Here is a 54,314-nt window from a genome sequence, read left to right as displayed (position 1 = left end):
CGTCATTCGCCGCCAGCAGCTTCTCCTGCACCAGAATACGGCCGATCGGCACATAGGGGCGGCCGTTCTTGCCGGCATAGGTCACGCGCATGATGCTGCCGTCCGGCAGATCGATGCGGCCCGAGCCCTCGATTTGCAGAAAAAACGCATCGACCGGGTCAGCGACCCAAGCGACCGCGAGATCATTGGGGTTCAGCGCGCCGTTTTCGATCTGGAAACGATCGTAATAAGGCACGACCTGACTGCCGCTGAGACGACCGATGGCGATATGGCCAGCCTTGGCCGGATCGAAGGCGCCGAGATCGATGGTCACCAGGTCGGACGGCAGGCCCAGCAAAGGCGTCTGGTTTGTCGCGTCCTGCGTCGCCGAGCCCTTCACTTCCGGCTCGTAATAGCCGGTGATCTTGGCGGCGGAACTGCCGCCCTGCGTCACCAGATAGGGCTGGAAATAGGTCTGGAAGAAGGTCCGGGCGCCGGAATTATCCGCCGGCGGCACGCTTTTGGCGGCCGAGCAGACGCCACCCCAAAGGGCGGCCTTGCCGCCGAGCTGGGCCGCAATCCCCGATCCGCCCAAAGCCTGATCGGGCGGGAAATACTGAATGCGCTGGCAGCTGGAGACAAAGGCGGCCAAGGCCTCGGCCGGCTTGGCGGCGGGCCATCCGGGCAATTGCCCCATGGCGACGGGTTGCAGGGTGGCTGGCCCCTCGGTCGCGCCGGTCGGAACCGCGCAGCCTGCGAGGGCCGCCAGCGAAACACCGGCCAGACAGACACTGGCCAGCGCCGCCCGCATTCGTCTCATCCGCCGCACCGGAACCCTCAAGTTCTAAAACCTCAAGCGCTACGGGCGGCGGCCAGGCGCCAGGTCTGGTCGCGCATCGAAAGATCGCGCTCGAAGGTCCAAAGATCGGTGATCTCGGTCAGCGCGTCGGCACCGGCAATGGGCTGGCCTTCCTTGTTCGTCGTCAGATTCACCTGATCTGAGACGAAGCGCAGTGTGATATCGGCGACCGTCCCCGTCAGCTCCACCGCGACGATGGCAGCAGTGGTGATGTCCTTGATCTCGGTGCGCTGGGTGTCCCCTGCTGTCTCCCGCGCGGCGATGGCCGTCTCGAAGGCACGATAGGTCTCATCCGTCAGCAGGGAGCGCAGCGTCACGCGGTCACCGGCCGCGAAAGCCGCGACGATGGTGCGGAAGGTATTCTCGGCCGCTTCCAGAAAGCGGGCGGCATCGAAACCGGTATCGACGCCACGCAGGCGGCGTAACTGCTCGCCCAGGGGCGAATTGAGGTCCGGCAAGGGGCGCACCGGGCGCGGCGGCGCGGGCTCGGCCCGTCCGTCGATCACCGGGCCGCGCGCGTCACGCGGGGCCGCATTGGGACGCGGTCCCGCTGGTGCCGCCGGGCGGGCACGTCCCTCGAAGCCGGTGCGGCGGCCAAGAATGCTCCTCAGCCGCAGGACCAAAAAGGCCGCGATCAAGCCGAACAAAATCAGATCGACCGGAAACCCACCGGAAAAATTCATGAAACCCCAACCTTGGAGTGTGGCCCAACGACCGCACCCATGCCAATGGAGGAAGACATAGGCCGCTGCCCGTTGCACCGCAACCAAGCGCATATGAACAGAAGTCCAGCCTTCCCGGCTGCCCGGATGGTCCGGGTCGCTACAGCGCAATGATGTGAGATTCGCTCAGCTTAAATCTAAACCTCGTTCTCGCTTCATCAGATAAAGACCGGTTCAAGCGACGGCACGACAGCGCCTCGCGTCTCCAGGCTTCAAGACGTCTATAAGGTTAACATGATTCTGATCCGCCATGGCCAAAGTGAATTCAACATCCGGTTTGCGGCCACCGGTATCGACCCTGGTATCGTGGATGCGCCGCTGACGCCGCTGGGCGTGGAGCAGGCGGAAAGCGCCGCCAAAGACCTAGGCGGGCTGCGCATTACCCGCATCATCGCCTCTCCCTATACCCGCACCATGCAGACGGCCGCACCCTTCGCGCGCCACTTCGGCCTGCCGGTCGAAATCTCCCCCTTGGTGCGGGAACGCTATGCCTATTCCTGCGATATCGGCCGGCCGGTCTCTCACCTCACCACAGCCTGGCCCGAGCATGATTTCGGCCAGGTTCCGGATGTCTGGTGGCCGGCGGAAACCGAGAGCGAGCGCGCGACGCTGGGGCGCGCGGAGCAGTTTCACGTCGAAATGGCCGCGCGCGCGGATCACGCGGAGACCCTGGTGGTCAGCCATTGGGGGTTCATTCTCGCCATGACCGGGCGCAGCGTGACCAATTGCGAGTGGGTTGTCATCGAACCCGATGCCGGGGCCGGCACCGCCAGATGATGTGAAGTCGCACCGATCGTTTCACATGCCGTTTGAGCGCGCCCACCCTGGCGCGTGACGCAGCCCGATGCTAGGGCAGCACAGACCTGACCAAGAGAGAAAACCATGTCTCAGCAAGCTCCCGAAGCAGCCGCCAACCAGCCCGTTGCCGCCCCCTTGGTGGTCAATGCCCAATATGTGAAGGATCTCTCCTTCGAAGTGCCCGGCGCGCCCGCGATCTACTCGGTCCTGCGCTCCGCCCCGCAGGTCGCCGTCAATCTGGACGTGCAGGTGAAGCGTCTGGCCGAAGACCAGCTGGTCTTTGAAGTGACCCTGGTCGCCCGCGTGGAAGCCACCAAGCCCGCCGATATGCCGGCCGTGCCGGGTGTCGCCGACGGCGGCCCGATCGTCTTCCTGGCCGAACTTTCCTATGCCGGCATCTTCACGCTGAATGGCATTCCGGACAATCAGGTCGAGCCGGTGCTGATGGTGGAAGGCCCGCGCCTGCTGTTCCCCTTCGCCCGCAATATCCTGGCCGATGTGACGCGCGACGGCGGCTTCCCGCCCGTTCTGCTGGGGCCGATCGACTTCCTGGCGCTGTGGCAGCATCGCCGTGCCCAGGCCACCGCCGCCGCGACCCCGGCCGGCAACGCCTGATCACGCTGACTGACCGGGAGCGCTGCATCCGCTCATGGCGATCCTCTCAGGACAAGCGCGGCTGGCCGGCGTCATCGGCTGGCCGGTCGCGCATTCCCGCTCACCCCGTCTGCACGGCTTCTGGCTGAACCGGCACAGTATCGACGGCGCCTATCTGCCGCTGCCGGTACGGCCGGAGGATTTCCAGACCGCCGTGCGCGGCCTGGTGGCGGCCGGTTTCGCCGGCGCCAATGTCACGATTCCCCATAAGGAAGCGGCCTTCGCGGTCTGCGATACGGTCGACCCCTTCGCCCATGCCGCAGGCGCGGTGAATACGCTGGTCTTCCAAGACGGGCGCATCACCGGACGCAATACGGACGGAATCGGCTTTCTGGAAAATCTGCGGCAGCACGGTATCGATCCGGCGGCGGGGCCTGCCTTGCTGCTGGGTGCGGGTGGGGCCGCACGGGCCATCGCGGCAGCACTTCGCGCCCTCGGCGTGGCCGTAACCCTGACCAACCGCACGGCCGAACGGGCGGAAGCCCTGGCGGTGGCCCTGCCGGGCTGCCGCACCATCGCCTGGGACGCCCGCGACGCGGCTCTCGGCGATCATGCGCTGATCGTCAATACGACCTCGCTCGGCATGACCGGCCACGGCGACCTGATGCTCGACCTGACCCGCGCCGCGCCAACCACCGCCATTTCCGACATCGTCTATGTGCCGCTGGAAACACCGCTGATCACGGACGCGAAAACACGCGGCTTGAAGACGGCCCCCGGCCTCGGCATGCTGCTGCATCAGGCCGTTCCCGGCTTCACGGCCTGGTTCGGCGTGACGCCGGTCGTCGATGACGCGCTGTATGACTTCGTCGCTGGCGACCTGCTGCCCCGCCGCCCATAAGAACAGCCGCCGACGCTAGCTCAAGGACGGCCGCAGCTTGAAGGTTATCGGCCTCACCGGCGGCATCGGCATGGGCAAATCGACCGCCGCCCGACAGTTCCAGCGCGCCCATATTCCGATGTTCGATGCCGATGTCGAAGTGCATCGCCTGCAGGCGCGCGGGGGCGCTGCCGTGCCGGCCATCGCAGCCGCTTTCCCCGGCACCATCCGTGACGGCGCTGTCGACCGCCGTCTGCTGCGGGCCCGGCTGATGGCGGACCCGGCCGGCTGGCGCGTCCTGGAACGGATCATCCATCCGCTGGTGCGCGACGCCCGCCGCGCCTTCCTCGCGCGCTGGCGACGTCAGGGCGCGCGGATCGTGGTGCTGGATATTCCGCTTCTGTTAGAAACCGGCGGCAATGCGGATATCGACCTGATCCTGGTCGTCTCGACCTCCACCGCAAACCAGAAATCCCGCCTGCGCCGTCGAGGACGGATGACGGAGGCCGAGATCGCGGCCATCATCGCGCGGCAGATGCCCGATTCGGAAAAAAGGCGGCGGGCCGATGTGCTGGTCCGCACCGGTCTGTCCCGCCGCCACGCCCAAGCCCGGATCGCCCGGCTTATTCAGGAGCTTCGGAGATGATCCGCTCAGTCCTTTTCGATACCGAGACCACGGGCCTGGACCCGCGCGACGGCCATCGCGTCATTGAAGTGGCGGCGCTGGAACTTATCAACGATCTGCCGACGGGCGTGACCTTCCACCGGCTCATCCACCCCGAACGCGACATCCCGGAGGACGCGAGCCGCATTCACGGCATGACGCTGGAGCATCTGAAGGACGCCAAGGTTTTCAAGCTGATCGCGGAAGAGATGCTGGCCTTCATGGGCGCGGACGAAATGCTTGTCGCCCATAACGCGCCCTTCGACTTCCGCTTTCTCAATGCCGAACTGACGCTGTGCGGTCTGCCGGCGCTGGGCGCGCATCGGATGGTCGATACCCTGGCCATGGCCAAGCTGCGCTTTCCGGGCATGCCGAACAGCCTGGACGCGCTGTGCCGGCGCTTCGCCATCGACCTGTCCGAGCGCACGTCCCATAACGCGCTGCTCGACTGCAAGCTGCTGGCCGAGGTCTATGTCGAACTGACCGGCGGACGCCAGCGCGGCCTGTCCCTCGCGGTCGATGAGAGCGGCGGCCAGATCGCTCAATATGAGGCAAAGGACGGGCGCGTGTCGCGGCCCATTCTGGTCGGCGCGGAGGAAGCGGAGCGTCACGCCGCCTTCATCCAGCGGCTGAAGAACCCGATCTGGCTGAAGGACGCGGAAGCCGAGACCGCCGCGGTCGCCTGACGGCCCTCAGAAATCGCTACAACGGCCGTTCTTTTCCCAGTCGCCGAAGCGCGTCGGCTCGGGCCCGGCCGGTCCGCCGAACTCTTTCGGCATGGCGGCCTTGGGGTCCACCGGCGGCGTATCCTGCGGCGGCGGAGGGTTATCCTGCGGAACGGGTTTGGGGTCTGACTGGGTCATGAGACAGGACATAGACCGACCGAAGCCGCTGGCAAGGTCTGGCTGTTTTGTGAGCAGCGCAATGATTTGGATATTTCGCCGCAGCGGCGGGGATCATCCGGCGCGCTGAGCAGCGATACCGAATGATTTGCCAGCGGTGAGGCAAGGATTCCAACCCCCCCCTGAACGCGCATCCCCAACCGTCATGCCCGCGAAAGCGGGCATCTTCTAAGCCTTGTCGCAGTGCCAAAGAACGAAGATTCCCGCCTTCGCGGGAATGACGCCGTTTCAGTGACAACTAGAAACGCTCTAAGGGTTGGATGCCGATGCCGCCTGGGCAGATTTCTGCACGACCGCCTTGGCCATGGCTTCCATCTTCGCGAGTTTGGGATCGTAACGGATAGCCAGGGCGCGGCCCCAGGCATCGGCGGCGGCCATCGCATCGCCCAGATTGGCCTCCAGATTGCCGAGCAGGATATAGCCCTGCCGCGCCTGATCGCTTTTCGGATCCAGCGTCGCGATTTTGGTCTGCAACATCGCCAGCATGGCGCGATCCTGCATCATCTGCGCCTGCGCCGCCTGGATGCGCGGCGCCAGCGGCGCCGCCGGCAGCAAAGGTGCGCCCTGCGGCAGATACAGCGCCAGCGCCAGAACCGGAATCACCAAAACCAGCAGTGCCAGACGGCAGCTAAAGCCGGTGCGGCCGGTGACGGTCTCCTCCGCCAGACTGCCGGCGGCCAGCAGGCGGCGCTCGATCTCAAGCTTCGCCTCGGCCTCCTCGCGCGGCTGGAAACGGCCTCGCGCGGCGTCCTCGGCGACATCGCGCAGCTGCGCGCGATACAGCGCCAGCGCGCTTTCCCGCCGCCCGCGCATGATACCGCCGCGCTGCGCCCAGATGACCGGCGACAGGATGACCAGGGAGAGAATTGCGAAGCTGAGCCAGATCATGAGCGGAGCAATGCCTCAAGCTTCGCCTGTTCGTCGGGCGACAAGGGTATCGGGGCCGATGCGGCCGCTTCGCGCCGCTGACGGCGGAAGGCAAAAAAGGCGATGGCCGCCCCCAGCAGCAGGGCGATGACCGGGCTGCCCCAGAGCAGCACCGTCAGCGGCTCGAACGGCGGCCGCAGCAGAATGAAGGTGCCGTAGCGCTGCACCATATAGGCTGTGATCTGCTTGTCGCTGCGCCCTGCCACCACCTGCTGGCGGATGATGGCGCGGATATCCTTTGCCAGACCGGCGTCACTCGCCTCGATGCTTTCGTTCTGGCAGACAAGGCAGCGCAGATGACTGCCAATGGCTTCCGCCCGTGCTTCCAGCGCCGGATTGGCCAGCAGTTCGCTCGGGTCGCTGACCGCGAAAGCGGGCGCCACCTGAAGGAGAAGGATGGCCAGCCCAGCGGCGAAGCAGAGCCGCCTCATGCGCCCAACCGATGCAGCAGCGGGGTCAGATCCTCGTCGATGACGCGCTGCGTCAGCGCGCCGGCATAGCGCCAATGAACAATGCCGGATGCGTCGATCAGATAGGTTTCCGGCACGCCATAGAGGCCCCAATTGATGGCGACTCGGCCGGGCAGGTCGACCGCGATGCGGCCGAAGGGGTTGCCGTGCTGGCTGAGGAATTGCTCCGTATCGGCCGGCTTGTCCTTGTAGGTGATGCCCCAGATCGGCAGGCCGGTTTTTGCGAGCTGGTTCAGCATGGGCGCATCTTCCAGGCAGGGAATGCACCAGGAGGCGAAGAAGTTTACCAGCATCGTCCGGCCGGGCTTCTGCAACTCGGCGCCCGTGATGCCGGCGCCGCCGTTCAGGCCGGGCAGATCGAAATCCGGCACCTTCTTGCCGATCAGCTGGCTCGGCAGGCTATGCGGGTCGAAATTGCCGCCCGCCATCCGCCGCAGCATCAGCGCCCAGCCGCCACCGGCGGCCGCGAGCACAACCAAGGGCGCACCAAGCATAACGCGCCGGCCGAGCATGGATTTCTGGGACATCTGCGCGCTCATTCCGCTGCCACCTTCACGGCGGTCGTGCGCTGGCGCCGGACGAACCGCACCGGCGCGCCGATGCGCAACCGCCGGTCAGAGAGAGAAAGGCCGCCACCGAAGGCCATGATCAACGCGCCGAGCCAGATCCACGGCGCCAGAGGGTTCACGTTAATCCGCAGCACGATACCGCCGTCCCGCTCATCGCCCAGCGCCACATAGAGATCGCGGAACCCGTTCGTCTTAATGGACACGTCGGTCGTCGTCTGCTGTTGCAGGGGAAAGGTGCGGCGTGCGGGACGCAGCGTCGCCACCGGCGCGCCGCTCCGCGCGTTTGTGACGGCGACCGTGGCAATGCGGGAGGTGAAGTCGCTGCCGCGGCCATCGGTCAATGAGACAAGATGCCAGTCGTAGCGACCGACCTTCGTGGTGTCGCCCGGATGCATGAGGATGATGCTGTGGCTGGCGAGCGTCATGCCGACCATGCCCGCCACGGCCACGCCCAGGCCGGCATGGGCGACGGCCGCGCCGTAGCTGGCGCGCGGCAGGCCGCGCAACCGCGCCCAGGCGGTGCCGATCGGCAGGCGGAACAGCTGCGAGCGCTCGGCGATTTCGGCCAGGGCCGAGAGCACCATCCAAAGCGCCGCGCCGAAGCCCACCGCCGCCCAGCCGAGCCGGCCGTAAAACCCGACCAGCACGACGATCAGAGACGCCAGCGCCGCCCACCACAGCCGCAGCAGGGCGGGCGCCACGGCGGCGCGTTTCCAGGACAGAACGGGGCCGAGACCCATCGCCGCCATCAAGGGTGCCGCCAGCGGCACCACGGTCGAGATGAAGAAGGGCGGCCCGACGCTGATCTGCTGATCGAAGATCAGCTGCACGAAGGGCGGATACATGGTCCCGGCCAGAACCACCGCCATGATGGAGCAGAGCAGGATATTGTTCAGCACCAGCGCGCCTTCGCGCGACAGCGGCGCGAAAAGCCCGGCCGGCTGCAAGACCGGCGCGCGCCAGGCGAACAGCAGCAGCGACCCGCCGATGACGAGGCCGAGCAAGACCAGGATGAAGATGCCGCGCGTCGGGTCATTGGCGAAGGCATGGACGGAATTGAGCAGGCCCGACCGCACCATGAAGGTGCCGGCGAGACTGAGCGAGAACGTGGTGATGGCCAGCAGCACCGACCAGATCTTCAGCGCCTCGCGCTTTTCCACGACAATGGCGGAATGCAGCAGCGCCGTGCCGGTCAGCCAGGGCAGAAGGGAAGCGTTCTCGACCGGATCCCAGAACCAATAGCCACCCCAGCCCAGCTCGTAATAGCTCCACCAGGAGCCGAGCGCGATGCCGCCTGTGAGCAGGCACCAGGCACCGAGCGTCCAGGGGCGCACCCAGCGGCCCCAGGCAGCGTCGACCCGGCCTTCCAGCAGGGAAGCGACGGCGAAGGCGAAGGCGACCGCGAAACCGACATAGCCGCAGTAGAGAATGGGTGGATGGAAGGCGAGGCCGGGATCCTGCAACAGCGGATTGACGCCCTGGCCCTCGGACGGCGGCGGCCAGATGCGGCCGAGCGGATCGGAAGCCGTCAAGGTGAACAGCAGGAACCCGCAGGCGACCAGGCCCAGTACGCCGATAACCCGCGCCCGCAAGGCAGAGGGCAGATTTCGCCCGAAACCGGCCACCGCCGCGCCGCACACGGACAAAATCAAACACCAGAGAAGGATTGAGCCCTCATGATTGCCCCAGGTGCCGGTGATTTTGTACAAAAGCGGCGTCCGCGCGCTGGAATATTCCGCGACATTGATGACGGAGAAATCCGAGACGATGCCCGACCAGACCAGCGCCAGAAAGGCGAAGAGCACGGCCAGGGCCTGGGACAATGCCAGCGCTGGCGCGGCGGCGATGAAACGGGCATCGCCGCGATGCGCACCCCAGATCGAGACGATACCCTGCGCAAGCGCGATGACGGTAGCCAGCGCAATGGCAAAATGGCCGAGTTCAGGAATCATCTTGCATAAGCCTTAGTCACTGGTCGCCTTGGCAGCTAAAATCTGGCCCAGGCCGTTGAAGGCCGCTGCCGGCGGCGGCTTGCCGGTGGCCGGATTCCATAACCCATCCTTCTTCAGCGCGGCCTCGACGTCAGGCGGCATATAGCTCGCGCTATGCTTCGCCAGAACCTCGGTCGCGTGGAAGATGCCGCCTGCGGTCATCGAGCCCACGGCGACGATGCCCTGGCCCTCCCGGAACAGATCGGGCAAGGGCCCCGCGAATTCGGCGGAGACAACATGGCCCGCGCCGTCCGTGACGCCGAAGACGACACCGGGCTGACCGTCGATCGTCCGGTCATGCAGCGTGTTCTGTGCGACGAGGCCGCCGAGACGGAAAACCCGGCCCGGCGCGGGATGCTTCGCCAGCACCGTGCCCGGCAGCATGAAATAGACGATATCGCCGGAAAACGCAGACAGGGTCAGCGCGGTTGCGCTACCAAAAGCAATCAGACAGATGCCGACAAGCCAAAGCCGGCGGCGCTTCCGCGTCATCATCGGGCGCGACGCCGGGCGCGGGGCGATGCCGCCTCAACCGCCGCCAGACGGCGCCGGGCGCTGGCATGGCGCATCCAGGCGGCCAGGCCCATGGCCAAGGTCGCGACCAGAACGATGGCGTAGGAGGCGATGATATAGGGCGCGTCGGTCATGCCGTGGCTTTTTCCTCGGCCGATCGCGCACGGGCGGAGAGCAGGCTGCGAATGCGGCGTTCCATGACGGCTGAGCGCAACCGGGCGATGACGATGGCCGCGAACAGCAGCGTGAAGCCGAGTGCGGAGACAAGCAGCGGGTCCAGCATCGCGGCCGGCATCGTCGTCTGGCTGAAAATATGAATGCTGTCCGGCTGGTGCAGGGTGTTCCACCAGTCGACGCTGAATTTGATGATGGGCAGATTGACCAGCCCGACCAGCGCCAGAATAGCCGCCGCGCGAAAGCCGCGCTGCTCGTTATCGAAGGCGCGGATCAGCGCGATATGGCCGAGATAAAGAAAAAACAGCACCAAAACAGAGGTCAGCCGCGCGTCCCAGACCCACCAGGCGCCCCAGGTCGGCTTGCCCCAAAGGCTGCCGGTGATCAGGCAAACGGCGGTGAAGACCGCGCCGACCGGGCCGATCTCCATGGCCGCCAGGTCGGCCAGCGGATGGCGCCAGACGATGGACAGAAGACCGCAAAGGCCCAGAGAGGCATAGCCCATAGAGGCGAGCCAGGCCGAGGGCACATGCACATACATGATGCGGACGGTGTCGCCCTGCTGCCAGTCCGGCGGGGAGAAGAAAAAACCCCAGACCAGGCCGATGGCGGTGACGATGATGGCGATCGGCACAAGCCAAGGCAAAATGCGGCCCGAAAGCCGCAGGAATTGGCCAGGATTGGCGAAGCGGTGCAGGCTGCCGCCCCCTGGCGCCGTCGGCGTCCGGGGCAGCGATGTGCTGAATGCGTCCACGGGCTCGCTATAGCGAAGCGTGGCGCGGGTTTGAAGCCGTAATCAGCTCGTCTACACTGGCATGCGCCAGACAGGAGACAGATCAGGCCATGCTTTTCGCCATCAATAATCTCGACAAGCCCGACAGCTTTGCTTTGCGCGCCGCGACGCGGGACACGCATCTCGCCTATCTGGACGGGTTCGTGTCGCAACTCGTCATCGCCGGACCGCTTCTGAACGCCGAAGGCAAGTCGATCGGCAGCCTGATCGTCATCGAAGCCGAAAGCCAGGCGGCGGCTGAGGCAATCGCGGCGCAAGACCCCTATGCCGCCGCCGGTCTGTTCCAGATCGTGACCGTGACGCCCTATCGGGCCGTCTATAAAGATCGCCAGCGGGTCGGCTAGGATCAGGGGCCATGACCGCCTATTGGCTGATCAAAAGCGAGCCCGATGCCTTCAGCTGGGACCAGCAGGTCGAGAATCGGGTCGAACCCTGGTCCGGCGTGCGGAGCCATCAGGCAAAAAACAATCTCAAGGCAATGAAGACCGGCGATTTCGCGTTCTTCTATCACTCCAATATTGGACGCGAGATCGTTGGAATCGTGCGAATTGCGCGCGAATACTATCCGGACAAGACGGCAGAATCCGGCGACTGGGTGGCGGTCGATATGGAAGCGGTCGGGCCGATGCCGCGTCCTGTCTCGCTGGCGACGATCAAGGCCGATCCGGCTTTGGCCGATCTCGCGCTCGTCCGTCTGTCACGCCTGTCAGTCGCCCCGGTCAGCGCGGAACATTGGGCCTATATCTGCAAACTCGGCGGTTGGAAGGGGTGACAATTGCGCGTCACCCTATGGTCAGCTTGACGCCACCGGCTCACGAAGATTGACTCGGCGTTACACACCGGGCTAACCCCCCGCCGCATTACAGCGCCGTCGTCGGCCGATCATCCTGGCGTAAGCTGATCTCCGTCGGCCCCCCTCTGGGGCCCACACCTCAAGGACAGTCCATGGCCGTTCGCGCATTCATCTTCCCCGGACAGGGAAGCCAGTTCGTTGGCATGGCTCAGGATCTGACGGCCGCCTTCACCACAGCCCGTGACGTGCTCGCCGAGGTCGATGAGACCCTGAAGCAGCGCCTCTCCAAGCTGATGTTCGAAGGGCCGGCCGATGAGCTGACCATGACCGAGAACACCCAGCCGGCGCTGATGGCGATGTCGCTCGCGGTGCTGCGGGTTATCGAACAGGACGGTGGCGTGCAGCTGACCCAGGCAGCCGCGATGGTGGCTGGCCACTCGCTTGGCGAATACAGCGCGCTGGCGGCGGCCGGCAGCCTGTCGGTGGCCGAGACGGCGCAACTGCTGCGTCTGCGCGGCAGCGCCATGCAGCGCGCCGTGCCGCCCGGCGAGGGCGCCATGGCCGCCCTGCTCGGCACCGATCTGGAACAGGCCAACAGCATCTGCGCCGAAGCGGCGCTGGACCCCGAGACCGGCAAGACGCAGGTCGTGCAGCCGGCCAATGACAATGGCGGCGGTCAGGTCGTGATTTCCGGCCACAAGGCGGCCGTCGAACGCGCGGTCGAAATCTCCAAGGCGCGGGGCATCAAGCGCGCCATGCTGCTGCCCGTCTCCGCCCCCTTTCATTGTGCGCTGATGGCACCCGCCGCCGACGCGATGGCCGAGGCTCTGGCCGCCGCGACCCTGAAAGCGCCGGTCGTGCCGGTCATTTCCAATATTTCCGCCGGCAAGGCGACCGATCCGGCCGAAATCCGCAAGCTTCTGGTGGAGCAGGTGACGGGCATGGTGCGCTGGCGCGAAAGCGTGCTGGCCATGGCCGAGATGGGCGTCACGCATTTCGTCGAGCTTGGCGCCGGCAAAGTGCTGACTGGCCTCGTCCGCCGCATTCTGCCGGACGCGACCACGACCTCGATCGGCTCCCCCGCCGATATCGAAGCCTTCCTGAAGTCGCTTTGATCCAGCGATCACGAACCTAAAGGGATAGAACCCGTGTTTGATCTGAGCGGAAAGACGGCGCTGGTCACCGGCGCCTCGGGCGGTATCGGTGGTGCCATCGCCCGCGCCCTGCATGCGCAGGGTGCCGCCGTGGCCTTGTCGGGAACGCGCCGCGAGGCGCTCGAGTCCCTCGCAGCCGAGCTCGGCGACCGTGTCGCCGTCTGCCCCGCCGACCTGCGGCAGCCGGAAGCGGCGGACGCGCTGGTGACCGCCGCCGAGGCCGCGCTGGGTCCGCTGTCCATCCTCGTCAATAACGCCGGCTTCACCCGCGACGGGCTGGCGATGCGCATGCAGGATGCCGATTGGCAGGGCGTGCTGGACGTCGATCTCTCCGCCCCCTTCCGGCTGATCCGCGCCAATCTGCGCGGCATGCTGAAGCGCCGCGCCGGGCGCATCATCAATATCGCCAGCATCGTCGGCGTCACTGGCAATGCCGGTCAGGTCAATTATTCGGCCGCCAAGGCGGGCATGATCGGCATGTCGAAGTCGCTGGCCCAGGAAGTCGGCAGCCGTGGCGTGACGGTCAACGTCATCGCGCCCGGCTTCGTGCAGACGGCGATGACCGACGTGCTGGGCGATGACCAGAAGTCCCGGCTGCTGGGGTCGATTCCCCTCGGCCGCATGGGCAAGCCCGAGGATATCGCCGCCGCCGCCGTCTATCTGTCATCCGAGGAGGCAGCCTGGGTCACCGGCGCCACTCTGCATATCAACGGCGGAATGGCCATGATCTAGGGCGTTTCGCCCCTTGAATTGCAGGGCAAGTTTCCCGTAACGCGTTGCCAATCGCGCCAGTACTGCGGATACTTGTCGCAGTGCAGTTGGCGGGTCCGACAAAACCATGCTAAGCGCGCCGCAATCCGGGCCACAAACCCCGGGCCGGCGCGAATTACACGCCAGGCGCCCGGACGGGTCCGGGCGGTATCGAAAACCACTAGCCGTCACGCAGGAGTACCGAGGTCCATGAGCGAAGTCGCCGACAAGGTGAAGAAGATCGTTGTGGAGCATTTGGGCGTCGAGGAGTCGAAGGTGACTCCCGAAGCCTCCTTCATCGACGATCTTGGCGCCGACAGCCTCGACACGGTCGAGCTTGTGATGGCTTTTGAGGAAGCCTTCAGCGTTGAGATCCCCGAAGACGCCGCTGAGAAGATCAGCACCGTCAAGGACGCGATCGACTACATCGAGAAGCAGAAGGCCGCCTAAGGGCGCGCCAACTCGCATGACAGGTTTACGAACCACCGAATTGCGGCGGGTCGTCGTCACGGGCATGGGCATCGCATCCCCCTTGGGGATCGGTGTCCCGCACGTCTGGCGCCGTCTCATCGAAGGCCAGTCCGGCCTCGGACCCATCCAGTCCTTCGACACCAGCGACGTGCCGGCGAAGGTTGCGGGTGAAGTCCCGGCCGGCAAAAAGGCCGATGGCGCCCTTGATCTGGCCGAATGGATCCCGGTCAAGGACATGAAGAAGATGGATCGCTTCATCCATCTCGGCATGGTCGCGGCCATCGAAGCCGTGGAAGATTCCGGCTGGGTTCCGCAGACCGACGAAGACGCCTGGGGTACCGGCGTCATGATCGGCTCGGGCATCGGCGGCCTTCAATCCATCTACGAAGCCTCGGTGCAGGTGCATGAAGGCAAGGTGAAGCGGCTGTCGCCCTTCTTCATTCCTTCCGCCCTGATCAACCTTGTGTCGGGTCACGTCTCGATCCGCTACGGGTTCAAAGGCCCCAACCATTCGGCCGTCACCGCCTGCGCCACCGGCGTTCACGCCATCGGCGACGCCGCCCGCCTCATTTCGCTCGGCGATGCCGATGTGATGGTGGCCGGCGGTGCGGAAGCAGCCGTCTGTGCTCTGGGCATCGGCGGTTTCTGCGCATCCCGTGCGCTGTCGACCAGCTTCAATGACGAGCCGACCCGCGCCTCCCGTCCCTGGGACAAGGACCGCGACGGCTTCGTCATGGGCGAAGGCGCCGGCGTTCTCGTGCTCGAGGAATACGAGCATGCGAAGAAGCGCGGCGCCAAGATCTATGCCGAAATCGGCGGCTATGGCCTGTCCGGCGACGCCCATCACATCACGGCTCCGGCCGAGGGTCATGATGGTGCTTTCCGGGCGATGAAGGCGGCGCTGCGGAACGGCCGGGTCGATCCGTCCGAAATCCAGTATGTCAACGCGCACGGCACATCGACGCCGCTGGGCGATGATCTGGAACTCGATGCGGTCGAGCGTTTCTTCGGTGACCACGCGAAAACGCTCGCCATGTCCTCCACCAAATCGGCGACCGGGCATCTGCTGGGTGCGGCCGGCGCGATCGAGGCTGTGTTCTCGATCCTCGCCATCCGCGACAACGTGGCCCCGCCGACACTGAACCTGGAAGAGCCGAGCCGCGCGAGCGTTATCGACCGCGTGGCGAAAGTGGCCCAGGAACGGCCGATCAAGGTCGCGCTGTCGAACAGCTTCGGCTTCGGCGGCACGAATGCGAGCGTGATCTTCCGCGAGGTCGTCTGAGCGCAGGGTGAAGGCTCGGCCGCTCATCTCTCGACTATCCCGGTGGCTTTTGCCGCTGATGGTTCTGGCTGCGGTCGCGCAGGCAGGACGGAGCTATGTCGGCCAGGTCTGGAATGGACCTGGCCCACTCTCCCAAAACACAACCCTTGTCGTGCCGCATGGGCGCACAGAAATCGTCGGCCGCGCGCTGCATGATGGCGGCGTGATCGACGGCGTGCTGAGTTTCCGCATCGCGGAAAGCCTGACGGACAATGACGGTGCGCTTCATGCCGGGGAATTCGCCTTTCCGGCCCATGCCAGCCTTGCCGATGTCTTCGCCATCCTGCGCCACGGCAAGCAGGTCGAGCACCACTTGACCATCCCCGAGGGCCTGACAGCCCAGGAGATCAGCGCGCTGATCGATCAAGCGCCGGCCATGACCGGGCAAGTCACGCCGGTGGCGGAAGGCGCGATCCTGCCCAATACCTACGACTATCTGTATGGCACGCCGCGCGCGCTGCTGCTGAAGCGGGCGGAACGCGCGCTGGATGTGGCACTGGCCGAGGCCTGGGCCAACCGCGCTGCCAATCTGCCCCTTGCCTCCCCCGGCGACGCCGTCACGCTGGCCAGCATCGTGGAGCGGGAGACGGCCAAGCCCGACGAGCGCCCGATGGTGGCCGCCGTCTATCTCAACCGGCTGCGCCTCGGCATGAAGCTCCAGGCGGACCCGACCGTGATTTATGGCCTGTCGGGCGGCCAGGGTAAGATAGACCGGCCATTGGCCCATGCCGATCTGCTGGTGCCTTCGGCCTATAATACCTACCTCAATACCGGCCTGCCGCCGGGGCCGATTGCCGCGCCCGGCATCGCCTCCATCCTGGCCGTGCTGCATCCGGCCGATACTGACGCACTGTATTTTGTAGCGGATGGCAGCGGCGGCCATATTTTCAGCCACAGCTACAAAGACCAGATTCGCAATGTGGCGAAGCTGCGCGCGATCGACGCCCGTCACCAGGACGCCGTCGAACGGAACTGAGGCGCTGGCCTCTCGTTACAGTCCTGTTTCATGATTTCGTGGAGCTTTGCCGCGCGCGGGTCATACGGCCCTACACGGCCGCGGAGGATTCAAAGTTTGAGCGATACCGACCAGACGCCCGAGACCGAGCAGACGCCCCATATCGAGAACGAGGCGGGATCGGACTCGCCCCATCTCGACGAAAAGCAGCAAAAGCAGGCCGGTGACCGCGCCCCGCCGGGCGCCATCGTCATTCATGAAATCGTGCGCGAACAGGGCATTGAGGAAATCTCGCGCTCGGCGAGTTCGCTGGCCTGGTCGGGCATGGCAGCGGGCCTGTCCATCGGCTTTTCCTTCGTCACCCAGGCCACCCTGCAATCCATGCTACCGGACGCGCCTTGGCGCCCTCTGGTGGCCTGTTTCGGCTATTCCCTTGGCTTCCTGATCGTCATTCTCGGCCGCCAGCAGCTGTTCACGGAGACGACGCTGACGGCCCTGATCCCGGCGCTGACGGAACGCACCTGGCCGGTCTTCGCCCGCACCATGCGCGTCTGGGGCATCGTGCTGTTCTTCAATCTCTTCGCGACCTGGCTCTTTGGCTTCGTGCTGTCGCGGCACGGCATCATGCCGCCCGATACGGTCGCGGCCATGAACGCCATCGCGGCCAAGACCATGCCCGGCGATTTCTGGCATACCGTCATCATGGCGGGTGCCGCAGGCTGGATCATCGGCCTGATGGTCTGGCTGCTGCCGGCATCGGGCTCCACCCAGCCCTTCATCATCATCCTGCTGACCTATACGATTTCGGTCTGCTCTTTCCCGCATATCGTCGCGGGATCGGTGGAGGCGTCCTACCTCACCTTTTCCGGCCATGCCTCGCTTGGCGACTATCTGATGAAGTTTCTGATCCCGACCCTGGCCGGCAATACGCTGGGTGGCACCTTGCTGGCCGCGCTGCTGAACCACGCGCCGGTCGCCGAGCACATCAGGCTCACCCGCCAGCAGACGCCCTGATCCCTCCTGCTATTTAGGGATGACATTCGCGTTTCCGCCAGCACTCCCGGCCGGGGGAATGACCGGCGTATTGGTCGGCACGCGCGGACGGATGACCGGCATCCGGCTTATGCCGGCCGGCGGCGTGATGACGCCGTCATGCGGCTTTTGGCCGGCGATGCCGGGCGTCCCCTGCTGGGGCGCGGGTGGTGTCTGCACCGGACTGGCCGGCCCCGGCGTCTGCGGCGTGGCCGGCACCGGCGCGGCGACGGCCGCTGTCGGACTGCCGACGGCCGCCAGAAGCAGCACGGCCGCCAGACAAGGTCTCAACCATCCCGTCGAGGATGACCGCTTTGCCGAAAACCTGCGGGCTCTGCTTTTTTTCATCACGGGCTGCTCCCTTTGGAGTTGCCCGGAAGATGGTGCCGATCGCACGGCCTGGCAGGCCTGCCATCTTCACGAAGTCCGGACGCCAATCGCGGCCTTGAAGGCGCGTATTGACCGCTGCCGCCGCGACAGGAATGCTAGGCTGGCTTGCCGCCGACATCGGTCCCGCTGGCCCGATTCGGTTGTCGGTAAGGACGCGCCCAGGAGAGCATCGAGCGGATGAGACTTTTTGTCGCTCTGGATTTGCCCTGGCCCTTGCGTGAACGGCTGGCGCAATTCGCCTTCGGCCTGCCCGGCGCGCGTTGGGTATCGCCTGAAAACATGCATCTGACGCTGCGCTTCATCGGCGAGGTGCCCAATTGGCGCGCCGAGGAAATCGACCTCGCGCTGCATGCCATCAAGGGTCGCGCCTTCCCCGTTGTGGTGACAGGCGTCGGCGTTTTCGAAAAGGCCGGACGCGTGACGGCGCTTTGGGCCGGTATCGAGCGCTCGCCCCAGCTCGATCACCTGCAGACGAAGGTCGAGACGGCCCTGCAGCGTGCCGGGCTGGAGCCGGAACGGCGTCGCTTCACCCCGCATGTGACGCTGGCGCGGCTGGATCAGCCGGCCAATGACAAGATCACCCGCTTCATGCAGGGCAATAACCTGTTCCGCGCGGAACCCTTTTCAGTCGAGCATTTCACCCTGTTCAGCTCGCAGTTGGGAAAGGAAAGTTCGGTCTATGAGGCCGAGAGCGACTACCGCTTGTCCTGAGCACTCTTTCCGCGCCAAGCCACCGATCACGCTTTCTGACGCTTGTGTAACAGGCATCACGCTGTCTAGAAGGTTTTATGGCTATCAGAGACTTCAGCCCTTTCGCATCATTGCTCTCCGCCTTTCCCGACGGACGCAAAATGCCTTTCGCCGGATGGTTCGATGAGCGGTAAGTCTCCCGGTGGCGGCTGGCTGCGCGGCGCGCGGCAAAGCCTGTCCAAACTCCCCAGCCTACGCCTGGCGCGCGTGCCGGACGCACCGACGCTGCCGGTGCGCGACCTTTGGCCCGGCGACCCAAGCCTGGGCGCACGACTGCTGAAGGGTGAGCTGACGGTTGGCAATTCCGTGTTGCTTCTGCAACCGGGTGCCTGGGCGGACAGCAGCGGCTCCGTCACGTTGCGGGCCGCCGCCCACACCTTTTCCTGGCTGCGCGACCTGCGCGCGCTTGGCACCGACGCCGCCCGTCAGCGCGCCCGCAGCCTCGTCTCGGAATGGATTTCATCGGCCCATACCGACCCGGTGGCGTCACGCCCGGATGTCGCCGGCGCGCGAATCGCAGCCTGGCTCGGCCACTACGATTTCTTCGCGGCGAGTGCGGATGACGCATTTCGCCAAAAGTTGATGGGCCGCCTTGTCGCCGATGCGCGGTCGCTTTCGGCGGCCTTGCCGGCGGAGGAAGGTCAGGCGCGGGCGCTGACCGCACTGAAGGGTCTGGTCGCGGCGGCCGTGGCGCTGCCGGACCAAAGCTCCTTCCTCACCCGCGCCCTGCGCTTCCTGCCGGCCGAACTCGGCCGCCAGATTTTGCCCGACGGCAGCCAGATCGAGCGCAGCCCGGCGACGCATCTGACCGCTTTGCAGGATCTGACCGAAATCCGGTCCCTGCTGCAGGCGGCGCAGGCGCCGCCGCCCCCGGCGCTGGGCCCGTCCATCGAAAAGCTCGCCACCGCGCTGCGCATGCTGCGGCATGGGGACGGCGGCCTGGCGCTGTTCAACGGCACCAAGGAAGAGACCTCGAGCCTGGTCGACCTCGTGCTGACCCAGGCCGGGCGGCCGACACGCGCGCCCAGTCAGCTGGTCGATGGCGGCTTTCACCGGCTTCAGGCCGGCCGCAGCATCCTGATCATGGATACCGGCGCGCCGCCGCCGCCGGGTCTGGACACGAATGCCCATGCTGGCACGCTGTCCTTCGAACTCTCGGTCGGCCGCGACCGGCTTATCGTCAATTGCGGCTCGGCCCCGGCGGCATTGAGCGAGTGGCGCGATGCGCTGCGCGCGACGGCTGCGCATTCGACGCTGGTGATTGCCGATACCAGTTCCGCCGAAGTGAAGGCCGATGGTTTCGGCGCACGCCGGCCGGACAAGGTCGAGGCCCAGCGCCAGGAGGCCAATGGCGCGCATTGGCTGGAAGCGAGCCATGACGGCTGGCTGCGGAATCTCGGCGCCATCCATCGCCGCCGCCTCTATATGGCGGAAAGCGGCGAGGATATTCGCGGCGAGGATGCGGTGGAGGCCGAAACGCCGCAACCTTTCACGCTGCGCTTCCATCTTCATCCGGCCGTTCAGGCCAGCCTCCAGGGCGACGGCGAGGCCGTGCTGATGCGCCTGCCCAGCGGCCAGAGCTGGCGGTTTCGCGCCGAAGGAGCGACGATGGCCCTGGAAGAAAGCATCTATATGGGCGGCACCGAGCCGAAGCGCACCGAGCAGATCGTCATGAGCGGCGACGAGGCGAGCGCGCAGCAGATCAAATGGGCGATCAGCAAGGTCGGCTGATCGCCGGGCTTTCCCCGTGAAGATCATCGAACTCACCAATACCGACTTCGCGATGCGGCACTTCCTGGCGCCGCTGCTGCGGGAGGGACGCGCGCGCGGCCATGAGATGGTCGGTGCCTGCCCGGACGGTCCCCTTCTCGCGCCGCTGCGGGCAGAGGGTTTCAGGATCATGCCGCTGCCGCTGAAGCGCAGCGCGTCGCCCATCGCGCAGGCGCAGGGGTTTGCCGCCCTCGTCTCCCTGCTGCGGGCGGAGAAGCCGGACCTGGTCCATGCCCATATGCCGCTGTCAGGCTTCTGGGGACGGATGGCTGCGAAGGCAGCCGGCGTGCCGCATGTGGCCTATACCTGCCACGGCTTCCTGTTCAACCAGCCCAGCCCCTGGCCACGCCGCGCCGCCTCCTTCGCCATGGAATGGAGCGCGGGCAAGATCACGGACCTGTATCTGACGGTCTCCGAGGAGGAGGCACGGGACGCGAAGCGTTTGGGTATTGCACGCAAACCGATCGCCATCGGCAATGGCCGCAGCCCGGCGAAGTTTCACCCCAATCCGGAGGCCCGCGCCCGTATCCGGGCGTCCTTGGGCGTGCCGGAAGACCGGGTGGTGATCGTCATCGTCTCCCGCCTCGTGCGTCACAAGGGCCATCCGGAACTGCTGGCGGCGATGGACAGCGTGCCGGAGGCGGAATTGTGGGTGGTGGGCGAACGCCTGGCCTCGGACCATGGCGAGGATCTGGAAGCCTATTTCGCCCAATCGGGCCTCGGGCCGCGCTTGCGCCGGCTGGGCTACCGGGAGGATACGGCCGATGTGCTGGCCGCCGCCGATATCTTCACCCTGCCGAGCCATTTCGAAGGCCTGCCGATGTCGGTGATCGAGGCCATGCTGACCGGCCTGCCGGTGGTGGCGACCGATATCCGTGGCCCACGCGAGCAGGTGACGGAGGGCGAGACCGGGTTTCTGGTGCCGCCGCGCGATGCGGAATCGCTGGCGGCAGCCTTGCGAAACCTTGCGGCCGATCCCGATCTGCGCGCCCGCATGGGAGACGCCGGCCTGGCCTATGCGCGCGCGAATTTCGACGAGGCGAAGATCATCGGCCGGACGCTGGATCTGCTGGAAGAAACGGCGCGCCCGCGCAGCCGCTGATCAGCCGCTGATCAGCCGCTTGCGGCGATGTCACCGGTCTTCTCCATCGGCATGACGCGTTTCATGAAGTCATCGAACAGCGGCACCGTGAAAGCGGTATCGCCATGCGTCGGACTCCAGATCATGCCTTTCGCGATCAGGCTGCTGCGGATCGGCCCCAGGGACGTCGTCGGCCGATGCAACGCTTCCGCAATATCGCCCGACCGATGCGGACCCGGCCCGAGCGCCGCCATAGCCCGCAGATAAGCTTTTTCCTTCGGCGTCAGGCGGTCGAACCGCACACGGAAAAAACTTTCGTCGAGCGTCACGACGGCTTGCTGCGTAGCATTGCGTACATCCGCCGCGCTGATTGGGCTGCGCGCCGCGTCATCCCAGGCGTGCTTGCCCCATTCCTGAAGGAAATAGGGATAGCCCTGTGTCTGTTCGATGATGAGCGCCACAGCATCATCCTCAATCCTCTCGCCTTCGTTTTCGATCGGAATGACGATGGCCGCCCGCGCGTCGGACGGAGAAAGCGAGCCTATCTCGGGAAATTCGAACATGCGTTCTGCATAGGTCTTGGCTTCCCCCATTTTGCCACGCAGCTGCGGCAGGCCGGCACCCACGAGCGTGATGGGCAACTGCTGCTGGGAGACGCGATGCAGGGCGGAAATAAGGGCTTCGAGCTCGGATTCTTTGACGTATTGCAGCTCGTCGATGAAAATCGCCACCGCCGTGTCGGCCGCCTGCGCGGCCCGTCCGACCTGTTCCAGCAGCATGGCCAGATCACCTTCGAGTTCGCCATTATCCGCCAAACCCGGCTCGGGCTCATAGTCAAGCCCGACTTCGATGTCACCATAGGTTGCCTTCAGCTTGCCGGCGAAGCCGGCCAGGGCTCGCAATCCGCGCACGGCATAGGCCTGCGCCTGCGACCAGCGGTTGAGCTTGAGCAACACGAGCCTGATCTGCGGCGCCAGCAAGGCCGGCAAGGAACGGCCCTCGGGTGCTTCGATCCGGATGGTGATGGCGCCATCCCGTTCCGCGTCCTTCAGCATCTGAAAGAGCAGAACGGTCTTGCCGGCGCCACGGAGACCGATAAGCATCATGCTCTTGGCGGGCCGGCCGATGCGCAGACGCCCGATGCATTGCCGCATGCGTTCCCGCACGGCGCTACGCCCGGCAAGCTCCGGCGGTGGCGATCCCGCACCGGGCGCGAATGGATTGCGGATAGGGTCCATGGGAACCAAGCCTGATGTTTATACAGAGTTTAGTCAATTTATGTTTTTGAGATAAATTTCCTAAACTCTGTATAAGCGTCAAGCAGAGTGCTTGCCCGCTGCTATGACGAACGGCGGACTGGACGCCTGACCCGCCACGGCTCTATCTGCGCCAATCAGTTGCCGGAGAGTTCCTTCATGTCCGATCACGCCCTTATTCCCGTCCGCCGCGCCCTTATCTCGGTCTCCGACAAGACCGGGCTTATTCCCTTCGCCCAGGCGCTGGCCAAGGCGGGCGCCGAAATCCTCTCGACCGGCGGTACCGCAAAGGCCATCCGCGACGCGGGCATTCCGGTGAAGGACGTCTCCGACCATACCGGCTTCCCCGAGATCATGGACGGGCGCGTGAAGACGCTGGTGCCGCAGATCCATGGCGGCATCCTCGCCCGCCGCGACCTGCCCGAGCATCTGGCCGCCATGGAAGAACACAAGATCGCACCGATCGACCTCGTCTGCGTCAATCTCTATCCCTTCGAGGAGACGGTGGCCCGCAAGGCCGATGCCGAGACCACGATCGAGAATATCGATATCGGCGGCCCGGCCATGATCCGCGCCGCCGCCAAGAACCATGATTTCGTCGCCATCCTGACGGACCCCGCGCAATATGCCGAGGTCGAAACGGCGCTGGCGGCAGGCGGCACCGATATCACCCTGCGCCGTCGTCTGGCGGGCCAGGCCTATGCCCGCACTGCCGCCTATGACAGTGCCATCGCGACCTGGTTCGCGGACGAGCGCGGCGAGGCCTTCCCCGACCGTCTCGCCATTTCCGGCCGCCGCCGCCAGACGCTGCGCTACGGCGAAAACCCGCATCAGCAGGCGGCTTTCTACGTGACCGACGACCGTGCCGGCGTCGCCACGGCGAAGCAGGTGCAGGGCAAGGAACTGTCCTACAACAATCTGAACGACACCGACGCCGCCTTCGAATGCGTCGCCGAATTCGACGAACCCACCGTCGTCATCGTCAAGCATGCCAACCCGTGCGGCATCGCGACCGGCGCTTCCATGGCGGAAGCCTGGGACCGGGCGCTGGCCTGCGACCCGGTCAGCGCCTTCGGCGGCATCGTGGCCCTGAACCGCACGTTGGACGAGGCGACCGCGAAGCGCATTTCCGCGATTTTCACGGAAGTCATCGTCGCGCCGGACGCGACGCCTGAGGCCGAAGCCGTGCTGGCCGCCAAGAAAAATCTGCGCCTGCTGCTGACGGGCGGCTTGCCGGACCCTTCGGCCCAGGCGCCGTCTTTCCGCTCACTCGCCGGCGGCTTTCTGGTGCAGGGCCGCGATGCCGGCCGCATCACCCTGGCCGACCTGAAGGTTGTCACCAAGCGCACGCCGACCGAACAGGAACTGACCGATCTGCTCTTCGCTTTCCGTGTCGCGAAGCATGTGAAGTCCAACGCCATCATCTATGCCAAGGCGGGGGCGACCGTCGGCATCGGCGCCGGGCAGATGAGCCGTGTCGACAGCGCCCGCATCGCCGCCTGGAAGGCCGGCGAAGCCGCCAAGGCGGCCGGTCTGGCGGAAGCGCTGACTATCGGCTCGGTCGCCGCGTCTGACGCCTTCTTCCCCTTCGCGGACGGGCTGGAGACGATCATCGCGGCGGGTGCGACCGCCGTTATTCAGCCCGGCGGGTCGATGCGCGACAATGAGGTGATCGCGGCGGCGGACGCCGCCGGCATCGCCATGGTGATGACCGGGATGCGCCACTTCCGGCACTAACTCTTACCCTGTTCGCCGGCCTTTGCCGGCGAACAGGCCGATCAGTCCAGGTCTTCGGTGCTGCTGCTCCAGGTGGCGCTGGAGATGCCCGCCATGGCTTCAAGCTTGCCGGTGACGGCATCGAGATCCTTCGTCTCGACCGAGGTCGAAACCAGGGTCGCCACCACCTCCGAGAGCCCGTCCGGCCGGTCCGTCAGTTCGATATCGCTGATCGGGTAATTGGCCGCCTGCAGCAGCGCCATCAGCGCCTTGCGCGCGGCAGCGGCCCCCTCCACCGTCGTCATCACGCTGATCTCATAAATCGCCTCGGTCGCACTGCCATGGACCGGTGCGCGGTTGATGCGATTGACGAGCGGTTGCAGCAGCGTATTGGCGCAAACGACGAAGATCGTCAGCGCCAGCGCCTGGGCCGCCAGATTGGCGCCCGCGCAGGCGCCGACGGCGGCCGAGCACCAGAGGGTCGCCGCCGTATTGAGGCCGCGCACATTCAACCCGTCCTTCATGATGACGCCGGCACCCAGAAAGCCGATGCCGGACACGACATAGGACACGACCTTCACCCCGCCGTGCCCACCGTCGAGATTCATGGCGAGGTCGACGAATTCGCAGGCGCCGAGTGCGACCAGCACATTGGTGCGCAGGCCGGCGCTGCGCTGCTTCCATTGCCGCTCCGCGCCGATGGCCGTGCCCAGCACGAAGGCCACCACCAGCCCGACGAGGGTGTTGAGGAAGTCCAGGCCATGGAAGGTTTGGAACATGAGCATGATCGCCCCCTAGCCGGAAACGCAATCGAACCAAAGAAGCGATTTACGAAGAAATCGAGACAATCGCCGGCCGGCGCCCGGCCGCAGAAGAAATCCGACATCGCATTTGCGAAGCAATCGCAAATTTTGCAGACAGAGACTTGATCTGCGACTGCGAGCAATTCTCATCATTACGAAACCGACTTGATCGTTACGATTCCGGGCGTCACAATTGCGTCCATGCGAAACTTCTCCGACCTCTCCGAAAAAGAAATCCTCGCGCTGGCGATTGCCAATGAGGAGGAAGACGGCCGTATCTATCTCGACCTGGGCGAAGGCCTGCGGGCCGATTATCCGTCTACGGCGCAAATCCTGAAGGACATGGCGGAGGAGGAGAGCGAGCATCGCCGCTCCCTGCTCGATCTGTTCCAGGAAAAATTCGGCGACCATATTCCGCTCATCCGGCGCCAGCATGTGCGCGGCTTCATGACCCGCAAACCGATCTGGCATCAGACGATCAGCGTGGACGCCGCGCGCGCGCTGATGCAGTCGATGGAAATGGAAGCCGAGCGCTTCTACAGCCGGGCCGCCGCCCGCAGCCAGGATACCGCCATCCGCAAGCTGCTGGGCGATCTCGCTCTGGCGGAAAGCGGGCATGAGCATCGGCTGGACGAGCTGGTGGAAGCCAATCTCAGCCATCGGGAGCGCGGCGCGGAAGCCGATGCCGCCCGCCGCAACCTGATGCTGCGCTATATCCAGCCGGGTCTGGCCGGGCTGATGGATGGGTCTGTCTCCACCCTCGCCCCGCTTTTCGCCTCGGCCTTCGCCACCGGCAGCAGCTGGCAGGCTTTTCTGGTCGGCATCTCAGCCTCGCTCGGCGCCGGCATTTCCATGGCTTTCGCGGAAGCGCTGTCCGACAATGGCAGCCTGACCGGGCGCGGCTCCCCCATCGTGCGCGGTGTCACCTGCGGGCTGATGACGACGATCGGCGGCCTGGGCCATAGCCTGCCATTCCTGATTCCCAATTTTCATATCGCTCTGAGCATCGCCATCTGCGTCGTTCTGGTCGAACTCGCTGTCATCAGCTGGGTGCGCTGGAAGTTCATGGATACGCCGCCGCTGTCGGCCACGCTTCAAGTCGCCTTCGGCGGCGCGCTTGTCTTCGCAACCGGGGTGCTTATCGGAAACAGCTGAGGGTGTTTTTCGGGTTTGCCCGATTTTCGTGGAAGCATCGTCACCCCCGCGTAGGCGGGGGTCTTCTGTCTTTGGCACTACCACGGGCAGAGAAGATGCCCGCCTGCGCGGGCATGACGGGTCGAGGCTGGGCCGGTGCAGACTACAAAACACCAAGCGCGATAGCGCCCACCGCAATAAGCCCAATCTGCACGGCGCAGGCGGCGCGATAGAGGCTGAGCGCGCGGCGCAGGTCGGCGACCGTCGCATCCGGCCGGCCGTCGCCCATCCAGCCGTCCGCGACCAGCGTTGTTCCATAGACGCGCGGACCGGCCAGACGCAGGCCCAGCGCACCGGCCATGGCGGCTTCCGGCCAGCCGGCATTGGGGGAACGGTGTTGCCCGGCGTCCCGCCACACGGCACGCGCGCCGGACCGCCAATCCAGCGTCTGGAATCGGGCGGCAATGAGGATGAACGCGGCCGCCAGCCGCGAGGCCGGCAGGTTGATGAGGTCATCGAACCGCGCCGAGGCCCAGCCGAAAGCACCGTGCTTCTCGGTGCGATGACCGATCATGCTGTCCGCAGTATTGACGGCCTTGTAGCCTGCCATGCCGGCCACCCCCAAAGCCGCGCCCCAGACACTGGGGGCGACCACACCATCCGAGAAATTTTCCGCCAGGCTCTCGATCGCGGCGCGCACGACACCGGCCTCGTCCAGATGCTCGGGATTGCGGCCGACGATCTGCGAGACGGCGCGGCGACCACCCGTAAGCCCCTCCTGCTCCAGCCCATCGGCGACGGCCGCCACATGGGCATAAAGGCTGCGCTGCGCGAGCAGGCTGGAGCCCAGCACAGCCAGCACGACCAGGCCCAGCCAATGCCCGCAGGCGACAAGCAGGATGAAATCCAGCACCAGCATCGCGCCGAAGACCACGCCGAGCAGAAACAGCAGGGCGAAGGCGCCGCGAAGGCGGCGATGCAAGTCCGACAGGTCGGGCTTGTTCAGCACCCGGTCGAGCCAGCCGATCAGCCCGCCGATCCAGACGACAGGGTGACTGATCGACTGGAAGACGAAACGCGGATAGCCGATGCCCGCTTCGATCAGCAGCGCCAGCACGGTTATCAGGAAGCCAGAGGCGAGCATCAGGCCCCCATGGCCGCACGCAGCAGCGCGTCGATCTGTGTGGCGTCATCCCAGGCAAGACCGACGCCGCCGACGGCAATACCCGCGCGATCCGCCAGCGGCAGCCGCGCGCGGTCCTTCGGTGTCGTCAGCAGAACCGCGCCCGCCGCCTTGGCGCGCTGGCGCAGGCCGGACAATTCGGAGGCCGTATAGGGATGGTGATCGGCAAAAGCCTGCGCGCCGATCAGTTGCAAACCGGCCTCGCGCAGGCCGGAGAAGAATTTTTCCGGGCGACCGATGCCGGCGAAGGCAAGATAGCGGGCGGCGGGGTCCAGATGGCTCAGCTTCGGCATAAGTCGCGCCTGCAATACGGGAAGCGTCGCCGGCAATTGACGTAGCGCATCGCACTCATCCCGGCCGATCAGCACGGCCGCCGCGCTGCGGCCGGCTGCCTCGGCGACTGGCTCACGCAGCGGGCCAGCGGGAAGAAGGAAACCATTGCCGAAGCCGAAACCGCCATCGATGACAAGCAGGCTGCTGGTTTTGACGAGACCGGGATTTTGCAGCCCGTCATCCATGACGATGGCCCCGGCCCCGGCCGCCACGGCCAGGCGCGCCCCCGCCGCGCGATCCGCCGAAACCCAGGTCGGCGCGGCTTCGGCCAGCAGCAGAGCCTCATCACCCACCACCGATGCGTCATGCAGCGCCGGGTCAACACAGAGCGGCCCCGGCGTCTTGCCGCCATAGCCGCGCAGCAGCGCGTGCGGGTTGGCGCCCATCGCCGTCAGGCGATGCAGCAGGTCGAGCGCCAGCGTGGTCTTGCCAGACCCACCGACACTGGCATTGCCGCAGCAGAAGACCGGAACCGGTGCCTGCCAGCCGGTCTTGGCCACACGCCGCGCGGTGAGTGTTTGGGTGATCAGGCCGAAGGGGGACAGCAGCGTGGCGGGCCAGCCGCCTTCCGCCCAGAAGCGCGGCGCATGCATCTGCGGCTCAGGCCCCGTCGATAGCCGGGGTGCCGGCGGCCAGGCGCGACAGATGCCCGGCGATTTCCGCCGGCAGGCTGGCATAGGCTTGCAGCAATTTTGCGCCTTTTTCGCCCATGGCCGAAGTGCCCCAGGGGTCTTTCAGCCGCGCATCCAGCCAATTGCCCAAAGCCTGAGCGTCCACGACCCGCGTCAGCGCGCCACCGGCTTCCAGCAGCGCCACGGTATCGGTGAAATTCTCGGTATGCGGCCCGACGGCCACGGCCCGGCCTAGGCGCACCGGCTCGGCCGGATTCTGCCCGCCGTGGCGGATCAGGCTGCCGCCCAGAAAGGCGAGCGGCGCCAGGCGGTAGATGAGGCCGAGTTCGCCCACCGTATCGGCGACCCAGACACCGCCTGACCGGGGCGGATTGTCGCCCAGGCTGCGGCGCGGCGCGCCGCCGGCGGCAGCCGCCATCTCGGCCCCGCGCTCGGGATGGCGCGGCACCATGATGGTCAGCAGCCCCGGATGGGTCATGGACAGGCGCGCATGCGTTTGCAGGATGAGCGCATCCTCGCCCGGATGCAGGCTGGCGGCGACCCAGACCGGCCCGCCGATGGAAGTCGACAATTGCGAGAGCACGGCGTTGTCCACCGGCAAAGGCGGCGCTGCGAGCTTCAGATTGCCGGCGGGCAGAATAGGCGTCTTGCCCAGGGAGGCGAAGCGTTCGCCGTCCTGCGCGCTTTGCGGATGAATGACGCTGAAAAAGCCCAGAATTTGCCGCACCGTGCGCTCGGCCAATTTCCAGCGGCTATGGCTGCGGGCCGATAGCCGGGCATTGACCAGCATGAGGGGAATCTTGCGCCGCGCGGCGGCGGCCAGCAGGTTCGGCCAGATCTCGCTTTCGACGAAACCGGCCGCATCCGGCTTCCAATGGTCCAGGAAGCGCGCCGCCCAGCAAGGCACGTCCAGCGGCACAAAGCGATGGATGACGCGCCCGTCCAGGCCCATTTCCGGCAGGCGCTTGGCCAGCAGCTTCTGGGAGGTGACGGTGCCGGTAGTCAGCAGCAGGCTGCCCGGCGCCTCGGCCAGAATGGCCAGCACGGGCAGAATGGACATGGTCTCGCCCAGACTGGCCGCATGCATCCAGATCAGCCGTCCGGCGGGGCGCGGCGTCGGGTCTATCGCCTCACGCTCAGGCAGGCGCTCGGCGATCTCTTTCCCGCGCCCGACACGGCGGCGCAGCATGATGCGCAGAGCCGGCGCGGAGACGCGGGTGAGGCCGGCCCAAAGGGCGAGCGGCAAGGTCATGGCGACGTATCGGCAGCGGGCTTGATGCCGCAGAGCCGGTCCGCCTTGGCGCTGGCGGCATTGAGCGCATCGACCACAATCGGCAGATGCTCGGCCCAATTGCTGCGTGGAATGGTGAAAGCCGGTTCCACCACGATGACGCCCCGGCTGAAGGGGATCGGGAAGGGCAGAATCATGCTGTCCCAGCTCGGCATCCGCATATGGTGACGGCACTGGGCGGAGGCCGCGTAGATCGGCGCACCGGTGGCAGCCGCCAATTGCGCGACACCGGCAGCGGCCACCTTGGCCGGACCGCGCGGCCCATCGGGCGTGATGGCGATATTGCTGCCGTCCCGCAGCAGCAGCAGCATATTGCGCAGGCTGGTGGCCCCACCCTTTGAGGAGGAGCCGATGACGGTGCCGAGATTGAAGCGCCCGACTGCCTGACCGATGAAGCGCCCGTCATTATGGCCGCTGACCAGGACATAGGTCTTCATATGCGCGCCGAGGCGCTGCGCCTCGATCGCCAGCATCGACATCATGGGCAGGCGCTCATGCCAAAAGCAGACGAGGCCGGCGGTATTCCGCTCGGTCGTCGGCGACAGATTTTCCAGCCCGACGAAATCCCAGCGCGTGGTCCGGTAGACCAGGGCGAGATAGAAGCCGACGAAACGGGCAAAACCGTCCTTCAGCCTGGGGTGCCGCACCAGCCATTTGAACCATTTGGGCGTACGGAATTTCCGCACACGCTCCGGCTTCGGGCGTTTCGGCTTGATCGCGGGTTCGATCGGGTCGGGGGAGAGGCTGTCTGCCATCGCCGCGCGGTAGCACGCCCCCTGCCCGGCGGCAATGAAACGGCCCGTGCGCGGCATTTGATCATTTCATAATTGAATCTAAATGGACAGCCGGCCGATAAGGGGTCATGCGCCCACCCCCCGTGCTGACGGCCCTGGTCTTTGCCGGCCTGCTGCTGGCCTCCGCCGCCCGGCTGCGTGGGCCGGAGTATGACGAGGGCTACACCGCTTTCGTCACCGGCACGACACCCCGCCCGGACTGGCCGACGGTACCCTTCCGCGCCGGCGAAATCCGCTCAGCCTTCTTACCGTCACCGACACCCTGGCATATTGGAGAGAATCTGCGGCGGACGGATGTGCATCCGCCGCTGTATTTCTGGACCGTCTGGGCGTGGCGGCGCATCTTCGGGCCTGATTTGTGGCGCGGGAGGCTGCTGTCCGTGCTGTTCAGCCTGGGCGCCCTGACGGCTTTGGCGGCCATCACCCGCGAGGCGGCCTTCCCCGTGCTGCCCAGCCTGCTGGTCACGCTCGGCAGTTACGGCTTTGTGGAAACCGGCATCGCCCTGCGCGGCTTCGCCATGGCGCAATGCCTGATGCTCTCCGGCCTTTGGCTGCTGCTCCGGTGGCCCTACGGCAGACGGGCGCCGCTGGCCGCCGGCCTGCTGCTGGGTGCGGCCAGTTTCACGAACTATCTCACCGCATTTACGGCCGTCGCGGCCCTGCTGTGGCTGGCCGCGCAAAGCCGGACGCGGGCGGCTTGGCTGCTGATCGGGCTGCTGCCCTTTACGGGGGCCAATCTGTTTTTCTTTCTGGCCCAGCGCGACAGCCGCATCGGCCAGTTTCCCCCTTTCAGTTGGGGTGGCATGGCGCAGGCCCTGGCCCATGCCGCTGGCGGCGCGCTGCTGGGCGGCTTGCCGCTTTATGTGCCCAGTGGCCTGTGGCTTGGCTTGCTGACCGGCCTGCTCGGCCTTCTGCTGGCCGCCATGCTGGCGCTGCCCTGCCTGCTCTGGCGGCGGATGGCGAACCGCCCGGCCACTGCCCTCTTTGCCATGGCAGCGGTGGCCCCCGTGCTGGGGCTTGGCCTGATGGGTCTGGCCGCCCGCTCCATCCCCGTCGAAATCCGTTATTTGTGTTTTGCCATCCCGCCTTTCACCCTGCTTCTGGCCCAGGCGATCTCCTGTCTTCCGCGCCGCACGGGCTTTTCATGCCTCGCCCTTCTGCTGGCGGTGCAGGGGATGTCCTTGGCCGGGCTGCTGACACGCACGGAGACGATGCAGCCCGAGGGCGCGGCGGCCCGCGCGGCCTGGGCGGCGGCCGGGCCGCGGGGGTTGGTGCTGCTGCCGCGCGGCAATGACGGTGTCGGCATTGTTTCCGCCTTTCTCACCGCCGCCCCGGACGATCTGCATATCCTGCTCGTGACGCCCCAGATGACGGGGCCGGCCCTGGCAGGTCTTCTGGCAAAAGGAGATTGGCCTTGCGTGGTGCCCGTGCTGATCGACGCCGACCGCGACAGCCGTGCCACCCTCCCGCTGCTGAGCCGGGTGAAAAACCGTCACTGCCAATTCCGTTGACGCCACTGCCACCGGCCTCCTACCGTGAACCGCTATCCCTTAGGCAGGACGAAGCGATTTGCGGACCGGCATTCGTTTTCTTCTCGGCAATGAGCCGCGCCACCTGTCGGACGTCGATCCGACACAGACCGTCCTCGACTATCTCCGTGACGACGAAACCCTCTGCGGCACCAAGGAAGGCTGCGCCGAAGGCGATTGCGGCGCCTGCACCGTGATGCTGGCGGAACGCGATGGCACGGGCGGCATTCGCTATCGGCCCGTCAATAGCTGCATCATGTTCATGGCCGCGCTCGACGGGAAACAGCTTGTCACCATCGAGCATCTGCGCGGACCGGAGGGCAAGCTGCATCCGGTGCAGCAGGCGATGATGGACCATCACGCCGCGCAATGCGGCTTCTGCACGCCCGGCTTCGTCATGTCTCTGGCGACGCTGCATCAGGCAGGTGCCACGGTTGAGCGCGCGGAGATTGCCGATGCGCTGGCCGGCAATCTTTGCCGTTGCACAGGCTACCGGCCGATTTACGACGCGGCGCGCAGCGCCCTCGCCAAACCGCGCGGCGCGGAAGACCGAGTGGCCGACGCTGTAACTTTGGCCGCTGCTCTCAATGCGCTGGATAGCGGCGCGGAAACGCTCGATGTCACAGGTAGCGGACGGCGCTTCGTCGCCCCGCGCTCTCTGGATGAACTGACAAGGCTTCTGGCCCACCACCCGGATGCGCTGATCCTGGGCGGGGGCACCGATATCGGCCTGTGGGTAACAAAGCAGCGGCAATCCTTGGCCCTGCTGGTCGCGACCGAGCACGTTCCTGAACTCCGCAAGATCGCTGTGACCGAAACGCTGCTTTCGATTGGCGCCGCCGTGCCTTACGCCGATGCCATGGCGAGCCTGACGGCTTTGCACCCAGAAACGGTGACGCTGCTGCGGCGCATCGGGTCTCGCCAGATCCGGGAACGCGGCACCATCGGCGGCAATATCGCCAATGCCTCCCCCATCGGCGATATGCCGCCCCTGCTGATCGCGATGGGCGCGGTACTCGTCATCGTTTCCGCCAAGGGCGAACGGCGGCTGGCCGTGGAGGATTTTTTCAAGGGCTATCGGCGGACCGATCTGCAACCGGGCGAAGTGCTGGCGGCCATCGAAATTCCCAAACCCACGCCCGACCTGCGGCTTGGCATCTATAAGGTTTCAAAGCGCTTCGATCAGGATATCTCAGCCGTCTGCGCCGGTTTCTCTTTCGCGTTGGACGGAGAGCGCGTGCGCTCCATCCGCATCGGCTATGGCGGCATGGCGGCGACACCTGTCCGCGCGCGGGATGTGGAAGCGAAACTGATAGGCGCAGTCTGGGGACTTCCGGCCGTGGAGGCCGCGATGGCCGGAATCGACCACGCCTTCACGCCCCTGTCCGACATGCGCGCCTCAGCCTCGTACCGCAGCCTGATCGCGCGCAACCTGCTGCTGAAATTCTACCTGGAACATCCGGCGGCGGGCGAAATGCCGGCGCGGATCAGGCTCGATCAGCCGGAAAGCCTGCCGGTATGACCGGCCCTGTCGGCGCCTCGATTCCGCATGACAGCGCGCGCCTGCATGTCAGCGGCGAGGCGCTTTATATCGATGACCTGCCTGAGCCGCGCGGTCTGCTGCATGCGGCCATGGGCCTCAGCAGCGAAGCCCATGCGCGCATCCTGTCGCTTGACCTGACAGCGGTGCGCGCGGCCCCTGGCGTCCTTACCGTTATCACAGCCGAGGATGTGCCCGGCATCAATGATATCGGGCCGATCTTTCCCGGCGACCCGATCTTTGCCGAGCGCATCACGACCTATCACGGACAGGTGCTTTTCGCCGTCGCGGCGCGGACGCGGGCGGAAGCGCGGGCGGCGACAGCCCTGGCGCGCGTCACCTATGACCCATTGCCCCCGGTACTGACTTTGGATGAGGCATTGGCGCGGGAGGATGCGCGCGTCGCGCCCAGCCGCCTGATGAAGCGCGGCGAGCCCGAGGCCGCCATCGCCCGCAGTCCGCAGCGGCTGCGCGGCACGCTTTACGTCGGCGGGCAGGATCATTTTTATCTGGAAGGGCAGATCGCCGTCGCGCATCCCGGCGAGCAGGGCGATATGCTCATCCAAAGCTCCACGCAAAATCCATCGGAATTGCAGCATCTGGTGGCGCATGCGCTGCATGTCCCCGATCATTCCGTCACCTGCGAAACGCGGCGCATGGGTGGCGGCTTCGGCGGCAAGGAAAGCCAGGCGGCGATTCCCGCTGCCATCGCGGCCCTGCTGGCCGCCAAGACCGGCCGCGCCGTCAAATGCCGCATGGACCGTGATGACGATATGATCATCACCGGCAAGCGCCATCCCTTCCGTATCGATTACGACGTCGGTTTCGACGACCAGGGCGTCATCGGTGGCATTCATTTCATGCTGGCGGGCGATTGCGGCCATTCCGCAGACCTGTCAACCGGCGTCAATGACCGCGCGATGATGCATGCCGATAACTGTTATTTCCTGGAAAATGTCTCCATCCTCTCGCATCGCTGCCGCACGAACACGACGTCTCACACCGCCTTTCGCGGCTTCGGCGGCCCGCAAGGCATTATGGCGATCGAGCATGTGCTGGACGAGATCGCGCGCCATGTGAAACGCGATCCGCTGATCATCCGCCAGCGCAATTTCTACGGCAGCACGACGCGCAACGTCACGCCCTACGGCATGGTGGTTGAAGACAATATCATCGCCGAACTGGTCGACCAGCTTGTCCGCACATCGGACTACCTGGCCCGGCGGACGGCGATTGCCGCTTTCAACATGGACAGCCGCTGGATCAAGCGCGGCATCGCGCTGGTGCCGGTGAAATTCGGGATTTCCTTCACCGCCATTCATCTCAATCAGGCCGGCGCGCTGATCCAGCTTTATACCGACGGCAGCGTCCTGCTCAATCACGGCGGCACCGAGATGGGGCAAGGGCTTTTCATCAAAGTTGCGCAGGTCGTGGCGGAGGAATTCGGCATCACGGTCGACCGCGTGCGCGTCACCGCCACCAGCACCGCGAAAGTCCCCAATACCTCGCCGACAGCGGCGTCCGCCGGCACCGATCTCAATGCCAAGGCGGCGCAGGCGGCGGCGCACGCCATCAAGCAGCGCCTGGCCCATGTGGCGGCGGAGGCTTTCGGCGTGCCGGCGACAGCCGTGATTTTCGCGAATGGCGAGGTCATCGCCGGACGCCACCGCCTGCCCTTCGCCGAGATCACCAAGCTTGCGCGGATGCAGCGCGTATCGCTGTCTGCGACCGGCTTTTACGCAACACCCAAAATCCATTTCGACGCGGAGACGCAGACCGGACGGCCCTTCTATTATTTCGCCTATGGCGCGGCCGTCGCGGAAGTGGAAGTCGATGGGCTGACGGGGGAATATCGGCAGCGACGGGTGGATATTCTGCATGACTGCGGCAAGTCGCTGAACCCGGCCATCGACCTCGGCCAGATCGAAGGCGGTTTCGTGCAGGGCGCGGGCTGGCTGACCTCGGAGGAATTATTTTGGGATGCCAAGGGGCGGCTCCGCACCCATGCGCCCTCCACCTATAAAATTCCGGCCATCGGCGACCTGGCGCCGGTCTTCCGCGCCCGCATCTATGAGGCCGGACGCAACCGCGAAAACGCTATCTTCCGGTCCAAGGCGGTGGGCGAGCCGCCGCTCAATCTCGGTATTTCCGTTTTTCACGCCATTAAGGATGCAGTGGCAGCCTTCGGCGATGCCGGACTTTCCCCGCATCTCGACGCCCCGGCAACACCGGAGCGCGTGTTGCTGGCCATCGAACATCTGCGCGCCGCCGGCCGGGCCGCGCCGATAGATGCGAAGGCGGCCGAGTGATGCCGGCCTGGCTGGACGCCCTGAGCGCTCTTGACGCCCAGGGCGAAGCGGGCGTCCTGGTCAGCGTCATTCGCGCCCAGGGGTCCGCCCCGCGCGAGGCCGGGGTCAAGATGGTTGTCTCGGCATCTCATGTCTGGGACACGATCGGCGGCGGCAATCTGGAATTCCAGAGTATCCAGGATTCCCGTACCCTGCTGACCAGCGGCGCCAGACTGCCGGTGACGCGGGATTTTCCGCTCGGCCCGGCGCTCGGCCAATGCTGCGGCGGTGCGACCACCGTGCTGTTCGAGCCGATCCGCCCGCCCGACTGGACAGTCGCCATTTTCGGCGCCGGCCATGTCGGCCGCGCCGTCGCCAAACTGCTGGGCGACCTGCCCTGCCGCCTGCTGTGGTTCGACAGCCGCGCCGATGTGCTGCACGGCTTGGCCATCCCCGGCAATACGCGCGTGCGGACGACAACCGAAGCCAGCGATATCGCGACCCTGCCGGCCGGGACGGCGGTTTTGATCATGACGCATGACCATGGGGTCGATTTCGATCTGACGGAGACGGCTTTGCGCCGCCCCGATCTCAGCTTTGTCGGCACCATCGGGTCCGCGACGAAACGCGCCCGCTTCGCCAGCCGCCTGCGCCGCGCGGGACTGGATGACATGACAATCGAGCGGCTGTATTGCCCGGTCGGGCTGCCCGGCATCGGCACCAAACTGCCGGCCGAGATCGCCATTGCCGTGGTGGCGCAATTGCTGGCGGCAAGGCCCGTGGAAGCGCCGCGTGACGCACCGGTCATCGACCTCGCCGGCCCAGCGAGGCCGCGCCATTGCGGCGCCCCCGGATGCGATCCTGCCTGCAGCGATGGGGAGCGTCAGGCGCTGCCGCGCAAATAGGGAAACCAGTCCTGTCGCAGCCTTTGCCCCGGCTGCATATCATGCCCCGGATAGGGCGGCGAGGTGCGGCCCGGCCGCTCCACATAGCGCGCATCGTCACCGACCAGACGTAACGAGAAGGCGCGGCGGTTGATTCCGCTGTCATTGCCACGGGCACCGTGCAGGGTCTTGAAATTGAAGGCGACCGCATCGCCCGGCTCCATCTCCCATTCCAGCACCGTCATGCCTTCCGCGTCCGGGTCCGGCACCGGACGATAGGCGCTGGGATCGGGATAGAAAGTCTGCTCGGATGCCCAGCGCAACGGCAGGACCGGCTTTTCCCAGAGATGCGATCCCGCGACGCAGCGCAGGCTGGCCGCCTTCACCGGGTCAAGCGGCGACCAGAAGCTGACGGTCTGCTGCCCTTCCACGAAGTAATAAGGGCTGTCCTGATGCCAGGGCGTGGCCTTGGCAGTGCCGGATTCCTTCACCAGCACATGGTCATGGAACATCTGCACGCTATTGGACCGCATCAATGCCGCGGCAGCCGCCGCGACCGCAGGCTGGCGAACGACCTCGGCGAATTCCGGAATACGCTCCCAATTGCAGTAATCGTCGAAAAACCGGCCCTTTTCGCCGGGCTTCACGTTTTCGGACCCATAGGGGCCGGGCTCGGCCATGTTTCGCGCCACGCCCGCACGCAGTGTCTCAACCCATGGCGCGAAAAGCCCCTTGATGAGGACAGCGCCGTCCCGCTGGAAATCGACAATCTGCTGTTCTGATACGGCCATGCTCATCCCCTGATCCTGCGGCTTGACCAGCCTGCCTCAGCCATCCCATAAAAACGAATAATATATTCTCATGGACAGCATAGGCACATGCTATCGGTCACGCTGCGCCAGATGGAATATGCGGTCGCGATCGAAACCTATGGCGGCGTCTCGGCCGCTGCCGCCGCCCTTCATGTCTCACAACCCGCGCTGTCCGTGGCGCTGACCCAGATCGAGGCGATCCTGGGCAAGCCGCTGTTCCGGCGGCGGCCGGGCAGCCCGATGACGCCGACATCCTTCGGACGGGAATTTCTGCTCCGCGCCCGCCGGATCATCGATGACACAACAAACCTGGTGACGCTGGACGACGCGGTACCGCAAAGCCCTGTCCGCCTCGGCGTTTTCAAGGATCTGGCACCACTGGTGTTGGCGCCGATCCTGGCCCGCGCCCAGCGGGAACTGCCGGATGTCGCCATCCGCTGGCAGACCCTGACCTTCGAGGAAATCGCGGCACAGATCGGCAGAGGGCCTGACCTTGATCTCGCCATCACCTATAATCTTGGCCTTGATTCATCCTGCCAGCGGCAGACGCTGATGGAATTGCCGCTGTAAGTCGTGGTCGGCCGCAACCATCCCTTCACGCGCGGCAAAGCCGCGACCCTGGCGGCTGTCGCCGCCGAGCCGATCATTCTGACCGAACAGGATTTGAGCCGCGCCCATATGCTGCAAATTTTCGAGAAAGCCGGTCTGCGCCCGACGATTGCCCATCATGCCGGCACGATGGAAACGATGCGCAGCCTCGCCGCTAACGGGCTTGGCCTCGGCCTGTCCTATACCAACCCCCGTGCCGGCACCTCCTATGACGGCAAAGCCGTGCGGCAGGTCACGATCATCGACGCCGCTTCGGTCGAGCCTGTCCTGCTGATCCGCAGCCAGGACAACGCGCTGTCACCGGCCGCCCAGCGCCTACAGGTGCTGATTGCCGCAATGCGCTTCGAGGGCAGCAATTCCGACGCCGGCTGATGGCGGCTGGACTATCGCATTTCAGGTTTTCATTGAAACGATGTCATTCCCGCGAAGGCCGGAATCTTCTTCCTTTGGCATTGCGAGGAGGCATAGAAGATGCCCGCTCGCGCGGGCATGACGGCTGGGGAGGCACTTCAATCCAAACCTGAAACGCTTTATCGCCGCCGCAGCACGAACAGCCCCTGCTCCCCGAACAGATTGGCCAGCCAAGGAAAGCGGCGCCAGGGCGCGCGATGGCCTTCATCGTCCAGCGCCAGCCATTGTTCCACGACATAGCCTTCGGCTTTGCAAAGGTCGAAAAAATCCTGAATGGTGCAGGGATGAATGTTGGGCGTCTCGTACCACATCCGGTTCCAGCTTTTCGTCATCGGCATCCGGCCGGTGATTCCAAGCTGCGCGCGCAGATACCAATGGCCGAAATTGGGAAAGCTGACGATGGCGCGGGTGCTGATGCGCAGCATATGCTGCAACACTTCCAGCGGCCGTTCCACCGCCTGCAAGGTGCGCGTCAGCACGACATAGTCGAAGGCCTGGTCAGGATAATGGACCAGATCGGTATCGGCATCGCCCTGCATTACCGGCACGCCGTGCGCCACCGCATGCGTCACCAGCGCCATGTCCAGTTCCAGGCCGCGCGCATCGCAGCCACGGGTATGGAACAGATGGCCGATCAGAGCGCCATCGCCGCAGCCGATATCCAGCACACGGCTGCCCGGCGTTATCAGATCGGCGATGAGTTGCAGATCGACGCGCATCGGGCGCGCGGCATGGGGCTCGCGCGCCGAGCGCAGGCTTCCGTCCGGCATCACGGCGTCTCCTTCGGCGGCAATCCGCGATGCTCGGCACAGCCTGCGATGAAGCCCGCCAGCGTGCGGTGAAAATCGGGCTCGTCGAGCAGGAAGGCGTCATGCCCCTTGTCGCTCATGATCTCCACGAAGCTGACATTGGCCGCGCCCCGGATCAGCGCATTGACCACTTCGCGCGTGGCCTTGGTCGGAAACAGCCAGTCCGAGCTGAAGGAGACGAGGCAGAAGCGTGTGCGCGTGCCGGCGAAGGCGCGGGAAAGGTCACCGCCACGGTCGATGGCAAGGTCGAAGAAATCCATCGCGCGGGTGATGGAGAGATAGGAATTGGCGTCGAACCGCCGCACGAAGGCGCTGCCCTGATATTGCAGATAGCTTTCGACCTCGAACTTGTCGTCCAGCAGCGTCAGGCTGGAGGCATCGCGCAGCCGCCGGCCGAATTTCCGCGTCAGCGCCGCTTCGCTGAGATAGGTGATATGGGCGACCATGCGCGCGACAGCCAAGCCCCGCGCCGGGATGACGCCGGACCGCCAGTATTCGCCATCGTTGAAATCGGGGTCGGCGAAAATCGCCTGCCGCCCGACTTCGTTATAGGCGATGTTCTGGGCCGAGTGATGCGCGCCGGACGCGATGGGCACGGCGGCGAAGACCTGTTCGGGATAGGTCGCGGCCCATTCCAGCACCTGCATGCCGCCCATGGAGCCGCCGATCACCGCGAAAAGCTGGGTAATCCCCAACTGATCCACCAGCTTCTTCTGGGCGCGCACCATGTCGCGAATGGTCACGGGCGGAAAATCATGACCCCAGGGCTCGCCCGGCTTCTCGTCATGCGGGCTGCGCGGCCCGGTGGAGCCCATGCAGCCGCCCAGGACATTGGCGCAGATGACGAAGAAACGATCCGTGTCGATCGGCAGCCCAGGCCCCACGAGATTGGCCCACCATCCCGGCCGTCCTGTCAGCGGATGTGTCTCGGCCACATATTGGTCGCCGGTCAGGGCATGGCAGATGAGGACAGCATTGCTGCGCTCGGCATTGAGACTGCCATAGGTGCGATAGGCGACCGCCATCTGCCGCAGCATGCGCCCGCAGTCCAGCGCCATCCCGTCCGCGAAGACGGCGGTCTGGTGGGTGATCTCGGCAAAGGGCTCAATCTGGTCCATGACGATTCTGATAGGATGCCGGGTCTCGGGGGGCAATGTGGCGAAGGGCGCGGCTGCCCAGAAGGATTTCGATGCAATATGTCGCTTGATGGCGGCGAGGCCGATGGCGGGCCATTGTCCATGACGCCGGTTTGCTTCCCCTGACGGTTCAGCTATCAGTCGAAAGATTGAAATTCACCCCCGGTTTACCATCGATGTCGAGTTTTGCCGAAGCCGCTCACGACGCGGACATAGTCCCAGTTGATCGCCTGCCTGCCCTGCGGGAGCAGTTGGACGTGCTGGATGACCGTATTCTGGACCTTCTCGCCCAGCGGGCAAGGATTGTGGAGGATGTCGCCGCCGCCAAGCGCGGCTCCGGCTCCATCCGCCCCGGCCGGGAAGCCGCCATTCTGCGCCGTCTTCTGGCCAAGCACACCGGGCCGCTGCCGCGTGGTGCCATCATCCGCATCTGGCGGGAGATTTTCGCCTCCTCCATCGCCCAGCAGCAGAGCCTGCAGGTCGCCGTCTGCGATCCGGCCATGGACGGGCGCTTTCTGGCAGCCGCGCGGGAACATCTGGGCGCGCTGACGCCCATGCGCGTCTATCGCAGCCCTGCCCAGGCCATCGGCGAAGTGGCGGACGGCCGCGCCAGCGTCGCCATCCTGCCGATGCCCGGCGAAGGCACAGGCGACGGTTCCGTCGGTCCCGGCTGGTGGCCCGGCTTGCTTCAGCATAATGCCAAGGGCCGCATTCATGTGGTGGCCCGCCTGCCCTTTTGGTCCAGCCGGCCGGAAGGGGCCGCGAGCGTTCAGGCGCTTGTCATTTCCAATACGCCCGCCGACCCGTCGGGCGAGGATATGTCCCTGATCGCGCTGGAAGTGCCGGCTCAGGTCAGCCTGGGCAGCCTGTCGAATGCCATCAATGCCGCCGGCTTCAAGCCGCTGACGATGCTGGTTCACCGCCCCGCCGGCGTGCCGGCCGCCTTCCTGCTGGTGGAGGTCGACGGTTTCGTCACCGCCGATGACCCGCGCCTTGGCCTGATCGCCGGATTGCAGGCGCCGCCCATGATCGTCGGCGCCTATGCGGTCGCCATTGCTGAGGAGCCTAGCCTGTGACTGAAAAAACCCGCCCCACGCCGCGCCCTGAAATCATGGCCATTGCCCCCTATGTCGGCGGCGCATCCACCATCGCCGGCGTGTCGCGCGTTATCAAACTCTCCTCCAACGAAGGCGCCTTCGGCCCGCCCCCGGCCGCACAGAAGGCCATCCATGACGGCGCCGAGAAAATGGCCCGCTATCCCGACGGTAGCGTGCAGGGGCTGCGCGAAGCCATCGGCGGCCATTTCGGCCTCGACCCGGCGCGCATCGTCTGCGGCAATGGCTCGGACGAAGTGCTGAGCATGCTCATCCAGGCCTATGGCGGCCCGGGCACCGAAATCCTGATGTCGCAATATGGTTTCTCGATTTACGAAATCTTCGGGACATTGGCGGGCAGCACGGTGCGCAAGGCGCCCGAGACCGACATGACCGCCGATATCGATTCCCTTCTGGCGGCCGTGACCGACAAGACGACCCTGGTGTTTCTGGCCAACCCCAATAATCCGACCGGCACGCTGGTGCCGATGGCCGAATTGCAGCGCCTGCGCGACGGCCTGCCGCCGCATGTGCTGCTGGTCATCGACGCGGCCTATGCGGAATATGTCGACCGGCCGGATTACGATGGCGGCCTCAGCCTGGTGGACGCCGGCGAGAATACGGTGATGAGCCGTACCTTCAGCAAAATCTGGGGCCTGGGCGGCGCGCGCCTGGGCTGGCTGTATGGGCCGGCCGCGATCATCGATGTGATGAACCGTCTGCGCCCGCCTTTCAATATCAACGCGACCGCCTCTGCCGCCGGTATCGCGGCTCTGTCCGAGCCCGGCTGGGCCGCGATGTCGCGCGACCACAATACCCGCGCCCGCGCCCGCGTGGCGGCGGCCCTGACGGAAGCCGGCATTCGCGTCTGGCCCTCGGAAGGCAATTTCGTGCTCGCCGATTTCGGCACGGACGATCAGGCCCGCGCGGCGGACGCCGCCCTGAAGGCCGAGGGCATCATCGCCCGCATGCTGGTGCCTTACAGCCTGGCCCATTGCCTGCGCATCACCATCGGCACCGATGAGGAATGCCAGCTGGTGACGGATTGCCTGGCCGGCTTCATGGCCCGCGCCAATACGCCTGCGACGGCCGATGCCTGAAACAGCGACGCCTCTCTTTCAGCGCCTGACGCTGATCGGCCTCGGCCTGATCGGCAGTTCCGTCGCACGCGCGGCGCGCGAGAATGGCCTGGCCGCTGAGATCGTCGCTTGCGACGCGAGTGAAAGCGTCTGCGCGCGGGTAACGGAATTGGGCTTCGCCGACCGGGTGGAGCCTGACCTGATCCGCGCGGTGACCGGGGCCGATTGCGTCATGCTCTGCGTGCCGGTCGGCGTCATGGCCGATACGGCGGCCACCATCGCGCCGCATCTGGCACCGGGCTGCATCCTCACCGATGTCGGGTCAACCAAACTCTCCGTCGTGCGCGACGTCGGGCCGGTCGTGCCGGACGGCGTGCATTTCGTGCCAGCCCATCCGCTGGCCGGCACCGAATTCTCCGGCCCCGATGCCGGTTTCGCCGAATTATTCCAGGGCCGCTACTGCCTTGTCGTGCCGCCGGCCGGCACCAATGCCGATGCGGTGGCGAAGATCGTGGCGCTGTGGCAGGGCATGGGCGCGATGGTGGAGGAGATGGAGCCCGCGCATCATGACCGCGTGCTGGCTGTCACCAGCCATCTGCCGCATCTGATCGCCTTTACCATCTGCGGCACGGCGGATGATCTGGCCGATGAAACCAAGGACGAAGTGCTGCGCTTCGCGGCCTCGGGTTTTCGCGATTTCACCCGCATTGCCGCGTCTGATCCGGTGATGTGGCGGGATATTTTCCTCAATAACCGCGAGGCGCTGCTGGAAATGCTGGCGCGTTTCACGGAGGACGCTCAGGCCATGGCGAAAGCCATTCGCTGGGGCGACGCTGGCTATATCGAGGACAAGGTGCTGCGCGGCCGCAAAATCCGCCGCAGCCTGATCGAAATCAAGCAGGCTTGAGCGCCCCACCGGACGACCGGACGGAAGCTTTGGCGGAGGATCTCCGCCAGGCGGTCGGCCGTTTCGTGCGCGCTATCCGGCAGGACACGCACCAGCCGACCAACGCGCAATCCGAAACGCTTGGCCTTTTGGATCGCAGTGGGCCGATGACGACAGCGGCACTGGCGGAGGCGCGGCGCGTCAAGCACCAGAGCATGAGACTGGTCATCGCCCAGATGGAGGAAGACGGGATCATTGCCCGCACCGCCAATCCCGATGACGCGCGCAGCCAGCTGAATGCCTTGACTGGAAAAGGCATAACTCTGTTGACTCGGCACCGTCTTGAGCGTACGCGCAGCATCGCGGCGCTGATGCGGGACCAGCTGTCCGCATCGGAACAGGACACGCTGCGCCTGGCTGTCACGCTGCTGGATCGCCTTTCGGCAGCCCCGCTGGATTAAGCCTGCCTCAGTTGCGCCAAGACCGCCGACAGCGTGTTGATGCCCCAATGTTCGGCATAGCGCCCGTCTGCCACGCGCACGATATCGATGACGTCGATGGAAACCGCTTTTCCCGTCGCCGGAATGCCGAAAAGGGTCGCGGTGTGAACACCTGCAATGGTCTTGCGCGTCACCACCTTGTCGCCTTCGGCGACCTGATCATGGATCGTCACCGTCAGCCCGGACAAAGCCGGGCGCAACAGATTCTGGAAAGTGTGCCACAGGCTTTCGGGTCCGTTCGGCGCATCCGGCGGCGCGGAGCGATTCTGAAAATCAGACGCGATCAGAGCGTCGAAGGCCGCACGATCCCCATTCTGAATGACGGCGATATTGAAGCGCCGCACAACCTGCTTGTTGTCGTCTGACGACATGGAACCTCCTGACAAAGCCGATCGCCTCAATATATACAGTCATACTGTATATATGCAAATGGACCGATCAGGCCGCCTGAGCCGTTGCCGCCTCCGTCTTCAGCCAATCGGCGAAAGCGCGGGCGGCCGGAACAAGATCCGCCAGATCTGGCGCCACAATCCAATAGCCGCCGGTGTCGATGGCCAGCGTGAAGGGCGCGACCAGCCTTCCGGCGGCGATGTCCTCCGCCAGCAGCGGCATGTCGCCGAGCGCGACCCCCTGCCCGCGCATCGCCATCTGGATGACGAGCGCATGATCGTTAAAGACGGGCCCGCGCGTCTGCGGCAGGCCGCGCACGCCGGCCGCTTCCAGCCAGGTCGTCCAGCCCGCGCGTTCATCATCATGCAGCAGCGTATGGCGCAGCAGATCGGCGGGTTTGCGGATGGGCGGGCCTGACGCCAGCAGGCTGGGCGCCAGCACGGGCGTCACTCTACTCGCCATCAGCGGTTCGGCATCCACGCGCGGCCAGCCAACCTCTTCCACCTCCGGATCGTAGCGGATGGCAAGATCGACGCGGGAGGCGCGGAATTCGATGACATGCGGATCGGCCAGCACCTCGACCTCCACATCGGGCCGAAGCGCCCGGAAGCGGCTGAGGCGCGGCACCAGGAAACAAGCGGCGAAGCCGGGCTCGGCACTCACCACAAGTTCGGTGACGACCGGGGCCGCCGTTGCCTCATCCACCGCATCGGCGATGGCGTCGAAACTATCGGATAGCCGATCCAGCAGCCTGGCGCCCGGCTCGGTGAGCGACACCGCACGATGATGACGGTGAAACAGTTTGGTGCCGAGCAGCACCTCCAGCTCGCGGATCTGGCGGCTGATCGCGGCTTGGGTGACGAAAAGCTCCTCCGCCGCACGGCTGAAACTCAGCAGCCGGCCGGCACTTTCGAAGCTTCTGAGCGCCGTCAGCGGTATCCGGCCACGCCGCATCGCATAACCCTATGTTATTCGAAGGCGACGATAAGCTCGTTTGAAGACAAAAGCCAACAGGTGTTCTCTCCCTCTCAAGGAGCAGTCACCATGACAAACACGATGTTCAACATTCTCGGAAATTCATTTCAGGTCGCGACCTTCCAGGGCGGCACGCCCGCTCAGGTCCGCCGTCCGGAAGCCCCGAAGGCCGTCAAGCAGCCGCAGCCAAAGCCGCTTTCATCCCCGCAAGCAGCTTATCCGCGTGTTCAGTGGAAAAAGGCAGCGGTGGCCGGATTTTAAGACTATTGCCGGCTTTTCCTGAAGCGCTGATCAAAATCCGGCGCTGGCGCAATTCATTGACGACACGACCCGCCAGCGCCGTATCCGGCGTCTTTGCTACCGGGTCAGATACAAATTCCGCGGCGATGAACAGACCGTCGCCGCGGATATCGGCCATCCGCTCAAAACCGCGGGCCAGATCGCGCAGACCGGCACGCATATAAGCGCCCACCGTCGCGGCATTCTCGACCAGCTTTTCGTCCCGCAGAATATCGAGCACGGCGAGCGCCGCCGCGCAGCTCACCGGATTGCCGCCAAAGGTGTTGAAATAGCGGGTTCGGCGCGCGAAGGCATCGAACAGATCTGGCCGCCCGACGACACCCGCGATCGGCGTGCCATTGCCCATGGGCTTGCCGAGGCAGACCAGGTCAGGCTCGACGCCATGACGGGCAAAGCCCCACATGGCGGAGCCGGTGCGGCCGAAACCCGGCTGCACTTCATCGGCAATGAACAGCCCGCCCGCTTCGCGGATGGCGGCCACCGCCGGCTGGATAAAGCCGACAGGGTCGGTCACCACGCCGTCGCTGGAAAAGACGGTGTCGAACAACAGGGCCGCCGGCGCGGCGCCATGGCGCTTCAGATCGGCAATCGCCGCCCTGACATCGGCGGCGAAACGCGCGCCCATCTTGTCCGGGTCTTCCCTATAGCTGTCCGGCGCCGGAACCGTGCGGATATGCACGCCCAAAGGCACGCCCTCACCCAGCGAGGGCGAGAGTTCGGAGGCCGCCGTGGTGACGCCGTGATAGGCGTTCTCGGTCACAATGACGCCCATCGCACCGGTATGGCTGCGGGCGATGCGGAGTGCGAGGTCAATCCCCTCGCTGCCCGTGCAGGTCAGCATGACCTGCGACAGCGATGCCGGAAACAGCGCTGTCAACCGCTCGGCGTAATCAACGACGGTGTCGGTCAGATAGCGCGTATGGGTATTGAGCTGTCCCATCTGGCGGCTGACGGCTGCCACCACACGCGGATGGCAATGACCGACGCAGGGCACGTTGTTATAGACGTCCAGATAGGCGGTGCCGTCCGGCCCGTAGAGGTAAACGCCTTCGCCGCGTTCCAGATAGACGGGATCATCGTAGAACAGACGATAGGACGCGCCGAGCACACGCTCGCGCCGACGGATAAGGTCTGCCGTCGCCGGTGGCAGCGCATCCAGCTTGCCGCTGTCGAAAGCATTGATCATGACAGCCTTGGGGCCGGAAGCGTTCATTGCGCTGTCTCCTGTTCCGCGCGGATGCGCGCAGCCTGCCAAAGATCGAGAAGCCTTGCCTGACCCTCAGCCGGGTCCATTTCGGCCACGCGCTGCATCACTTGCCAGGCACGCCCGGCATTGCGCATGAGATAATCTCGGTTTTCCGGATAGAGCGTCGTGCGCCAGGCGGGGATAAGCGCGCGCAAAGCGAGACGCGTCGATATCAGATCGAACAGAACGCTGGCCTCCAACTCGCTCAGCGGCCGCACGGTTTCATATCCGGTCAGCAGATGCAGCAAGGGCGCGAAAAGATCGGCGCCGTCCACCAGATCGAGATGATAGGAGGCGGTAACGCCGATTTCCTGCACGATCGGCGCGGAAACCAGATCGCCGAAATCCAGGATGCCGGAAACGGTTTCGCCATCCATCAGCATATTGCTGCCGGTGAGGTCGTTATGAATGACGCCGCGCGGCAAGACCGGGATGACCGGAAGAACCCGCGTCTCAAAACGGTCCAGCAGAACGGAAACCCAGGCGCGTGCGCCATCATCCGGGATCATCGGCAGCAGCGGGCGCAGGGATGCCGCGTGCTGCATGTCCCACAGTAAAGGATGCGCTTCCGCCGCTGGATGCGAAAAACCGGTCAGCGCGCGGGCGACCCGCGCCAGGGATCGGCCAATCGAAAAAAGCCCCTCCGGCTGCAAAATGCGATGGGCGAGCAGATCGCCATCCAGCCAGGTGAATAGGCGTATCGGCAACGGCCGCCCATCCGTGCCGGTGATGCGCGCGATCAGGATTCCATCCTGCGTCGGCACGATCCGCTGCACGGGGAGCGTGGGATCGGCGCTGCCGACATGCATCAGCGCCTTGGTCTGGAAATCCGTGACCTGCGGGTCTTCGCCGGCATTGGTGAATTTCAGAATGAAACTGTCGCCGCCGGGCGTCGTCATGCGGAAATTGCGGTCGCGCTCGCTATGCAGCGCCGCCGCCGTTCCGTCCTTGCCCCAAAGGGTGCGGAAGGCGGCTTCGGCTTCGTCTGCCGTCACGGTCGGCACAGGGCTTGCCAGAACAGCGGCGGCGGCACCGATCAGAGTTTCAGGCTTCATCCGTATCAGGCTTTCGGCAGAGTGATGACGAAACGAGCGCCCAAAACGCGCCCTGTCTCATCATGCCGATTTTCCGCGCGAATGCGACCGTTCAAAGCCTCGATAATCTGCTTGCTGATGGAAAGACCGAGGCCGGAATGCTTGCCGAAGCTCTCGCCCTGCGGGCGTTCGGAATAGAAGCGCTCGAAAACGTCTTCCAGCTTGCCTTCCGGAATGCCAGGGCCTTCGTCGGCTACGGCAATTTCCACCATGCCGTCGGCGGTTTCCAGCGCTGACAATTCAATGCGCCCACTGGGCGGGCTGAAGGACCGGGCATTGCCGATGAGATTGCCCAGAACCTGCACCAGCCGGCCTTCCACGGCGGCGACGCCCAGACCCGGCTTCATTTCAGCCGCCGCCACGATGGGCGCGCCAGGCAAGCGTGTTGCGTCATCAATATCGGCCAGCGCGCCCAGCATGGCGACGATGTCCAGACGCTCGGGCGCGGCGCGGGAGATTTCGGCGTCAACGCGAGAAGCGTCGGAAATATCGGTAATCAGCCGATCCAGCCGCACCACGTCATCGGCCATGATGGCCAGAAGATTGTTGCGCGCCTGATTGGTATCCTCCACCCGGCGCAGCGTTTCGATGGCGCTCCGCATGGAGGTCAGCGGGTTCTTGATTTCATGCGAGACATCGGCGGCGAAACGCTCGATCGCATCCATGCGGCCCCAAAGCGCCGTGGCCGAATCCGACAAGGCCCGCGCCAGCGTGCTGATTTCATCGCCGCGTTCCAGCAGGCTGGCCGGCACCGCACCCGTGCGGCCATGGCCCTCGCGCATTTCCTGCGCGGCGATGGCCAGGCGCAGGATCGGGCGGGCGATGGTCTGCGCCAGATACCAGGACAGCAGCACCGTCAGCACGAGCGCCACAAAAAACAGGCCGAGAATGGAAATGCGCACCGACAGCACGGCTTGGTCCACCCGCCGCGCATCATGGGTCAGCAGGATCATGCCAACGGTTTGATTGTCATGCGTCACCGGCTCGGCCACCGTCACCAGCAGGCGGCCGTCCGTTGTGCGGCGGATATAGGGCGGCACTTCCTGTCCGGTGTCATTACCGCGCAAGGCCAGCACGGCCTTGAGGTCAGGCTGCCAATCCGCGCCATCCGACTTGTCGAGCTGGCGGACGGGAATGCCGCCGGCACTCGGCGCCCAGGCCAGCAGATGATCATAGAACCAACTGACCAGGTTGCTGACCGTGCCGCCATTGGCGGGCGGCGGCAGCGGCTCGGTCACGATGGCGCCACCCGCCCCTTCGCGCACCTGGCTGTCAGCCACGATATTGCCGTCCGGCCCGAACAGACGGGCCTGGGCGAAGGGTGTGGGGTCGGTCAGGCGATACAGCAGCGGCCGGGCAAGATCCTGCGTCAGAACCGGATGGTCGCCCGACCCGGCCTGCACCGCGCTTTCGCCCAAAGCGCCGGCATAGATGCGCGCCTGTTCGCGGAGAGCGGAGATATCCGCATCCATCAGCCCGTTCTGATACTGATCGAGATAAAGCAGGCCGATGACGAGCAAGGCCAGCGGCAGCGCGTTGACGAGGAGAATGCGCCGCAGGAAAGGAGAGGCGAAACGCCGCCGGGGCGGCAGCGCCGGCGTGGACGACTGGCCAGCCGTATCCGCCTGTCCTGCCTGTTTCGAAAGGGCAGCGCCGTCCGGCATCAGTTTTCCTTGTAGCGGTAGCCGATGCCGTAAAGAGTTTCGATCTGGTCGAACGTATCGTCCTGCACACGGAACTTCTTGCGCACGCGCTTGATGTGGCTGTCGATGGTGCGGTCATCGACATAGATATTCTCGCCATAGGCGGCGTCGATGAGTTGGTCGCGGGATTTCACCATGCCGGGGCGCGCGGCCAGCGCCTTGACCAGCAGGAATTCGGTTACCGTCAGCTGAATATCGGCACCCTTCCACAGGCATTGATGCTTCGTCTCATCCAGCGTCAGGTCGCTGCGCACCATCACGCCCGTGGGCGCGGCGCCCGAGCCTTCGGCCCGGCTGACCTCGTTACGGCGGAGCAGCGTGCGGATACGTTCCAGCAGCAGACGCTGGCTGAAGGGCTTCTTGATATAGTCATCGGCGCCGAGGCGAAGGCCCATCAGCTCGTCCACCTCCTCGTCCTTGCTGGTCAGCAGGATCACCGGCAGGGCGCTGCGCTGGCGCAGCCTCTGCAGCAGTTCCATGCCGTCCATCCGGGGCATTTTGATATCGAGCACGGCAAGATCCGCCGGGCGGGCGATCAGGCCCTGAAGCGCGCTTTCGCCATCGGTATAGGTGCGAACCTGAAAGCCTTCCTGCTCCAGGGTCATCGAGACGCTGGCGAGAATATTGCGGTCGTCATCCACGAGCGCGATGGTGTGCTTCATCATAAACAGCTTTCGCCTGTTTTTGCCCGGGTCCGGAAACCCGGGGCGGAAATGCGGTTGGCCTGACCGGCTGGCATAGACGGCACCCGTCAGGACAGCCCTATTATCGAGTAGAGATACTGGTCCGTGAACCAGCTTTGTCGAGCGGCAAAGGTGAAATTCCCGCCAGAAACCTATACCATGGGGCTATAAAAGCCCCAAAAGCCGAGCCTGGGCGAAGGCAGAGATGGTGATGGCGTCCCGAATGACACCATCACGGATCATGCGCTCGAAGTCTGCGATCTTGAAACGGCCGAGCACCATATCCTGCTCCTCCACCTCGCGCTCGCTCTCTCCCATAGTCAGATCGGTCGCGAAAAAGACCCGGCCGCCTTGGCTGGAATAGCCGGCTGCCTGCCAGACATGGCCGATTTCACGCAGGCTGCCCGCGATCAATCCAGTCTCTTCCCGCAATTCGGCGGCAGCCAGGGCCAAGGGTTCCACATCCTGCCATTCCCAGGTGCCCATGGGCATTTCCCAAACGCGCTGGCCGATGGGATAGCGGAACTGCTCGACCAGATAGATTTCGCCGTCCTGCACCGCGCAGATGACGGCGAATTCCGCCCGTTCCAGCACCGAATAGATGCCTTCGGACCCATCCAGGCGGCGCACCTTATCCTCCCGCAGGCGCAGCCAGCGGTTTTCATAGGCAAGGCGGCTGGAAATCTGGGTGATGGCGTCGGTCATCGGCCTCTATCTCGCGCGTCGAAAGGTCAGATTATAGCGAAACGGACCGAAAAGCGGATCCTCACCGGCCTTCACCGGACGGATGCCGTGATAGAGCAGCCGCGCGGGACCGCCGAAAACCAGCACATCGCCACTTTCCAGCCCAATCGCCTGCGGCTTGTCGTCCTTGTCCAGGCCACCGACCAGAAAGCTGGCGGGCAGGCCCAGAGAGACGGAGACGATGGGCTGGTCGAAATCCCGCTCGTCACCGTCGCGATGCAGCCCCATGCCGGCCCGCACAGCGTAGCGGTTCACGAGGCAGGCATCCGGCGCGAAACCGGGAAAACCGGCCTCTGCCGCCGCATCCGCCGCCAGTGCGGCGAAAGCCTTGGGCATGGCGGGCCAGGGCTGGCCCGTCAGCGGATCGCGGCTTTCATAGCGATAGCCGCGCGCGTCGGAGACCCAGCCGCAAGCACCCGCGCTTGTCATGGCGGCGGCCATAGTGCCACCGCGCTTTGTCGTCATGAAGCGAAAGGGGGACTGGGCGGCCAGGCCCTGAATGACCGGCCAAAGGGCGGCCGGATCGGCTCGGCGGCGCAGCAGCACCATCCCCGCCGGCAAAGCGGGAATAGGCAGCCTAAGCGCGGAAAAAAGATCGCTCAGGCGGGCTGAGGCAGCGTGAAAAGGCGGGAGACCTCATGCAGGTCCGCCGCCACCGGGTGACGGGTGGATGGCACGGTGCCATCGGCCTCGCGCACCAGCTGGCAGGTGCGGAAGCCGGCCGCCGCAGCCGCATCAAGCTCGGCCTCCACGTCCGACAGAAACAGAATCAAGCCTGCCGGCAGGCCGATTTCGGCGCGGATGGCGTCATAGCTGGCGCTGTCCCGCTTCGGGCCGAAGCGCGTGTCGTAGAAACCCGAGAAAAGCGGCACCAGATCACCCGCCTGACTATGGCCGAAAATGCCGCGCTGCGCTTCCTCGGACCCCGAGGAATAGACGTAAAGCGGCAGGCCTTCCTGCTTCCAGAAAGTCAGAGCTTCCGGCACTTCCGGATAGAACTGGGCGATGAGATCGCCCGCCGCATAGCCTTCCCGCCAGATCAGGCCCTGGATGGTCTTGAGCGGCGTCACCTTCTGATCGAGATCGCTCCATCGCAGCAGCGTCGCGACCGGGTCGGCCTCAGGCTCCAGCTCGCGGGTTTGGGCCAGGATGGCCTGCACCGCCGGGTCAGCGCCGTGCTCGGCCACGAAATCCGCCAGTCGCGCGCGGGCGTAGGGAAACAGGCTGTCCCGCACGAGGCTGATCGGGGTCACGGTGCCCTCGATATCGAGCAGCACCGCTTCCACCGGATGCGTGACCGTCAGGTCGGTTTCCTCGGGGCTACGGTCGGCAAGATCGGTCATGAAAGCCTCAGGCTGCGGGGAAACGCTTGCTGATATCATCCCCGGTGAAATGGGGAACCCAGCCGGAGGTATCGGTAAAGATACGCAGCGCCGTGAAGAAGGGCTGCTCCCCGGCATCGAACCAATGTTTCACATTGGCCGGCACGCTAATCAGATCGCCCTGGGTGCAATGCGCGTCATAGACGCGGTCATTCAGATGCAGGACGAAATTGCCGGACCCATGGACGAAGAAACGGATCTCGTCCTCGGTATGGAGATGTTCCTGGATGAACTTCTCACGCAGCGGGGCGACCTGCGGGTGATCGGCCGTCAGCTTGATGACATCGGCCGAACCCGCGCCACCGTCACCGATCAAGGTATTGAGATAGGGGCGATAGGCCGCCAGAATCGTCTCGGCATCATCGTCCGGCGACAGCGCTACCGGGCTGTCCCAGCGCTCGAACCGAACGCCGATGGCATTGAGCTCGCGGGTGATGATGTCCGCATCCTCGCTGCGCAGGACGGCGACATCGGGATTATCGTCAGCATAGATCGTCAGGCGGCTCATACGAGTTTCCTCCGTTCAATTTCGGTTGCCAGGAGGAATTCTAACGCTTCCAATCGGTAAAGGGCAGCATTCACGTCTGAGCCCCAGACATAGATCCCATGCCCGCGCAGAACATAGCCGATGGGTGCGCGGCCCTGCTCCAGCCAAGGCTGCAACTGGGCGGCCAAACGCGGCATGTCCTGGTCATTGTCGATGATCGGCAGTGCCACGGAGATGTCATGGGTCGACACGACATTGCTCCAGGCCTTGAGGATCTCATAACCCTGAAGGTGGATGGCGGAGGCTTCCGGCAAAGCCATGGTCAAAGCCGTCGCCGGTATCGAATGGCCGTGCAGCACGGACCCGATGTCAGGCCAAAGCGCGTAAATCTGGCAATGCAGCAGCGTCTCGGCACTCGGCTTCATGCCAGGCGTGAGAGAGCGGCCGGCAAAGTCGACCTCGATAATATCCTGGGTTTCCAGGAAACCCTTGTGGACACCGCTGCGGGTGATCGCCATGCGGTCGCCCGACAGTCTGGCGCTGAGATTGCCGCTGGTGGCCGGCACCCAGCCTCGCCGGTCCATGCGCTGACCGGCCGCGACCAGCTTTTCCGCCACCGGAAGCGGGACAATGCCCGCCGCCATATCGGCCACAGCCGGGGCGGCAATGCCCCCGGCTGCAAGCCCATCCGCCATCCATGCCATGCTGCGTACCTCAGCCAAGATCAAGCCGGGCCTCAGCCCTGGCTGTGAACCGAGGTCGTCTCACGCTTGGCGGCCGTCGCATCGGGGGACGGTGCGGACAGCGTGCTCTGCTTCTTGCCGTCGGCGGCCATCGACGCATCGTCGTCTTCAGCCATGTTCTTCTTGAAGGACTTAATGCCCTTCGCGAAATCTCCCATGAGATGGCTGACCTTGCCGCTGCCGAACAGCAGCAGCAGGACCACGATGACGATAAGCCAATGCCAGATGCTCAACGAGCCCATTTTGCCTCCCTCGGGGATAAGCCCCCAAGCTGCCTGTCTGATGTCACGGGGGCGGCAGCACGGCAAGCCGCATCCCCAAGGTCAGCACCATAGTCCGAATGCGCGGCTTTCACCAGTTGGCACAGACGACAAGAGCTGACCCGGTCTGGCGATTTCGACTTGTCCACAGCTTTCTCAGCCCGACCCGCACTCAATCATTGGCGTCTTGCCCTAAGCCCTATACATTATCTAGTAGGCATTGGGGCGAGGGACCACGAGATGGAGTGGAACGAGACGATCATTGGAGAGCTCAAGGCACTTTGGG

The 54,314-nt window shown here is 65.2% G+C and carries 59 protein-coding genes and 1 pseudogene (2 of these 60 only partly in view); 28 read left to right on the top strand and 32 right to left on the bottom strand.

Annotation, left to right across the window (positions count from 1 at the left end; translation table 11 throughout):
* Together mltA and ASILVAE211_RS01895 are read right to left on the bottom strand one after the other, a co-directional pair.
* Window positions 1-799: the 5' portion of a murein transglycosylase A gene (gene mltA, locus ASILVAE211_RS01900; RefSeq protein WP_227319583.1), read on the bottom strand. Its footprint begins 431 nt before the window's first position; the window shows 799 of its 1,230 coding nt (coding positions 1-799); the start codon lies at window positions 797-799; its stop codon lies off the left edge, out of view.
* 32 nt (window positions 800-831) lie between these two features.
* Window positions 832-1,521, bottom strand: a complete 690-nt coding sequence (locus ASILVAE211_RS01895) for a Tim44/TimA family putative adaptor protein (protein WP_227319582.1) — start codon at window positions 1,519-1,521, stop codon at window positions 832-834.
* Window positions 1,522-1,794: 273 nt separating this feature from the next.
* Between ASILVAE211_RS01895 and ASILVAE211_RS01890 the strand changes: the two genes are divergently transcribed.
* From ASILVAE211_RS01890 to dnaQ, 5 genes are all read left to right on the top strand, one after another.
* Window positions 1,795-2,337, top strand: a complete 543-nt coding sequence (locus ASILVAE211_RS01890; RefSeq protein WP_227319581.1) for a histidine phosphatase family protein — start codon at window positions 1,795-1,797, stop codon at window positions 2,335-2,337.
* A gap of 105 nt (window positions 2,338-2,442) precedes the next feature.
* Window positions 2,443-2,973 carry a protein-export chaperone SecB gene (gene secB / locus ASILVAE211_RS01885; RefSeq protein WP_227319580.1) on the top strand — a complete coding sequence of 177 codons (531 nt, stop codon included), beginning with the start codon at window positions 2,443-2,445 and terminating at the stop codon, window positions 2,971-2,973.
* 34 nt (window positions 2,974-3,007) lie between these two features.
* Window positions 3,008-3,853 (top strand): shikimate dehydrogenase, encoded by an 846-nt coding sequence (locus ASILVAE211_RS01880; protein ID WP_227319579.1) that lies wholly within the window; start codon window positions 3,008-3,010, stop codon window positions 3,851-3,853.
* Window positions 3,854-3,890: 37 nt separating this feature from the next.
* Window positions 3,891-4,478, top strand: a complete 588-nt coding sequence (gene coaE / locus ASILVAE211_RS01875; protein ID WP_227319578.1) for a dephospho-CoA kinase — start codon at window positions 3,891-3,893, stop codon at window positions 4,476-4,478.
* The gene (dnaQ, locus tag ASILVAE211_RS01870; protein ID WP_227319577.1) at window positions 4,475-5,182 is read left to right on the top strand and encodes a DNA polymerase III subunit epsilon; all 708 of its coding nucleotides are present in this window, start codon (window positions 4,475-4,477) and stop codon (window positions 5,180-5,182) included. Before coaE ends, dnaQ begins: the two co-directional genes overlap by 4 nt.
* Window positions 5,183-5,188: 6 nt before the next feature.
* Here the strand turns inward: dnaQ and ASILVAE211_RS01865 are convergent, their stop codons facing one another.
* From ASILVAE211_RS01865 to ASILVAE211_RS01830, 8 genes are all read right to left on the bottom strand, one after another.
* Window positions 5,189-5,359 (bottom strand): DUF1674 domain-containing protein, encoded by a 171-nt coding sequence (locus ASILVAE211_RS01865; RefSeq protein WP_227319576.1) that lies wholly within the window; start codon window positions 5,357-5,359, stop codon window positions 5,189-5,191.
* A gap of 288 nt (window positions 5,360-5,647) precedes the next feature.
* A complete protein-coding gene (gene ccmI, locus ASILVAE211_RS01860; RefSeq protein WP_227319575.1) occupies window positions 5,648-6,286 on the bottom strand; it encodes a c-type cytochrome biogenesis protein CcmI in 639 nt (212 codons plus the stop codon).
* Window positions 6,283-6,756, bottom strand: coding sequence for a cytochrome c-type biogenesis protein (locus tag ASILVAE211_RS01855; protein WP_227319574.1), 474 nt, complete (start codon window positions 6,754-6,756; stop codon window positions 6,283-6,285). Before ASILVAE211_RS01855 ends, ccmI begins: the two co-directional genes overlap by 4 nt.
* Complete coding sequence (locus ASILVAE211_RS01850) at window positions 6,753-7,322, bottom strand: DsbE family thiol:disulfide interchange protein (RefSeq protein ID WP_227319573.1); 570 nt, start codon at window positions 7,320-7,322, stop codon at window positions 6,753-6,755. The genes ASILVAE211_RS01855 and ASILVAE211_RS01850 overlap by 4 nt, the downstream gene beginning before the upstream one ends.
* Window positions 7,323-7,330: 8 nt before the next feature.
* Window positions 7,331-9,316, bottom strand: coding sequence for a heme lyase CcmF/NrfE family subunit (locus ASILVAE211_RS01845; protein WP_227319572.1), 1,986 nt, complete (start codon window positions 9,314-9,316; stop codon window positions 7,331-7,333).
* A gap of 12 nt (window positions 9,317-9,328) precedes the next feature.
* Window positions 9,329-9,847: a cytochrome c maturation protein CcmE gene (ccmE, locus tag ASILVAE211_RS01840; RefSeq protein WP_227320114.1), complete on the bottom strand. Its 519-nt coding sequence runs from the start codon at window positions 9,845-9,847 to the stop codon at window positions 9,329-9,331.
* Window positions 9,847-10,002 (bottom strand): hypothetical protein, encoded by a 156-nt coding sequence (locus ASILVAE211_RS01835; protein ID WP_227319571.1) that lies wholly within the window; start codon window positions 10,000-10,002, stop codon window positions 9,847-9,849. Before ASILVAE211_RS01835 ends, ccmE begins: the two co-directional genes overlap by 1 nt.
* The gene (locus tag ASILVAE211_RS01830) at window positions 9,999-10,775 is read right to left on the bottom strand and encodes a heme ABC transporter permease (RefSeq protein WP_264478673.1); all 777 of its coding nucleotides are present in this window, start codon (window positions 10,773-10,775) and stop codon (window positions 9,999-10,001) included. The genes ASILVAE211_RS01835 and ASILVAE211_RS01830 overlap by 4 nt, the downstream gene beginning before the upstream one ends.
* 110 nt (window positions 10,776-10,885) lie before the next feature.
* Between ASILVAE211_RS01830 and ASILVAE211_RS01825 the strand changes: the two genes are divergently transcribed.
* The 8 genes from ASILVAE211_RS01825 to ASILVAE211_RS01790 all read left to right on the top strand — a co-directional run bounded on the left by ASILVAE211_RS01825 (window position 10,886) and on the right by ASILVAE211_RS01790 (window position 17,293).
* Window positions 10,886-11,179, top strand: a complete 294-nt coding sequence (locus ASILVAE211_RS01825; RefSeq protein ID WP_227319569.1) for a YciI family protein — start codon at window positions 10,886-10,888, stop codon at window positions 11,177-11,179.
* A gap of 11 nt (window positions 11,180-11,190) precedes the next feature.
* Window positions 11,191-11,607 carry an EVE domain-containing protein gene (locus ASILVAE211_RS01820; protein WP_227319568.1) on the top strand — a complete coding sequence of 139 codons (417 nt, stop codon included), beginning with the start codon at window positions 11,191-11,193 and terminating at the stop codon, window positions 11,605-11,607.
* Between the two features lie 173 nt (window positions 11,608-11,780).
* A complete protein-coding gene (gene fabD, locus ASILVAE211_RS01815) occupies window positions 11,781-12,743 on the top strand; it encodes an ACP S-malonyltransferase (protein WP_227319567.1) in 963 nt (320 codons plus the stop codon).
* Window positions 12,744-12,776: 33 nt separating this feature from the next.
* Window positions 12,777-13,514: a 3-oxoacyl-[acyl-carrier-protein] reductase gene (gene fabG, locus ASILVAE211_RS01810; protein WP_227319566.1), complete on the top strand. Its 738-nt coding sequence runs from the start codon at window positions 12,777-12,779 to the stop codon at window positions 13,512-13,514.
* A gap of 228 nt (window positions 13,515-13,742) precedes the next feature.
* Window positions 13,743-13,982: an acyl carrier protein gene (locus ASILVAE211_RS01805; protein ID WP_158804395.1), complete on the top strand. Its 240-nt coding sequence runs from the start codon at window positions 13,743-13,745 to the stop codon at window positions 13,980-13,982.
* Between the two features lie 16 nt (window positions 13,983-13,998).
* Window positions 13,999-15,285: a beta-ketoacyl-ACP synthase II gene (gene fabF / locus ASILVAE211_RS01800; protein WP_227319565.1), complete on the top strand. Its 1,287-nt coding sequence runs from the start codon at window positions 13,999-14,001 to the stop codon at window positions 15,283-15,285.
* A gap of 58 nt (window positions 15,286-15,343) precedes the next feature.
* Entirely contained in the window at window positions 15,344-16,300 is a 957-nt protein-coding gene (mltG, locus tag ASILVAE211_RS01795) for an endolytic transglycosylase MltG (RefSeq protein ID WP_227319564.1), read from the top strand.
* A 96-nt stretch (window positions 16,301-16,396) separates the two neighbouring features.
* Complete coding sequence (locus ASILVAE211_RS01790; protein WP_227319563.1) at window positions 16,397-17,293, top strand: formate/nitrite transporter family protein; 897 nt, start codon at window positions 16,397-16,399, stop codon at window positions 17,291-17,293.
* A 9-nt stretch (window positions 17,294-17,302) separates the two neighbouring features.
* Here the strand turns inward: ASILVAE211_RS01790 and ASILVAE211_RS01785 are convergent, their stop codons facing one another.
* Complete coding sequence (locus ASILVAE211_RS01785) at window positions 17,303-17,659, bottom strand: hypothetical protein (protein WP_227319562.1); 357 nt, start codon at window positions 17,657-17,659, stop codon at window positions 17,303-17,305.
* Window positions 17,660-17,878: 219 nt separating this feature from the next.
* On the opposite strand from ASILVAE211_RS01785, the gene thpR reads away from it, so the two are divergent.
* The 3 genes from thpR to ASILVAE211_RS01770 all read left to right on the top strand — a co-directional run bounded on the left by thpR (window position 17,879) and on the right by ASILVAE211_RS01770 (window position 21,323).
* Window positions 17,879-18,412: an RNA 2',3'-cyclic phosphodiesterase gene (gene thpR / locus ASILVAE211_RS01780; RefSeq protein ID WP_227319561.1), complete on the top strand. Its 534-nt coding sequence runs from the start codon at window positions 17,879-17,881 to the stop codon at window positions 18,410-18,412.
* Between the two features lie 162 nt (window positions 18,413-18,574).
* Window positions 18,575-20,182 carry a heparinase II/III family protein gene (locus ASILVAE211_RS01775; protein WP_227319560.1) on the top strand — a complete coding sequence of 536 codons (1,608 nt, stop codon included), beginning with the start codon at window positions 18,575-18,577 and terminating at the stop codon, window positions 20,180-20,182.
* A gap of 16 nt (window positions 20,183-20,198) precedes the next feature.
* Window positions 20,199-21,323, top strand: a complete 1,125-nt coding sequence (locus ASILVAE211_RS01770; protein ID WP_227319559.1) for a glycosyltransferase family 4 protein — start codon at window positions 20,199-20,201, stop codon at window positions 21,321-21,323.
* An 11-nt stretch (window positions 21,324-21,334) separates the two neighbouring features.
* On the opposite strand, the gene ASILVAE211_RS01765 is transcribed toward ASILVAE211_RS01770, so the two are convergent.
* Window positions 21,335-22,540 carry an ATP-binding protein gene (locus ASILVAE211_RS01765; protein ID WP_227319558.1) on the bottom strand — a complete coding sequence of 402 codons (1,206 nt, stop codon included), beginning with the start codon at window positions 22,538-22,540 and terminating at the stop codon, window positions 21,335-21,337.
* Window positions 22,541-22,717: 177 nt separating this feature from the next.
* On the opposite strand from ASILVAE211_RS01765, the gene purH reads away from it, so the two are divergent.
* Window positions 22,718-24,295 carry a bifunctional phosphoribosylaminoimidazolecarboxamide formyltransferase/IMP cyclohydrolase gene (gene purH / locus ASILVAE211_RS01760; protein WP_227319557.1) on the top strand — a complete coding sequence of 526 codons (1,578 nt, stop codon included), beginning with the start codon at window positions 22,718-22,720 and terminating at the stop codon, window positions 24,293-24,295.
* 41 nt (window positions 24,296-24,336) lie between these two features.
* On the opposite strand, the gene ASILVAE211_RS01755 is transcribed toward purH, so the two are convergent.
* Window positions 24,337-25,059 carry an MgtC/SapB family protein gene (locus tag ASILVAE211_RS01755; protein WP_227319556.1) on the bottom strand — a complete coding sequence of 241 codons (723 nt, stop codon included), beginning with the start codon at window positions 25,057-25,059 and terminating at the stop codon, window positions 24,337-24,339.
* Window positions 25,060-25,278: 219 nt separating this feature from the next.
* On the opposite strand from ASILVAE211_RS01755, the gene mbfA reads away from it, so the two are divergent.
* Entirely contained in the window at window positions 25,279-26,232 is a 954-nt protein-coding gene (mbfA, locus tag ASILVAE211_RS01750; RefSeq protein WP_227320113.1) for an iron exporter MbfA, read from the top strand.
* Window positions 26,233-26,374: 142 nt separating this feature from the next.
* Here mbfA and cbiB read toward each other — a convergent pair whose 3' ends face one another.
* The 4 genes from cbiB to ASILVAE211_RS01730 are packed head-to-tail and all read right to left on the bottom strand — an operon-like array spanning window position 26,375 to window position 30,462.
* Window positions 26,375-27,355 carry an adenosylcobinamide-phosphate synthase CbiB gene (cbiB, locus tag ASILVAE211_RS01745; RefSeq protein ID WP_227319555.1) on the bottom strand — a complete coding sequence of 327 codons (981 nt, stop codon included), beginning with the start codon at window positions 27,353-27,355 and terminating at the stop codon, window positions 26,375-26,377.
* Window positions 27,355-28,320 carry a tetraacyldisaccharide 4'-kinase gene (gene lpxK, locus ASILVAE211_RS01740; protein ID WP_227319554.1) on the bottom strand — a complete coding sequence of 322 codons (966 nt, stop codon included), beginning with the start codon at window positions 28,318-28,320 and terminating at the stop codon, window positions 27,355-27,357. Before lpxK ends, cbiB begins: the two co-directional genes overlap by 1 nt.
* 7 nt (window positions 28,321-28,327) lie before the next feature.
* Window positions 28,328-29,611, bottom strand: a complete 1,284-nt coding sequence (locus ASILVAE211_RS01735) for a 3-deoxy-D-manno-octulosonic acid transferase (protein ID WP_227319553.1) — start codon at window positions 29,609-29,611, stop codon at window positions 28,328-28,330.
* On the bottom strand, window positions 29,608-30,462 hold the full coding sequence (locus ASILVAE211_RS01730; RefSeq protein ID WP_227319552.1) for a lysophospholipid acyltransferase family protein: 855 nt from the start codon (window positions 30,460-30,462) through the stop codon (window positions 29,608-29,610). The genes ASILVAE211_RS01735 and ASILVAE211_RS01730 overlap by 4 nt, the downstream gene beginning before the upstream one ends.
* A 50-nt stretch (window positions 30,463-30,512) precedes the next feature.
* On the opposite strand from ASILVAE211_RS01730, the gene ASILVAE211_RS01725 reads away from it, so the two are divergent.
* From ASILVAE211_RS01725 to xdhC, 4 genes are read left to right on the top strand one after another with little or no spacing between them, the layout of a single operon-like run.
* Window positions 30,513-31,955 carry a glycosyltransferase family 39 protein gene (locus ASILVAE211_RS01725; protein ID WP_227319551.1) on the top strand — a complete coding sequence of 481 codons (1,443 nt, stop codon included), beginning with the start codon at window positions 30,513-30,515 and terminating at the stop codon, window positions 31,953-31,955.
* Between the two features lie 58 nt (window positions 31,956-32,013).
* Complete coding sequence (gene xdhA / locus ASILVAE211_RS01720; RefSeq protein ID WP_227319550.1) at window positions 32,014-33,495, top strand: xanthine dehydrogenase small subunit; 1,482 nt, start codon at window positions 32,014-32,016, stop codon at window positions 33,493-33,495.
* On the top strand, window positions 33,492-35,822 hold the full coding sequence (gene xdhB, locus ASILVAE211_RS01715; RefSeq protein ID WP_227319549.1) for a xanthine dehydrogenase molybdopterin binding subunit: 2,331 nt from the start codon (window positions 33,492-33,494) through the stop codon (window positions 35,820-35,822). The genes xdhA and xdhB overlap by 4 nt, the downstream gene beginning before the upstream one ends.
* Window positions 35,822-36,706: a xanthine dehydrogenase accessory protein XdhC gene (gene xdhC, locus ASILVAE211_RS01710; protein WP_227319548.1), complete on the top strand. Its 885-nt coding sequence runs from the start codon at window positions 35,822-35,824 to the stop codon at window positions 36,704-36,706. Before xdhB ends, xdhC begins: the two co-directional genes overlap by 1 nt.
* On the opposite strand, the gene ASILVAE211_RS01705 is transcribed toward xdhC, so the two are convergent.
* The gene (locus ASILVAE211_RS01705) at window positions 36,685-37,482 is read right to left on the bottom strand and encodes a phytanoyl-CoA dioxygenase family protein (RefSeq protein ID WP_227319547.1); all 798 of its coding nucleotides are present in this window, start codon (window positions 37,480-37,482) and stop codon (window positions 36,685-36,687) included. The two genes, xdhC and ASILVAE211_RS01705, sit on opposite strands and share 22 nt — an antisense overlap.
* Before the next feature lie 81 nt (window positions 37,483-37,563).
* Between ASILVAE211_RS01705 and ASILVAE211_RS01700 the strand changes: the two are divergent.
* A pseudogene (locus ASILVAE211_RS01700) lies at window positions 37,564-38,478 on the top strand (LysR family transcriptional regulator).
* A 158-nt stretch (window positions 38,479-38,636) separates the two neighbouring features.
* Here the strand turns inward: ASILVAE211_RS01700 and metW are convergent.
* Both metW and metX read right to left on the bottom strand, forming a co-directional pair.
* The gene (metW, locus tag ASILVAE211_RS01695) at window positions 38,637-39,236 is read right to left on the bottom strand and encodes a methionine biosynthesis protein MetW (protein ID WP_227320112.1); all 600 of its coding nucleotides are present in this window, start codon (window positions 39,234-39,236) and stop codon (window positions 38,637-38,639) included.
* Between the two features lie 50 nt (window positions 39,237-39,286).
* Window positions 39,287-40,444 (bottom strand): homoserine O-acetyltransferase MetX, encoded by a 1,158-nt coding sequence (gene metX, locus ASILVAE211_RS01690; protein WP_227319546.1) that lies wholly within the window; start codon window positions 40,442-40,444, stop codon window positions 39,287-39,289.
* A gap of 194 nt (window positions 40,445-40,638) precedes the next feature.
* On the opposite strand from metX, the gene pheA reads away from it, so the two are divergent.
* From pheA to ASILVAE211_RS01670, 4 genes are read left to right on the top strand one after another with little or no spacing between them, the layout of a single operon-like run.
* A complete protein-coding gene (gene pheA, locus ASILVAE211_RS01685; RefSeq protein WP_227319545.1) occupies window positions 40,639-41,538 on the top strand; it encodes a chorismate mutase in 900 nt (299 codons plus the stop codon).
* Between the two features lie 35 nt (window positions 41,539-41,573).
* Complete coding sequence (gene hisC / locus ASILVAE211_RS01680) at window positions 41,574-42,656, top strand: histidinol-phosphate transaminase (protein WP_264478670.1); 1,083 nt, start codon at window positions 41,574-41,576, stop codon at window positions 42,654-42,656.
* Window positions 42,649-43,542 carry a prephenate/arogenate dehydrogenase family protein gene (locus ASILVAE211_RS01675; RefSeq protein ID WP_227319543.1) on the top strand — a complete coding sequence of 298 codons (894 nt, stop codon included), beginning with the start codon at window positions 42,649-42,651 and terminating at the stop codon, window positions 43,540-43,542. The genes hisC and ASILVAE211_RS01675 overlap by 8 nt, the downstream gene beginning before the upstream one ends.
* Window positions 43,539-43,982, top strand: coding sequence for a MarR family winged helix-turn-helix transcriptional regulator (locus ASILVAE211_RS01670; RefSeq protein ID WP_227319542.1), 444 nt, complete (start codon window positions 43,539-43,541; stop codon window positions 43,980-43,982). Before ASILVAE211_RS01675 ends, ASILVAE211_RS01670 begins: the two co-directional genes overlap by 4 nt.
* Here ASILVAE211_RS01670 and ASILVAE211_RS01665 read toward each other — a convergent pair.
* The 12 genes from ASILVAE211_RS01665 to ASILVAE211_RS01610 all read right to left on the bottom strand — a co-directional run bounded on the left by ASILVAE211_RS01665 (window position 43,979) and on the right by ASILVAE211_RS01610 (window position 54,010).
* The gene (locus ASILVAE211_RS01665) at window positions 43,979-44,392 is read right to left on the bottom strand and encodes an ester cyclase (protein ID WP_227319541.1); all 414 of its coding nucleotides are present in this window, start codon (window positions 44,390-44,392) and stop codon (window positions 43,979-43,981) included. The two genes, ASILVAE211_RS01670 and ASILVAE211_RS01665, sit on opposite strands and share 4 nt — an antisense overlap.
* 67 nt (window positions 44,393-44,459) lie before the next feature.
* On the bottom strand, window positions 44,460-45,365 hold the full coding sequence (gene gcvA, locus ASILVAE211_RS01660) for a transcriptional regulator GcvA (protein WP_227319540.1): 906 nt from the start codon (window positions 45,363-45,365) through the stop codon (window positions 44,460-44,462).
* A 193-nt stretch (window positions 45,366-45,558) separates the two neighbouring features.
* Complete coding sequence (locus tag ASILVAE211_RS01655; RefSeq protein WP_406566002.1) at window positions 45,559-46,899, bottom strand: aspartate aminotransferase family protein; 1,341 nt, start codon at window positions 46,897-46,899, stop codon at window positions 45,559-45,561.
* Complete coding sequence (locus ASILVAE211_RS01650) at window positions 46,896-47,987, bottom strand: phosphotransferase (RefSeq protein ID WP_227319539.1); 1,092 nt, start codon at window positions 47,985-47,987, stop codon at window positions 46,896-46,898. The genes ASILVAE211_RS01655 and ASILVAE211_RS01650 overlap by 4 nt, the downstream gene beginning before the upstream one ends.
* Before the next feature lie 5 nt (window positions 47,988-47,992).
* Window positions 47,993-49,690, bottom strand: coding sequence for a stimulus-sensing domain-containing protein (locus tag ASILVAE211_RS01645; RefSeq protein WP_227319538.1), 1,698 nt, complete (start codon window positions 49,688-49,690; stop codon window positions 47,993-47,995).
* On the bottom strand, window positions 49,690-50,391 hold the full coding sequence (locus ASILVAE211_RS01640) for a response regulator transcription factor (protein WP_227320110.1): 702 nt from the start codon (window positions 50,389-50,391) through the stop codon (window positions 49,690-49,692). Before ASILVAE211_RS01640 ends, ASILVAE211_RS01645 begins: the two co-directional genes overlap by 1 nt.
* Before the next feature lie 186 nt (window positions 50,392-50,577).
* Entirely contained in the window at window positions 50,578-51,117 is a 540-nt protein-coding gene (locus ASILVAE211_RS01635) for an NUDIX domain-containing protein (protein WP_227319537.1), read from the bottom strand.
* Window positions 51,118-51,123: 6 nt separating this feature from the next.
* Window positions 51,124-51,759, bottom strand: a complete 636-nt coding sequence (gene alkB, locus ASILVAE211_RS01630; protein ID WP_227320109.1) for a DNA oxidative demethylase AlkB — start codon at window positions 51,757-51,759, stop codon at window positions 51,124-51,126.
* The gene (mtnC, locus tag ASILVAE211_RS01625) at window positions 51,756-52,499 is read right to left on the bottom strand and encodes an acireductone synthase (RefSeq protein WP_227319536.1); all 744 of its coding nucleotides are present in this window, start codon (window positions 52,497-52,499) and stop codon (window positions 51,756-51,758) included. The genes alkB and mtnC overlap by 4 nt, the downstream gene beginning before the upstream one ends.
* 7 nt (window positions 52,500-52,506) lie before the next feature.
* On the bottom strand, window positions 52,507-53,046 hold the full coding sequence (locus ASILVAE211_RS01620; RefSeq protein WP_227319535.1) for a 1,2-dihydroxy-3-keto-5-methylthiopentene dioxygenase: 540 nt from the start codon (window positions 53,044-53,046) through the stop codon (window positions 52,507-52,509).
* Complete coding sequence (locus ASILVAE211_RS01615; protein ID WP_227320108.1) at window positions 53,043-53,669, bottom strand: methylthioribulose 1-phosphate dehydratase; 627 nt, start codon at window positions 53,667-53,669, stop codon at window positions 53,043-53,045. Before ASILVAE211_RS01615 ends, ASILVAE211_RS01620 begins: the two co-directional genes overlap by 4 nt.
* Window positions 53,670-53,761: 92 nt before the next feature.
* Window positions 53,762-54,010 carry a twin-arginine translocase TatA/TatE family subunit gene (locus ASILVAE211_RS01610; RefSeq protein WP_264478637.1) on the bottom strand — a complete coding sequence of 83 codons (249 nt, stop codon included), beginning with the start codon at window positions 54,008-54,010 and terminating at the stop codon, window positions 53,762-53,764.
* Window positions 54,011-54,268: 258 nt separating this feature from the next.
* Between ASILVAE211_RS01610 and ASILVAE211_RS01605 the strand changes: the two genes are divergently transcribed.
* Window positions 54,269-54,314 carry the 5' portion of a GcrA family cell cycle regulator gene (locus tag ASILVAE211_RS01605; RefSeq protein WP_227319534.1) on the top strand. 452 nt of this gene lie beyond the right edge of the window, so the window shows 46 of its 498 coding nt (coding positions 1-46); its start codon is at window positions 54,269-54,271; its stop codon lies beyond the right edge, outside the window.

Source organism: Acidisoma silvae (genome assembly GCF_020618775.1).
Taxonomy (GTDB): domain Bacteria; phylum Pseudomonadota; class Alphaproteobacteria; order Acetobacterales; family Acetobacteraceae; genus Acidisoma; species Acidisoma silvae.
The sequence above is the reverse complement of the archived record's forward strand: the minus strand, read 5'-3'. Positions and strand labels throughout refer to the sequence as shown.

Bases quoted from the DNA above. Each gene is read 5' to 3' on its own strand.
- ASILVAE211_RS01895 (WP_227319582.1), bottom strand. From the start codon at position 1,521: ATGAATTTTTCCGGTGGGTTTCCGGTCGATCTGATTTTGTTCGGCTTG.
- ASILVAE211_RS01890 (WP_227319581.1), top strand. From the start codon at position 1,795: ATGATTCTGATCCGCCATGGCCAAAGTGAATTCAACATCCGGTTTGCG.
- secB (WP_227319580.1), top strand. From the start codon at position 2,443: ATGTCTCAGCAAGCTCCCGAAGCAGCCGCCAACCAGCCCGTTGCCGCC.
- ASILVAE211_RS01880 (WP_227319579.1), top strand. From the start codon at position 3,008: ATGGCGATCCTCTCAGGACAAGCGCGGCTGGCCGGCGTCATCGGCTGG.
- dnaQ (WP_227319577.1), top strand. From the start codon at position 4,475: ATGATCCGCTCAGTCCTTTTCGATACCGAGACCACGGGCCTGGACCCG.
- ASILVAE211_RS01865 (WP_227319576.1), bottom strand. From the start codon at position 5,359: ATGACCCAGTCAGACCCCAAACCCGTTCCGCAGGATAACCCTCCGCCG.
- ccmI (WP_227319575.1), bottom strand. From the start codon at position 6,286: ATGATCTGGCTCAGCTTCGCAATTCTCTCCCTGGTCATCCTGTCGCCG.
- ASILVAE211_RS01855 (WP_227319574.1), bottom strand. From the start codon at position 6,756: ATGAGGCGGCTCTGCTTCGCCGCTGGGCTGGCCATCCTTCTCCTTCAG.
- ASILVAE211_RS01850 (WP_227319573.1), bottom strand. From the start codon at position 7,322: ATGTCCCAGAAATCCATGCTCGGCCGGCGCGTTATGCTTGGTGCGCCC.
- ASILVAE211_RS01845 (WP_227319572.1), bottom strand. From the start codon at position 9,316: ATGATTCCTGAACTCGGCCATTTTGCCATTGCGCTGGCTACCGTCATC.
- ccmE (WP_227320114.1), bottom strand. From the start codon at position 9,847: ATGACGCGGAAGCGCCGCCGGCTTTGGCTTGTCGGCATCTGTCTGATT.
- ASILVAE211_RS01835 (WP_227319571.1), bottom strand. From the start codon at position 10,002: ATGACCGACGCGCCCTATATCATCGCCTCCTACGCCATCGTTCTGGTC.
- ASILVAE211_RS01825 (WP_227319569.1), top strand. From the start codon at position 10,886: ATGCTTTTCGCCATCAATAATCTCGACAAGCCCGACAGCTTTGCTTTG.
- ASILVAE211_RS01820 (WP_227319568.1), top strand. From the start codon at position 11,191: ATGACCGCCTATTGGCTGATCAAAAGCGAGCCCGATGCCTTCAGCTGG.
- fabD (WP_227319567.1), top strand. From the start codon at position 11,781: ATGGCCGTTCGCGCATTCATCTTCCCCGGACAGGGAAGCCAGTTCGTT.
- ASILVAE211_RS01805 (WP_158804395.1), top strand. From the start codon at position 13,743: ATGAGCGAAGTCGCCGACAAGGTGAAGAAGATCGTTGTGGAGCATTTG.
- fabF (WP_227319565.1), top strand. From the start codon at position 13,999: ATGACAGGTTTACGAACCACCGAATTGCGGCGGGTCGTCGTCACGGGC.
- mltG (WP_227319564.1), top strand. From the start codon at position 15,344: ATGGTTCTGGCTGCGGTCGCGCAGGCAGGACGGAGCTATGTCGGCCAG.
- ASILVAE211_RS01785 (WP_227319562.1), bottom strand. From the start codon at position 17,659: ATGAAAAAAAGCAGAGCCCGCAGGTTTTCGGCAAAGCGGTCATCCTCG.
- thpR (WP_227319561.1), top strand. From the start codon at position 17,879: ATGAGACTTTTTGTCGCTCTGGATTTGCCCTGGCCCTTGCGTGAACGG.
- ASILVAE211_RS01775 (WP_227319560.1), top strand. From the start codon at position 18,575: ATGAGCGGTAAGTCTCCCGGTGGCGGCTGGCTGCGCGGCGCGCGGCAA.
- ASILVAE211_RS01765 (WP_227319558.1), bottom strand. From the start codon at position 22,540: ATGGACCCTATCCGCAATCCATTCGCGCCCGGTGCGGGATCGCCACCG.
- purH (WP_227319557.1), top strand. From the start codon at position 22,718: ATGTCCGATCACGCCCTTATTCCCGTCCGCCGCGCCCTTATCTCGGTC.
- ASILVAE211_RS01755 (WP_227319556.1), bottom strand. From the start codon at position 25,059: ATGCTCATGTTCCAAACCTTCCATGGCCTGGACTTCCTCAACACCCTC.
- mbfA (WP_227320113.1), top strand. From the start codon at position 25,279: ATGCGAAACTTCTCCGACCTCTCCGAAAAAGAAATCCTCGCGCTGGCG.
- cbiB (WP_227319555.1), bottom strand. From the start codon at position 27,355: ATGCTCGCCTCTGGCTTCCTGATAACCGTGCTGGCGCTGCTGATCGAA.
- lpxK (WP_227319554.1), bottom strand. From the start codon at position 28,320: ATGCATGCGCCGCGCTTCTGGGCGGAAGGCGGCTGGCCCGCCACGCTG.
- ASILVAE211_RS01735 (WP_227319553.1), bottom strand. From the start codon at position 29,611: ATGACCTTGCCGCTCGCCCTTTGGGCCGGCCTCACCCGCGTCTCCGCG.
- ASILVAE211_RS01730 (WP_227319552.1), bottom strand. From the start codon at position 30,462: ATGCCGCGCACGGGCCGTTTCATTGCCGCCGGGCAGGGGGCGTGCTAC.
- ASILVAE211_RS01725 (WP_227319551.1), top strand. From the start codon at position 30,513: ATGCGCCCACCCCCCGTGCTGACGGCCCTGGTCTTTGCCGGCCTGCTG.
- xdhB (WP_227319549.1), top strand. From the start codon at position 33,492: ATGACCGGCCCTGTCGGCGCCTCGATTCCGCATGACAGCGCGCGCCTG.
- xdhC (WP_227319548.1), top strand. From the start codon at position 35,822: ATGCCGGCCTGGCTGGACGCCCTGAGCGCTCTTGACGCCCAGGGCGAA.
- ASILVAE211_RS01705 (WP_227319547.1), bottom strand. From the start codon at position 37,482: ATGAGCATGGCCGTATCAGAACAGCAGATTGTCGATTTCCAGCGGGAC.
- metW (WP_227320112.1), bottom strand. From the start codon at position 39,236: ATGCGCGTCGATCTGCAACTCATCGCCGATCTGATAACGCCGGGCAGC.
- metX (WP_227319546.1), bottom strand. From the start codon at position 40,444: ATGGACCAGATTGAGCCCTTTGCCGAGATCACCCACCAGACCGCCGTC.
- pheA (WP_227319545.1), top strand. From the start codon at position 40,639: ATGTCGAGTTTTGCCGAAGCCGCTCACGACGCGGACATAGTCCCAGTT.
- hisC (WP_264478670.1), top strand. From the start codon at position 41,574: ATGGCCATTGCCCCCTATGTCGGCGGCGCATCCACCATCGCCGGCGTG.
- ASILVAE211_RS01675 (WP_227319543.1), top strand. From the start codon at position 42,649: ATGCCTGAAACAGCGACGCCTCTCTTTCAGCGCCTGACGCTGATCGGC.
- ASILVAE211_RS01665 (WP_227319541.1), bottom strand. From the start codon at position 44,392: ATGTCGTCAGACGACAACAAGCAGGTTGTGCGGCGCTTCAATATCGCC.
- gcvA (WP_227319540.1), bottom strand. From the start codon at position 45,365: ATGCGGCGTGGCCGGATACCGCTGACGGCGCTCAGAAGCTTCGAAAGT.
- ASILVAE211_RS01655 (WP_406566002.1), bottom strand. From the start codon at position 46,899: ATGAACGCTTCCGGCCCCAAGGCTGTCATGATCAATGCTTTCGACAGC.
- ASILVAE211_RS01650 (WP_227319539.1), bottom strand. From the start codon at position 47,987: ATGAAGCCTGAAACTCTGATCGGTGCCGCCGCCGCTGTTCTGGCAAGC.
- ASILVAE211_RS01645 (WP_227319538.1), bottom strand. From the start codon at position 49,690: ATGCCGGACGGCGCTGCCCTTTCGAAACAGGCAGGACAGGCGGATACG.
- ASILVAE211_RS01640 (WP_227320110.1), bottom strand. From the start codon at position 50,391: ATGAAGCACACCATCGCGCTCGTGGATGACGACCGCAATATTCTCGCC.
- ASILVAE211_RS01635 (WP_227319537.1), bottom strand. From the start codon at position 51,117: ATGACCGACGCCATCACCCAGATTTCCAGCCGCCTTGCCTATGAAAAC.
- mtnC (WP_227319536.1), bottom strand. From the start codon at position 52,499: ATGACCGATCTTGCCGACCGTAGCCCCGAGGAAACCGACCTGACGGTC.
- ASILVAE211_RS01620 (WP_227319535.1), bottom strand. From the start codon at position 53,046: ATGAGCCGCCTGACGATCTATGCTGACGATAATCCCGATGTCGCCGTC.
- ASILVAE211_RS01615 (WP_227320108.1), bottom strand. From the start codon at position 53,669: ATGGCGGCGGGCATTGTCCCGCTTCCGGTGGCGGAAAAGCTGGTCGCG.
- ASILVAE211_RS01610 (WP_264478637.1), bottom strand. From the start codon at position 54,010: ATGGGCTCGTTGAGCATCTGGCATTGGCTTATCGTCATCGTGGTCCTG.